The 54,980-nt window shown below is 68.4% G+C and carries 50 protein-coding genes, 1 tRNA gene and 3 pseudogenes (2 of these 54 only partly in view); 13 read left to right on the top strand and 41 right to left on the bottom strand.

The features are described 5' to 3' along the window. The 10 genes from gst to ABIC66_RS18605 all read right to left on the bottom strand — a co-directional run. Positions 1-30: the 5' end (the start) of a glutathione transferase, Atu5508 family gene (gene gst / locus ABIC66_RS18650; RefSeq protein ID WP_354071975.1), read on the bottom strand. Its footprint begins 672 nt before the window's first position; the window shows 30 of its 702 coding nt (coding positions 1-30); the start codon lies at positions 28-30; its stop codon lies beyond the left edge, outside the window. 141 nt (positions 31-171) lie between these two features. Next, positions 172-4,362, bottom strand: coding sequence for a DNA-directed RNA polymerase subunit beta' (gene rpoC / locus ABIC66_RS18645; RefSeq protein WP_354071974.1), 4,191 nt, complete (start codon positions 4,360-4,362; stop codon positions 172-174). A gap of 114 nt (positions 4,363-4,476) precedes the next feature. Next, positions 4,477-8,547: a DNA-directed RNA polymerase subunit beta gene (gene rpoB, locus ABIC66_RS18640; RefSeq protein ID WP_354071972.1), complete on the bottom strand. Its 4,071-nt coding sequence runs from the start codon at positions 8,545-8,547 to the stop codon at positions 4,477-4,479. Between the two features lie 382 nt (positions 8,548-8,929). After that, positions 8,930-9,088 (bottom strand): hypothetical protein, encoded by a 159-nt coding sequence (locus ABIC66_RS18635; RefSeq protein WP_354071970.1) that lies wholly within the window; start codon positions 9,086-9,088, stop codon positions 8,930-8,932. Between the two features lie 37 nt (positions 9,089-9,125). Continuing rightward, positions 9,126-10,148 carry a WD40/YVTN/BNR-like repeat-containing protein gene (locus ABIC66_RS18630; RefSeq protein WP_354072021.1) on the bottom strand — a complete coding sequence of 341 codons (1,023 nt, stop codon included), beginning with the start codon at positions 10,146-10,148 and terminating at the stop codon, positions 9,126-9,128. Positions 10,149-10,229: 81 nt separating this feature from the next. After that, entirely contained in the window at positions 10,230-10,757 is a 528-nt protein-coding gene (locus ABIC66_RS18625; RefSeq protein WP_354071968.1) for a hypothetical protein, read from the bottom strand. A 188-nt stretch (positions 10,758-10,945) separates the two neighbouring features. Then, complete coding sequence (gene rplL, locus ABIC66_RS18620) at positions 10,946-11,329, bottom strand: 50S ribosomal protein L7/L12 (protein ID WP_324114401.1); 384 nt, start codon at positions 11,327-11,329, stop codon at positions 10,946-10,948. A gap of 48 nt (positions 11,330-11,377) precedes the next feature. Then, on the bottom strand, positions 11,378-11,896 hold the full coding sequence (gene rplJ, locus ABIC66_RS18615; protein ID WP_354071966.1) for a 50S ribosomal protein L10: 519 nt from the start codon (positions 11,894-11,896) through the stop codon (positions 11,378-11,380). A gap of 332 nt (positions 11,897-12,228) precedes the next feature. After that, positions 12,229-12,837 (bottom strand): dihydrofolate reductase family protein, encoded by a 609-nt coding sequence (locus tag ABIC66_RS18610; protein WP_354071964.1) that lies wholly within the window; start codon positions 12,835-12,837, stop codon positions 12,229-12,231. A 96-nt stretch (positions 12,838-12,933) separates the two neighbouring features. Further along, on the bottom strand, positions 12,934-13,338 hold the full coding sequence (locus tag ABIC66_RS18605) for an SRPBCC family protein (RefSeq protein ID WP_354071963.1): 405 nt from the start codon (positions 13,336-13,338) through the stop codon (positions 12,934-12,936). Positions 13,339-13,429: 91 nt separating this feature from the next. On the opposite strand from ABIC66_RS18605, the gene ABIC66_RS18600 reads away from it, so the two are divergent. Further along, positions 13,430-14,785, top strand: a complete 1,356-nt coding sequence (locus ABIC66_RS18600) for an HIT family protein (RefSeq protein ID WP_354071961.1) — start codon at positions 13,430-13,432, stop codon at positions 14,783-14,785. A gap of 127 nt (positions 14,786-14,912) precedes the next feature. Here ABIC66_RS18600 and ABIC66_RS18595 read toward each other — a convergent pair whose 3' ends face one another. The 12 genes from ABIC66_RS18595 to ABIC66_RS18535 all read right to left on the bottom strand — a co-directional run bounded on the left by ABIC66_RS18595 (position 14,913) and on the right by ABIC66_RS18535 (position 21,991). Beyond that, entirely contained in the window at positions 14,913-16,109 is a 1,197-nt protein-coding gene (locus ABIC66_RS18595) for a BaiN/RdsA family NAD(P)/FAD-dependent oxidoreductase (RefSeq protein ID WP_354071959.1), read from the bottom strand. Between the two features lies 1 nt (position 16,110). Then, a complete protein-coding gene (locus ABIC66_RS18590) occupies positions 16,111-16,506 on the bottom strand; it encodes a type II toxin-antitoxin system VapC family toxin (RefSeq protein ID WP_354071958.1) in 396 nt (131 codons plus the stop codon). Then, the gene (locus ABIC66_RS18585; RefSeq protein WP_354071956.1) at positions 16,506-16,745 is read right to left on the bottom strand and encodes a type II toxin-antitoxin system VapB family antitoxin; all 240 of its coding nucleotides are present in this window, start codon (positions 16,743-16,745) and stop codon (positions 16,506-16,508) included. The genes ABIC66_RS18590 and ABIC66_RS18585 overlap by 1 nt, the downstream gene beginning before the upstream one ends. Positions 16,746-16,868: 123 nt before the next feature. Then, positions 16,869-17,555, bottom strand: coding sequence for a 50S ribosomal protein L1 (gene rplA / locus ABIC66_RS18580; protein ID WP_354071954.1), 687 nt, complete (start codon positions 17,553-17,555; stop codon positions 16,869-16,871). 4 nt (positions 17,556-17,559) lie between these two features. Then, on the bottom strand, positions 17,560-17,991 hold the full coding sequence (gene rplK / locus ABIC66_RS18575) for a 50S ribosomal protein L11 (RefSeq protein ID WP_354071952.1): 432 nt from the start codon (positions 17,989-17,991) through the stop codon (positions 17,560-17,562). A gap of 193 nt (positions 17,992-18,184) precedes the next feature. Continuing rightward, positions 18,185-18,667, bottom strand: coding sequence for a hypothetical protein (locus tag ABIC66_RS18570; protein ID WP_354071950.1), 483 nt, complete (start codon positions 18,665-18,667; stop codon positions 18,185-18,187). A gap of 56 nt (positions 18,668-18,723) precedes the next feature. Then, positions 18,724-19,179, bottom strand: coding sequence for a GNAT family N-acetyltransferase (locus ABIC66_RS18565; RefSeq protein ID WP_354071948.1), 456 nt, complete (start codon positions 19,177-19,179; stop codon positions 18,724-18,726). 78 nt (positions 19,180-19,257) lie between these two features. Further along, on the bottom strand, positions 19,258-19,611 hold the full coding sequence (locus tag ABIC66_RS18560) for a hypothetical protein (RefSeq protein WP_354071947.1): 354 nt from the start codon (positions 19,609-19,611) through the stop codon (positions 19,258-19,260). Between the two features lie 361 nt (positions 19,612-19,972). Next, positions 19,973-20,530 (bottom strand): transcription termination/antitermination protein NusG, encoded by a 558-nt coding sequence (gene nusG / locus ABIC66_RS18550; RefSeq protein ID WP_354071945.1) that lies wholly within the window; start codon positions 20,528-20,530, stop codon positions 19,973-19,975. Between the two features lie 9 nt (positions 20,531-20,539). After that, positions 20,540-20,860, bottom strand: coding sequence for a preprotein translocase subunit SecE (gene secE / locus ABIC66_RS18545; protein ID WP_354071943.1), 321 nt, complete (start codon positions 20,858-20,860; stop codon positions 20,540-20,542). 65 nt (positions 20,861-20,925) lie between these two features. Further along, positions 20,926-21,001, bottom strand: a tRNA-Trp gene (locus tag ABIC66_RS18540). A 570-nt stretch (positions 21,002-21,571) separates the two neighbouring features. Next, the gene (locus ABIC66_RS18535) at positions 21,572-21,991 is read right to left on the bottom strand and encodes a hypothetical protein (protein WP_354072019.1); all 420 of its coding nucleotides are present in this window, start codon (positions 21,989-21,991) and stop codon (positions 21,572-21,574) included. 465 nt (positions 21,992-22,456) lie between these two features. Between ABIC66_RS18535 and ABIC66_RS18530 the strand changes: the two genes are divergently transcribed. The 4 genes from ABIC66_RS18530 (at position 22,457) to ABIC66_RS18515 (ending at position 27,525) form a co-directional block, all read left to right on the top strand. After that, positions 22,457-23,284, top strand: a complete 828-nt coding sequence (locus tag ABIC66_RS18530) for a ferredoxin--NADP reductase (protein ID WP_354071942.1) — start codon at positions 22,457-22,459, stop codon at positions 23,282-23,284. Between the two features lie 152 nt (positions 23,285-23,436). Further along, positions 23,437-24,663 (top strand): molybdopterin molybdotransferase MoeA, encoded by a 1,227-nt coding sequence (locus ABIC66_RS18525; protein WP_502910370.1) that lies wholly within the window; start codon positions 23,437-23,439, stop codon positions 24,661-24,663. Positions 24,664-24,751: 88 nt separating this feature from the next. Further along, positions 24,752-26,635: a polysaccharide biosynthesis protein gene (locus ABIC66_RS18520; RefSeq protein WP_354071940.1), complete on the top strand. Its 1,884-nt coding sequence runs from the start codon at positions 24,752-24,754 to the stop codon at positions 26,633-26,635. A gap of 215 nt (positions 26,636-26,850) precedes the next feature. Continuing rightward, the gene (locus ABIC66_RS18515) at positions 26,851-27,525 is read left to right on the top strand and encodes a helix-turn-helix domain-containing protein (RefSeq protein ID WP_354071939.1); all 675 of its coding nucleotides are present in this window, start codon (positions 26,851-26,853) and stop codon (positions 27,523-27,525) included. Positions 27,526-27,690: 165 nt separating this feature from the next. On the opposite strand, the gene ABIC66_RS18510 is transcribed toward ABIC66_RS18515, so the two are convergent. After that, positions 27,691-28,902, bottom strand: coding sequence for an epoxide hydrolase family protein (locus ABIC66_RS18510; RefSeq protein ID WP_354071937.1), 1,212 nt, complete (start codon positions 28,900-28,902; stop codon positions 27,691-27,693). A 169-nt stretch (positions 28,903-29,071) separates the two neighbouring features. Here ABIC66_RS18510 and ABIC66_RS18505 point away from each other — a divergent pair, with 169 nt between their 5' ends. The 4 genes from ABIC66_RS18505 to ABIC66_RS18490 all read left to right on the top strand — a co-directional run bounded on the left by ABIC66_RS18505 (position 29,072) and on the right by ABIC66_RS18490 (position 32,309). After that, a complete protein-coding gene (locus tag ABIC66_RS18505) occupies positions 29,072-30,010 on the top strand; it encodes a LysR family transcriptional regulator (RefSeq protein ID WP_354071935.1) in 939 nt (312 codons plus the stop codon). 242 nt (positions 30,011-30,252) lie between these two features. Then, positions 30,253-30,963, top strand: coding sequence for an SDR family NAD(P)-dependent oxidoreductase (locus ABIC66_RS18500; protein ID WP_354071933.1), 711 nt, complete (start codon positions 30,253-30,255; stop codon positions 30,961-30,963). Between the two features lie 11 nt (positions 30,964-30,974). After that, positions 30,975-31,211 (top strand): tautomerase family protein, encoded by a 237-nt coding sequence (locus ABIC66_RS18495; protein WP_354071932.1) that lies wholly within the window; start codon positions 30,975-30,977, stop codon positions 31,209-31,211. A gap of 51 nt (positions 31,212-31,262) precedes the next feature. After that, positions 31,263-32,309: an NAD(P)H-dependent flavin oxidoreductase gene (locus ABIC66_RS18490; RefSeq protein WP_354071930.1), complete on the top strand. Its 1,047-nt coding sequence runs from the start codon at positions 31,263-31,265 to the stop codon at positions 32,307-32,309. 48 nt (positions 32,310-32,357) lie between these two features. On the opposite strand, the pseudogene ABIC66_RS18485 reads toward ABIC66_RS18490, so the two are convergent. The 6 genes and pseudogenes from ABIC66_RS18485 to ABIC66_RS18460 form a co-directional block, all read right to left on the bottom strand. After that, positions 32,358-32,497, bottom strand: a pseudogene (locus tag ABIC66_RS18485) (hypothetical protein); the annotation flags it as partial. 28 nt (positions 32,498-32,525) lie between these two features. Continuing rightward, positions 32,526-33,527, bottom strand: coding sequence for a LacI family DNA-binding transcriptional regulator (locus ABIC66_RS18480; RefSeq protein WP_354072015.1), 1,002 nt, complete (start codon positions 33,525-33,527; stop codon positions 32,526-32,528). Positions 33,528-33,596: 69 nt separating this feature from the next. Further along, positions 33,597-33,857, bottom strand: a complete 261-nt coding sequence (locus ABIC66_RS18475; RefSeq protein WP_354071928.1) for a response regulator transcription factor — start codon at positions 33,855-33,857, stop codon at positions 33,597-33,599. Between the two features lie 184 nt (positions 33,858-34,041). Beyond that, the gene (locus ABIC66_RS18470) at positions 34,042-37,284 is read right to left on the bottom strand and encodes an error-prone DNA polymerase (RefSeq protein WP_354071927.1); all 3,243 of its coding nucleotides are present in this window, start codon (positions 37,282-37,284) and stop codon (positions 34,042-34,044) included. Positions 37,285-37,404: 120 nt separating this feature from the next. Then, positions 37,405-39,015, bottom strand: coding sequence for a DUF6504 family protein (locus ABIC66_RS18465; protein ID WP_354071925.1), 1,611 nt, complete (start codon positions 39,013-39,015; stop codon positions 37,405-37,407). Continuing rightward, complete coding sequence (locus ABIC66_RS18460) at positions 38,933-39,730, bottom strand: ImuA family protein (protein ID WP_354071923.1); 798 nt, start codon at positions 39,728-39,730, stop codon at positions 38,933-38,935. Before ABIC66_RS18460 ends, ABIC66_RS18465 begins: the two co-directional genes overlap by 83 nt. 158 nt (positions 39,731-39,888) lie before the next feature. On the opposite strand from ABIC66_RS18460, the gene ABIC66_RS18455 reads away from it, so the two are divergent. Further along, the gene (locus tag ABIC66_RS18455; protein WP_354071921.1) at positions 39,889-40,629 is read left to right on the top strand and encodes a hypothetical protein; all 741 of its coding nucleotides are present in this window, start codon (positions 39,889-39,891) and stop codon (positions 40,627-40,629) included. Here ABIC66_RS18455 and ABIC66_RS18450 read toward each other — a convergent pair. Then, positions 40,620-41,000 carry a VanZ family protein gene (locus ABIC66_RS18450; protein WP_354071920.1) on the bottom strand — a complete coding sequence of 127 codons (381 nt, stop codon included), beginning with the start codon at positions 40,998-41,000 and terminating at the stop codon, positions 40,620-40,622. The two genes, ABIC66_RS18455 and ABIC66_RS18450, sit on opposite strands and share 10 nt — an antisense overlap. Before the next feature lie 60 nt (positions 41,001-41,060). After that, on the bottom strand, positions 41,061-42,638 hold the full coding sequence (gene serA, locus ABIC66_RS18445; protein ID WP_354071918.1) for a phosphoglycerate dehydrogenase: 1,578 nt from the start codon (positions 42,636-42,638) through the stop codon (positions 41,061-41,063). 21 nt (positions 42,639-42,659) lie between these two features. On the opposite strand from serA, the pseudogene ABIC66_RS18440 reads away from it, so the two are divergent. Further along, positions 42,660-42,725 (top strand): annotated as a pseudogene (locus ABIC66_RS18440) (hypothetical protein); the annotation flags it as partial. A gap of 67 nt (positions 42,726-42,792) precedes the next feature. Here the strand turns inward: ABIC66_RS18440 and ABIC66_RS18435 are convergent. From ABIC66_RS18435 to ABIC66_RS18425, 3 genes are all read right to left on the bottom strand, one after another. Continuing rightward, positions 42,793-43,968, bottom strand: a complete 1,176-nt coding sequence (locus tag ABIC66_RS18435) for a phosphoserine transaminase (protein WP_354071916.1) — start codon at positions 43,966-43,968, stop codon at positions 42,793-42,795. Between the two features lie 135 nt (positions 43,969-44,103). Then, on the bottom strand, positions 44,104-44,535 hold the full coding sequence (locus ABIC66_RS18430; RefSeq protein WP_354071914.1) for a hypothetical protein: 432 nt from the start codon (positions 44,533-44,535) through the stop codon (positions 44,104-44,106). Between the two features lie 70 nt (positions 44,536-44,605). Further along, positions 44,606-44,938, bottom strand: coding sequence for a hypothetical protein (locus tag ABIC66_RS18425; protein ID WP_354071913.1), 333 nt, complete (start codon positions 44,936-44,938; stop codon positions 44,606-44,608). 80 nt (positions 44,939-45,018) lie between these two features. Between ABIC66_RS18425 and ABIC66_RS18420 the strand changes: the two are divergent. Next, positions 45,019-46,996 (top strand): annotated as a pseudogene (locus ABIC66_RS18420) (ATP-binding protein). Between the two features lie 129 nt (positions 46,997-47,125). Beyond that, positions 47,126-47,491, top strand: a complete 366-nt coding sequence (locus tag ABIC66_RS18415) for a hypothetical protein (RefSeq protein WP_354071911.1) — start codon at positions 47,126-47,128, stop codon at positions 47,489-47,491. 9 nt (positions 47,492-47,500) lie between these two features. On the opposite strand, the gene ABIC66_RS18410 is transcribed toward ABIC66_RS18415, so the two are convergent. The 7 genes from ABIC66_RS18410 to ftsH form a co-directional block, all read right to left on the bottom strand. Further along, entirely contained in the window at positions 47,501-48,322 is an 822-nt protein-coding gene (locus ABIC66_RS18410; protein ID WP_354071909.1) for a PhzF family phenazine biosynthesis protein, read from the bottom strand. Positions 48,323-48,408: 86 nt separating this feature from the next. After that, positions 48,409-48,993 (bottom strand): nucleotidyltransferase family protein, encoded by a 585-nt coding sequence (locus ABIC66_RS18405; protein ID WP_354071908.1) that lies wholly within the window; start codon positions 48,991-48,993, stop codon positions 48,409-48,411. Beyond that, positions 48,990-49,808: a bifunctional hydroxymethylpyrimidine kinase/phosphomethylpyrimidine kinase gene (gene thiD / locus ABIC66_RS18400; protein ID WP_354071906.1), complete on the bottom strand. Its 819-nt coding sequence runs from the start codon at positions 49,806-49,808 to the stop codon at positions 48,990-48,992. Before thiD ends, ABIC66_RS18405 begins: the two co-directional genes overlap by 4 nt. 156 nt (positions 49,809-49,964) lie before the next feature. Continuing rightward, on the bottom strand, positions 49,965-50,321 hold the full coding sequence (locus ABIC66_RS18395; protein ID WP_354071905.1) for a response regulator: 357 nt from the start codon (positions 50,319-50,321) through the stop codon (positions 49,965-49,967). A 146-nt stretch (positions 50,322-50,467) separates the two neighbouring features. Next, positions 50,468-51,289 (bottom strand): dihydropteroate synthase, encoded by an 822-nt coding sequence (gene folP / locus ABIC66_RS18390; RefSeq protein WP_354071903.1) that lies wholly within the window; start codon positions 51,287-51,289, stop codon positions 50,468-50,470. Positions 51,290-51,299: 10 nt separating this feature from the next. Continuing rightward, positions 51,300-53,405, bottom strand: coding sequence for a hybrid sensor histidine kinase/response regulator (locus tag ABIC66_RS18385; protein WP_502910368.1), 2,106 nt, complete (start codon positions 53,403-53,405; stop codon positions 51,300-51,302). A 225-nt stretch (positions 53,406-53,630) separates the two neighbouring features. Next, on the bottom strand, positions 53,631-54,980 hold the 3' portion of the coding sequence (ftsH, locus tag ABIC66_RS18380; RefSeq protein WP_354071902.1) for an ATP-dependent zinc metalloprotease FtsH. The gene runs 531 nt beyond the window's last position; the window shows 1,350 of its 1,881 coding nt (coding positions 532-1,881); its start codon lies off the right edge, out of view — the gene reads right to left on this strand; it ends in the stop codon at positions 53,631-53,633.

Genomic DNA, 54,980 nt, shown 5'->3' with positions numbered 1-54,980 from the left:
GGACCAGTAGTAGAGCTCGTAGTCGGACATGAGTGGGTTCCGGTGTTGGCGTCCCTCGTCAACGCCTCCCGACCGTCGGCGTTCAGAGACCCTTCTCCCGCGAGGGGAGAGGGAAAACAAAAAGGCCCGGGATCGCTCCCGGGCCTTTCCGTTCGTTCTAAGCCGCGAGGCCTATTCGCTATCGGCGAGCGCGATCTCGGCCGGCAGCGGCTCCATCGCTTCTTCGCGCTGCTGGGCCAGCTGCTCGTCGCGCTTGGCGGCGACGCGCTGCAGGCTGCGCAGATAGGAACCCGTACCGGCGGGGATCAGGCGACCCACGATGACGTTTTCCTTCAGGCCTTCCAGGGTGTCGGTCTTGCCGTGCACCGAGGCTTCGGTCAGGACGCGGGTCGTTTCCTGGAACGACGCGGCCGAGATGAAGCTCTTGGTCTGCAGCGAGGCCTTGGTGATGCCCAGCAGCACCGGCTGGGTCACAGCCGGACGGCCGCCGCGGGCGATCGCCTTGTCCTGTTCCTTGTCGAACTCCGGCTTGTCCAGGTGGTCACCCTTGATCAGGCCGGTGTCGCCGGGCTCGAGGATCTCGACCTTCTGCAGCATCTGACGAACGATCGTCTCGATGTGCTTGTCGTTGATCGGCACGCCCTGCAGTCGATAGACCTCCTGGATCTCGTCGACGAGGAAGTTCGCCAGGGCCTCGACGCCCAGGATGCGCAGGATGTCGTGCGGATCCGGGTTGCCGTCGATGATGTACTCGCCCTTGGTGATGTAGTCCCCGTCGTGGACGGCGATGTGCTTGCCCTTCGGGATCAGGAACTCGACCGCTTCGGGCTGGTTGCCATCGGCGTCGACGTCCGGCGTGATCTTGATCCGGCGCTTGTTCTTGTAATCCTTGCCGAATTCGACACGGCCGTCCATTTCCGCGATGACCGCGCAGTCCTTCGGACGGCGGGCTTCGAAGAGTTCGGCGACGCGCGGCAGACCACCGGTGATGTCCCGGGTCTTGGCGCCTTCCGTCGGGATCCGCGCGATCACTTCACCCGGCTTCACCTCTTCGCCGTCGGCGACCGAGAGAATGGCGCCGGCCGACAGGAGGTAGCGAGCCTCGCCGCCGTTCGACAGGCGCTTGTACGAGCCGTCTTCCGACAGCACGCCCATGGCCGGACGCAGGTCCGAACCGCGGGCCGACGTACGCCAGTCGGCGATGACGCGCTGGGCGATGCCGGTCGCCTCGTCGACTTCCTCGCGGACGGAGATGCCGTCCACCAGGTCCTCGGCGCGGATCTTGCCGGCCACTTCGGTGATGATCGGGGTGGTGTACGGGTCCCAGTCGGCGAGGCGTTGGCCGCGCTTCACGGTGTCGCCGTCCTTGATCTTCAGACGGGCGCCGTACGGCGGCTTGTAGGTCTCGCGCTCCTTGCCGTCGACCAGCACGCTGACCGAGGTGTTGCGGCTCATGATCACCAGAGCGCCGTCGGCGCCGGTGACCGTGGGGCCCAACACGCGGACCGTACCGTCGTTGCTGGCTTCGAAGAACGACTGCTCGGCCACCTGGGCGGTGCCGCCGATGTGGAACGTGCGCATCGTCAGCTGCGTGCCGGGCTCACCGATCGATTGAGCGGCGATGACGCCGACCGCTTCGCCGATGTTCACCGGGGTGCCGCGGGCCAGGTCGCGACCATAGCAGGCGCCGCAGACGCCGACCTTGGCTTCGCAGGTCAGGACCGAGCGGACCTTCACCGACTGCACCACGGCCGCCTCGATGGCGTCGGCGATGTTCTCGTCGATATAGGTGTCGGCCGGAACGACCAGCTCGCCGGTGCCCGGATCCTTGACGTCCTCGGCCGTGAAGCGGCCCAGGACGCGCAGGCCCAGCGAGACCAGCACGTCGCCGCCTTCGACGACGGCGCGCAGGGTGATGCCCCGCGTGGTGCCGCAGTCTTCCTCGACGATGATGCAGTCCTGGGCGACGTCGACCAGACGACGGGTCAGATAGCCCGAGTTGGCGGTCTTCAGCGCGGTGTCCGCCAGGCCCTTACGAGCGCCGTGGGTCGAGTTGAAGTACTCCTGAACGGTCAGGCCTTCCTTGAAGTTCGAGACGATCGGGGTCTCGATGATCTCGCCGGAGGGCTTGGCCATCAGGCCGCGCATGCCGCCCAGCTGCTTCATCTGGGCTTGCGAACCACGGGCGCCGGAGTGGGCCATCATGTAGATGGCGTTGATTTCCTTCTCGCGGCCGTTCTCGTCCTTATGCTTCATCTGAAGCTCGGCCATCATTTCGTCGGCGACGCGGTCCGTCGCCTTGGCCCAGGCGTCGACGACCTTGTTGTACTTCTCGCCCTTGGTGATCAGGCCGTCGGCGTACTGTTGCTCGTACTCCTCGGCCAGCTTGCGGGTTTCATCGACGATCACGGTCTTGCGAGCCGGGATGATGATGTCGTCCTTGCCGAACGAGATGCCCGCCTTGGCGGCTTCCTTGAAGCCCAGGCCCATGACCTTGTCGGCGAAGATGACCGTCGCCTTCTGACCGCAGTGGCGGTAGACGATGTCGATCAGATTGCCGATTTCCTTCTTGGTCAGCGCCTTTTCGATCAGGCGGTGGCCGATCTGCGGGTGATGCGGCAGCAGGGCGGCGATCTTCATCCGGCCCGGCGTGGTGTCGATCACCTTGCGCAGCAGTTGACCGTCCGGGGTCATCTCGGTGTGGCGCGCCTTGATCTTGGCGTGCAGCGAGACGACGCCGGCGTCCATGGCGGCTTCGATTTCACCCAGGTCGGCGAAGATCTTGCCTTCACCCGGCTCACCCTCGCGGGCGACCGACAGGTAGTACAGGCCCAGGACGATGTCCTGCGACGGCACGATGATCGGGCGACCGTTGGCGGGCGACAGGATGTTGTTGGTCGACATCATCAGGACGCGCGCTTCCAGCTGAGCTTCCAGGCTCAGCGGGACGTGCACGGCCATCTGGTCGCCGTCGAAGTCGGCGTTGAACGCGGCGCAGACCAGCGGGTGCAGCTGGATGGCCTTGCCCTCGATCAGCTTCGGCTCGAACGCCTGGATGCCCAGACGGTGCAGGGTCGGGGCGCGGTTCAGCAGCACCGGGTGCTCGCGGATCACCTCTTCGAGGATGTCCCATACCTGCGGCTGCTCGCGCTCGACCATGCGCTTGGACTGCTTGACGGTGCCCGACAGGCCCTTGGCGTCCAGGCGCGCGTAGATGAACGGCTTGAACAGCTCCAGCGCCATCTTCTTGGGCAGGCCGCACTCGTGCAGCTTCAGCTCGGGACCGACCACGATGACCGAACGGCCCGAATAGTCGACGCGCTTGCCCAGCAGGTTCTGGCGGAAGCGGCCCTGCTTGCCCTTCAGCATGTCGGCCAGCGACTTCAGCGGGCGCTTGTTGGCGCCCGTGATCACGCGACCGCGACGGCCGTTGTCGAACAGGGCGTCGACCGACTCCTGCAGCATCCGCTTTTCGTTGCGGATGATGATGTCGGGGGCGCGCAGCTCGATCAGGCGCTTCAGGCGGTTGTTACGGTTGATGACCCGGCGATACAGGTCGTTCAGGTCCGAGGTCGCGAAGCGGCCGCCGTCCAGCGGCACCAGCGGACGCAGTTCCGGCGGGATGACCGGAACGACCGTCAGCACCATCCACTCGGGACGGTTGCCCGACTCCTGGAAGGCTTCCAGGATCTTCAGGCGCTTCGAATACTTCTTCTGCTTCATGTCCGACACGGTGCCGGCCAGTTCCTCGCGCAGACGCTCGGCCTCTTTCTCGAGGTCGATGGCCTTAAGCAGGTTTTGGACGGCCTCGGCGCCGATCTCGGCGGTGAAGCTGTCGTCGCCGTACTCTTCCTGGGCGCGCATGTAGTCGTCTTCCGACAGCAGCTGGTGCTGCTTCAGCGGGGTCAGGCCCGGCTCGGTGACGATGTAGTATTCGAAGTACAGGACGCGCTCGATGTCCTTCAGCGGCATGTCGAGCATCATGGCGATGCGCGACGGCAGCGACTTCAGGAACCAGATGTGGGCAACCGGCGAGGCCAGTTCGATGTGGCCCATGCGCTCGCGACGGACGCGGGCCAGGGTGACTTCGACACCGCACTTTTCGCAGATGATGCCCTTGTACTTCATGCGCTTGTACTTGCCGCACAGGCATTCGTAGTCCTTGGTCGGGCCAAAGATACGGGCGCAGAACAGGCCGTCACGCTCGGGCTTGAACGTGCGGTAGTTGATGGTCTCGGGCTTCTTGATCTCGCCGAACGACCACGAGCGGATCTTTTCCGGCGAGGCCAGCGAGATACGGATCTGGTCGAAGGTCGGAGCGGCCTGGACCGGATTGAAGATGTTCAGGACTTCCTGGTTCATCTTGGTTCCTTCTGCGGGGACTGCCCGCGAAAATTCATAGAGTCAGAGAGCGGCAATCGGGGCCGCCCTCGCCCAATCCCATCAGGGAAAGAGTGGCGAGGGCGGTGATCCGGATCAGCTGTTCTCCAGCTCGACGTTCAGGCCGAGCGAGCGCATTTCCTTGACCAGCACGTTGAAGCTTTCCGGGATGCCGGCTTCGAACGTGTCGTCGCCGCGGACGATCGACTCGTAGACCTTGGTCCGGCCGGCCACGTCGTCGGACTTCACCGTCAGCATTTCCTGCAGGGTGTAGGCCGCGCCGTAGGCTTCCAGAGCCCACACTTCCATTTCCCCGAAGCGCTGACCGCCGAACTGGGCCTTGCCACCCAGCGGCTGTTGCGTGACGAGCGAGTACGGACCGATCGAACGGGCGTGGATCTTGTCGTCGACCAGGTGGTGCAGCTTCAGCATGTAGATGTAGCCGACCGTGACCGGACGCTTGAACTGCTCGCCGGTCAGGCCGTCGAACAGGATCGACTGACCCGACTTGTTGACGCCGGCCATTTCGAGGTGACCCTCGATGTCGTCCATGCGCGCGCCGTCGAACACCGGGGTGGCGATCGGAACGCCCTTGCCCAGGTTCTTGGCCAGCTCGATCAGCTCTTCTTCCGTTTCCGGCAGCTCTTCGTCCGGGCCGTAGATGTCACGCAGGCGATCGATCAGGGCCTGCTTCTGACCGCCGTGCTGCCAGTCTTCCAGCAGGTTGGTGATCTGCTTGCCGAGGTTGGCGCAGGCCCAGCCCAGGTGGGTCTCGAAGATCTGACCGACGTTCATGCGCGAAGGCACGCCCAGCGGGTTCAGAACGACGTCGACGTGCGTCCCGTCGGCGAGGAACGGCATGTCCTCGATCGGCAGGATGCGCGAGATGACGCCCTTGTTGCCGTGACGGCCGGCCATCTTGTCGCCCGGCTGCAGCTTGCGCTTCACGGCCACGAAGACCTTGACCATCTTCATGACGCCCGGAGGCAGTTCGTCGCCGCGCTGCAGCTTGTCGACCTTGTCTTCGAAACGACGGTCGAGGCGCTTGCGGTTCTCGTCGAACAGGCGGCGCAGGCTTTCCAGTTCGCCCATCGCCTTTTCGTCTTCCAGGGCGATCTGCCACCACAGGCCCGAGGCGACCTGAGCCAGGCCGTCGGCGGTGATCTCGCCGCGCGACAGGCCCTTGGGACCCGACAGCGCGACCTTGCCGATCAGCAGTTCCTTCAGGCGGCCCGAGATGTTGCGGTTCAGGATCGCGAACTCGTCGTCGCGGTCCTTGCCCAGACGGTCGATCTCGGCGCGTTCGATGGCCAGGGCGCGTTCGTCCTTGTCGACGCCGTGACGGTTGAACACGCGCACGTCGACGATCGTGCCGGCGACGCCCGGGGGCAGGCGCAGGCTGGTGTCGCGGACGTCCGAGGCCTTTTCACCGAAGATGGCGCGCAGCAGCTTTTCTTCCGGCGTCATCGGGCTTTCGCCCTTCGGCGTGACCTTGCCGACCAGGATGTCGCCCGGCTGGACCTCGGCGCCGATCGCCACGATGCCGGCTTCGTCGAGGTTGCGCAGGGCTTCCTCGCCGACGTTCGGGATGTCGCGGGTGATTTCTTCCGGGCCGAGCTTGGTGTCGCGGGCCATGACTTCGAATTCCTCGATGTGGATCGAGGTGAAGACGTCGTCGCGAACGATGCGCTCGGAGATCAGGATCGAGTCTTCGAAGTTGTAGCCGTTCCAGGGCATGAACGCGACCAGCGCGTTGCGGCCCAGGGCCAGTTCGCCCAGCTCGGTCGACGGGCCGTCGGCGATGATGTCGCCGGCGTGGATCCGGTCGCCCACCTTCACCAGCGGGCGCTGGTTGATGCAGGTCGACTGGTTCGAGCGCTGGAACTTCGACATCCGGTAGATGTCGACGCCCGAGCGGGCCGCGTCGGTCTCTTCGGTGGCGCGGATGACGATACGCGTACCGTCGATCTGCTCGACCACGCCGGTGCGCTTGGCGATGACCACGGCGCCCGAGTCGCGGGCGACGACGGCTTCCATGCCGGTGCCGACCAGCGGGGCGTCGGACTGCACCAGCGGCACGGCCTGACGTTGCATGTTCGAGCCCATCAGGGCGCGGTTGGCGTCATCGTTTTCGAGGAACGGGATCAGGGCGGCGGCCACCGACACGACTTGGCGCGGCGACACGTCCATCAGGTCGACCGTCTCCTTTTGCAGGAGCGTCGGTTCGCCGTTGATGCGGCCCGGGACCAGGTCTTCCAGGATCTCGCCGTCGACCACCTTGATGTTCGACTGGGCGATGACGTGCTTGGATTCCTCCATCGCCGACATGTAGACGACTTCGTCCTGCGGCTTGCCGTCCTTCACGCGACGGTACGGGCTCTCGATGAAGCCGTACTTGTTCACGCGGGCGTGGGTCGCCAGGCTGTTGATCAGACCGATGTTCGGGCCTTCCGGCGTTTCGATCGGGCAGATCCGGCCGTAGTGGGTCGGGTGAACGTCGCGGACTTCGAAGCCGGCGCGCTCACGGGTCAGACCGCCCGGGCCGAGGGCCGAGAGACGACGCTTGTGGGTGATTTCCGACAGCGGGTTCGTCTGGTCCATGAATTGCGACAGCTGCGAGGAGCCGAAGAATTCACGCACGGCGGCGGCGGCCGGCTTGGCGTTGATCAGGTCGTGCGGCATGACCGTGTCGATATCGACCGAGCTCATGCGTTCCTTGATAGCGCGCTCCATGCGCAGCAGGCCGACGCGGTACTGGTTTTCCAGCAGCTCGCCCACCGAGCGGACGCGACGGTTGCCCAGGTTGTCGATGTCGTCGATTTCGCCGCGGCCGTCGCGCAGGCCCACCAGGACCTTCAGGACCGCCAGGACGTCGTCCTTGCGCAGGATGCGGACCTCGTCCGACACCTCTTGCTCGAGACGCATGTTCATCTTCACGCGGCCCACCGACGACAGGTCGTAGCGCTCGGCGTCGAAGAACAGCGACTTGAACATCGCCTCGGCGGCTTCGACGGTCGGCGGCTCGCCCGGACGCATGACGCGATAGATGTCGAACAGCGCGTCCTCGCGGACGGCGTTCTTGTCCACGCGCAGGGTGTTGCGCATGTAGGCGCCGACCGTGACGTGGTCGATGTCCAGCACGTCAATGGTGCTGAAGCCTTGGTCGGCCAGGGCCTGGATCGCCGGAACGTCCAGCTCGTCGCCGGCTTCCGAATAGATCTCGCCGGTCTGGAAGTTGACGGCGTCACGGGCCAGGTAGCGGCCGGTCAGGGCTTCCGGGGCCAGCAGCAGGGTCTTCAGACCCGCGTCGGCGAACTTCTTGGCCTGACGAGCGGTGATCTTGGTGCCGGCCGGGGCGATCTCCTCGCCGGTGTCGGCGTCGACCAGCGGGAACTCCGGCTTCACGCCGCGCCAGCGCTCGGGCTTGTACGGGGTGGCCCAGCCGCCTTCGCGCTTCTCGAACGGGACGACGTCGTAGAACGTGGTCAGGATCTCTTCGCCGTCCATGCCCAGGGCATAGAGGAAGGTCGTGGCCGGCAGCTTGCGGCGGCGGTCGATGCGGACGTAGACGATATCCTTGGCGTCGAACTCGAAGTCCAGCCACGAGCCGCGGTACGGGATGACGCGGGCGGCGAACAGCAGCTTGCCCGAGGCGTGGGTCTTGCCCTTGTCGTGGTCGAAGAACACGCCCGGCGAACGGTGCATCTGCGAGACGATGACGCGCTCGGTGCCGTTGACAATGAAGGTGCCCTTGTCCGTCATGAGCGGGATGTCGCCCATGTAGACGTCCTGCTCCTTGATGTCCTTGACCGAGCGGGCGCCGGTTTCTTCTTCCGTCTCGAACACGATCAGGCGAAGCTTGACCTTCAGCGGCGCCGCGAAGGTCATGTCGCGCTGGATGCATTCCTCGACGTCGTACTTGGGCTCCTCGAACTCGTACGAGACGTACTCAAGCACGGCGCGTTCGTTGAAGTCCTTGATCGGGAACACCGACTTGAAGACCGCCTCGACGCCCTCGTCGCGGCGTTGGCCCGGACGGACCTCGCGCTGCAGGAACTGTTCGTAGGAGGAGCGCTGAACCTCGATCAGGTTCGGCATCTGCACAGCTTCGGGGATGCGGCCGAACGACTTCCGGATCCGCTTCTTGCCGGTGAAGGATTGCGCCATGTTTTTTCCCTGGGCGCGGATAGAGTCCGCGCGTGAATTCGTTTGTCCTTAGCGTCCACCCTCGCTGCTCTCCCGATCGGAGAGCCGCGGACGCTGGAATTCCCCTGTCGGGCGACCGGGATCGGAAGCCTGACGGGCGCCCCTTCGCGCTGATCGGAGGGCGGCTGACCGCGCCTCGGGGCGTAATACGGACGCGCGAAAGCGCTCCGCCGAATATCTTCGTGAACGCGGGGATATAGGGGAACGGGACGCGGAAGAAAAGGGGGATTCGTAACGGGCGGTAAATACCGTCAAAACCTGTCATCCCGGCCAAGCGCGAAGCGCGCCGAGCCGGAAGCGCCGAGTTTATCGCGATCCTGGGTCTTCGCCCGGGATGACAGCTTTATGGTCGCTTCACGGCCTTCATCACCAGCGAGACGCCCAGGGCGATCAGGCAGACGAAGAACGCGGCCTTGGTGATGGCGCCCGCCACATTGACCACGAAGCCCAGGATCCCGAACAGGATCATCAGAACGAGTAGGACGGCGGCGATCTTCAGCATGGCGGGGGAACGTGGCGTTCGCGAGAACGGTTCCGCCCTACCCCCGCCACAACCCGATCGAACCCTTCGGCCCGCACAGCACCGCCGAGCGCCGCAACGTGAGCCGCACGCTGTTCATTGGCGCGGCCGAGACGCGCTGGAACGCCCCGCCCCGGCGACTGACGATCGTGCCGGACAGGCCCGTGGCCATCACCGTGTCGCCCTGGATCGAGATCGACGACAGATAGCCGGCCGGCGCGGCCACCGCGTCGAAGGTCACGCGGCTCGGGTCAAGCCGGGCCAGGTTCACGCCCTCGGCCTTGGGGGTCTTGTAGTCGCCGCCGCAGACCCACAGCGCGCCGCCCTTGTCGAAGGCGATGGCGAACGCGCCTTTCGACGGGGCGTCGGCCAGGATCGGCGTGTCCAGCGCCACGAACACCCCGCCCCCGCCGCGCGACAGATAGACCCGCGCCTTGCCCGCTCCGCCGGTGCAGAAGGCGACCTGGCCCCGGTGGTTGACCGCGATGCAACCGTTACTGGCCGCGAAGGCGCCCTCCCCGTCCGCCGCCGGCGGCAGGCCTTTGTCCGGCAGCCGTGTCCAGCTCTCGCCGCCGTCGGCGGTGTAGAGCACCGTGAACCGGCCCTGGGTCGGGTCGCCCAGGATGTAGCCCCGCTTGTTGTCGAGAAAGACGATCGAATCCCAGAAGCCCTTCGGATCCAAGTTGGCGCTGAGCCGCTTCCAGGTCTTGCCGCCGTCGCGGGTGCGCCACAGCTGCGAGGCCTCGCCGGGCCCGGCGCTCATGGCCAGCACATGGTCGTCGTCGAAGGCGTGCAGGCCCCGGAAGTCCAGCGTCTCGGCCCCGACGATGCGGATGGGATCCTGCCGCTCATCCTTGCCCCGGATGATCCAGCCCTTCGAGCCCGAGGCCCACCAGGTCTTGCCGCCAGTCGGCGACAGGCCGCGCAGCTCGCTGTCGGCGACCGAGGCCGGCATGCGGATCCCGCCGAGGCGATCGGCGGCGAGGGCGGGCGTAGCGGTAAGCGCGACGGCGCCCGCGATCAGGTCTCTACGGTTCAAGATGGTCCCCCGGGGCCGAGTCTAGCGCATCGAGCCCGCGAAATTCTCTCGGATGCAAGCCCTATCGACGAACGCCGGGCAGCCCTAGGCCGGATGGAGACTCGCCCAGGCGTCCTGCTGCTCGAACCAGACGAAGTCGTTGGTCCGCACCGCCCCCCCGACGGCCCCGCCGGTGAAGGTCCTGATCCGCCAGTCCTTGAGGATCCGCGCGAAATTCAGGAAGTCGCCGAGGCCGCCATAGCCGTAAGCCCGGTGATTGTAGACTTGGCGGAATCCCAGCTTGAAGTCGTTGAAGTCGTCCTCGTGGCGCTGCGCGAAATCAGCCATGGCCTGGGCGCAGTTCCGGCAGGGCGTCTTGTGCACGAAGATGTAGAAGGTGACGCGGTCGCGCCCGTCCATCTGCGCCCTGATCTGGTCGATATCGGCGTCGGCCTGCTCCATCAGCTTTCGCTCGATACACTCCGTCTTGCCGACCGAGCCGCTTCGCCGCCACAGCACCGCGTCATTCCCCACCGCGTCCTTGTCCACGACGTGGGCCACGGCGGTCATTTCCTTGAAGTGCCCGTGATGGGCCTGGAATTGCCACTTAGAGCCCTGTTTTAGCCAGCCCATGTTCACCTCCGCGCCAGTTTGTAAGCCCCCGCACGAAGGTTAGCACACCTCTCGATTGCATGAGTAGAAACTACACGCGAACGCGCCCGCGATCCGATCGCCCAAAAGAAAACGGGCCCGGAGGTTTCCCTCCAGGCCCGTTCCACCAGTTCCAAAGGAACCCAATCCCCACGAACGTGGGGAGCGGATTACTTGATTTGGACCTTGGCGCCGGCTTCGGTCAGCTTCTTGGCGACTTCGTCGGCTTGTTGCTTCGAGACGTTCTCGACGACGTTCTGCGGAGCGCCTTCGACCAGGTCCTTGGCTTCCTTCAGACCGAGGTCCGGACGGACGCCGCGGACTTCCTTGATCACGTTGATCTTCTTGTCGCCGCCGTCCGTCAGGACAACGGTGAACTCGGTTTGCTCTTCGGCGGCTTCGGCCGGAGCAGCGGCGGCGCCGCCGACGGCGGCGACGGCGACCGGAGCGGCGGCCGAGACGCCCCACTTTTCTTCCAGCAGCTTCGACAGTTCAGCGGCTTCCAGCACCGACAGGGTGGACAGTTCTTCGACCAGCTTTTCGAGCTTCGACATGTGTCAGGTTCCTAAAGAGAGATTGGGATAGATATGCGGGGATGACCGTTACGCGGCGTCTTTGGTCGCGTAGGCGTTGAAAACGCGAGCCAGCTGGCCAGCCGGGGCCTGCAGGACGCCAGCGATCTTGGTCGCCGGAGCCTGGATGAGGCCGATGAGCTTGCCACGCAGTTCGTCCAGCGACGGCAGGGTCGCCAGAGCGCGCACGCCCGTCTCGTCCAGCACGTTGGTCTGGTCCAGAACGCCGCCGACGAGCTTGAGCTTGTCGTTTTCCTTGGCGAACTGCACCGCGATCTTCGCGGCCGAGACGGCGTCCGGGCCGTAGGCGATGGCGACAGGACCGGTGAACAGGGCGTCGCCCTTTTCACCGAGCTTGCCGTCCAGAGCCTTGAGGGCCAGGGTGTTCTTCACAACCTTGATCGCGGCGCCTTCCTTGCGGAGGCGAAGACGAAGGTCGGTCATTTCCGCAACGGTCAGACCCATATAGTGGGTCACGACGACAGCGCCGGCGTCGGTGAACACGCTTTTCAGCGATTCAATCGACTCCTGCTTTTGAGCGCGGTCCATTGCGGTCTCCTACTCAATTACAGCGGCCGGACCATTCCGGCAGCCAGATGCGGTCCCATGCGGAATTGCTCCCGCGTGCGAGTCGCATGTGCCTGTTTCAAGGAAAGTCGGCCGCGTATCTGTCCCGGACAGAAGTCCTTGGGCAGGAGAGCGTCGGCGTCTCTATCCCTGTCTCCCGACGGCGAGGAAGGGCTCTTCCTCGATTACGGCGTTGGTGACCCCACGCCCCGCAGTTCTCAAACAGGATCCCCGTCGGACCGGAGTCCGTCGGAGAAGGCGCGGCGTATAGACGAAGTTCGAGGCGATATCAACACCCGCCTTCGGCGACGGCCTTACGCCGGACGATAGATCTGCGCCACGGCGCCGCCCGGAAAGGCCTTGGAGCTCACCAGCTTCAGCGGCGCGGGCGCGGCCAGTTCCGAGAACAGCGGCTGACCCTGGCCCAGCGCCATCGGCGCCACCAGCAGGATGAACTTGTCGACCAGACCTCGCGCGACCAGGGCGCGGGCGAAGCTGGCCCCGCCATGGGCGATGATCGGCGCGCCGTCCTTGGCCTTCAGCCTGGCGATCTCGTCCGCCAGGTCGCCGCTGGCGACATGGGCCTCGGCCCAGCTCGCCGCGCCGGGCTGCGGCGAGGCCTTGGCCGTCTCCAGCGCCGCCGCCGTCTTGGCGGTTCGCAGGAACGCCGGCCCCTGGCGCGAGAAGACGGCCTTGGGGATCTGGTTCATCGGCGGCGCGAACGCGTCGGTCGAGGTCGGCCACCAGCCGACCATGGCCTCGAAGGTGCGCGCGCCCATGATGTGCAGGCTGGCGTCGCCGACCACCCCGACGCTCCAGGCCTTGGCCTCCGGATCGGCGCCGAACATCCAGGTGTTGCGTCCCTCCAGGTCGCTGACGAAGCCGTCGACCGACATGGTCATCTTCAGGATCAGGTCTCTCATGGCGTCCTCCTCGCGCTGTCCTGACCCTAGGACGGACCGGCGCCGCCAGATCCGACAGGCCGCGATGGTTTTTTCGCGCCCCCGATCTCGCCTCGGCTACGCCTCCAGCCGCGCCTTCATCGCCTCCAGCCCCATCCCCATCATCGCCCCGACCGTCTCGGCCGCCGCGTGCGGCAAGACGTCGGCCGTCCACACCGCCCGGGTCCGGCCCTCGCCCGCGTCCTCGACCTGCATCACGCCGTTGTGGTGGGTCAGCCGCTCGCTCTGCGCCGTCCAGACCAGGCGGCGGCGCGCGTCGTCGCTGTCGACGATCAGCTCCTTGACCACCATGCCGTTGCCGAAGGTGACCATGCGAGCCAGCGGCTCGCCACCCTCAATCAATTTCGTGTCGACCACGAAGCCCGGACACAGCCGCTCGTGAATCTTGCCGATATCGCGCACCGCGTCCCAGACCGCGTCCGGCGCGGCGTTGATCAGAATGTCCTTGTGGATCGAAGCCATGGCGTCCTCCCTTGTCGTTTCCTCGCAGAAATAGCAGCGTCCCGGCCGAGATCTGGCAGGAGCCGGTCTTGTTAGAAGATGGGGGCGCCACATGACTCGCAAGCTGATCGCCGGGGCTTTGGCCCTGCTCATGGCCGCCACGGCCGCTCCGGCCCTGGCCGAGCTGAAGGCCCCGCCGACGCCGCGGGCCGTGGTCGCCGATCCGTCCCGCGACACGGCTCATCCGGCCGATATGGACGCCTTCCGCATCGACGTCGCCGGCTCGAAGGTCAACGCGCTCATCTACCTGGCCTCGGGGACGCAGCCGCATCCGACGATGCTGTTCCTGCACGGCTTCCCGGGCAACGAGACCAATATCGACCTGTTGCAAGCCGTCCGCCGGGCCGGCTGGAACGCCGTGCGGATCAACTATCGCGGCTCGTGGGGCAGCGAGGGCAAGTTCAGCTTCGCCAACGCCCGGGCCGACGGCGAGGCCGCGACGGCCTTGCTGTTCGACCCGGCCATCGCCGCCAAGTACCATATCGACACCACGCGCATCGTCGTGGCCGGCCACAGCATGGGCGGCTTCATGGCCGCCGACGCCGTCGCCGCCGAGCCCCGCGTGGCCGGGGCGGTTCTGATCGACTCCTGGAACATCGGCGCCGACGCGGCCCGGATCAGCGGCGACCAGGCCCGCCGGGCCGCCGCCGAGGCCATGCGCGCCGACACCGCGCCCCTGGTGACCACGCCCGAGGCCCTGGTCGCCGAGATGGAGCGTGACAAGGCCAGGCTGAATCTCGAAAAGCTCTCGGCCGGGATCGCCGACCGCCCGGTGCTGATGATCGGGGCCGAGTTCGCCGGCGCGCCGACCACCCGCAAGCTGGCCGCCGCCGCCAAGGTGGCCGGGGCTAAGGCGCTCACCGAAACCTACATGGCCACCGACCACAGCTTCTCGGACTCGCGCATCGCGCTCGAGAGCGAGGTCCTGCGCTGGCTGGCGCGGTTCGATCCGACCATCGCCCCCGCCGGCGCGCGCATCCCGCTCAAGGCGGCGTACGATCCGAACAACGTCTTCGCCCGGATCATCCGGGGCGAGCTGCCGGCCTACAAGGTCTATGAGGACGCCGACGTCCTGGCCTTCATGGACCGCGCCCCGCTGGAGGCCGGCCACGTGCTGGTGATCTCCAAGACCTCCCAGGCCCGCACCCTGCTGGACATCGACCCCAAGGATCTCGCCAAGGTGATGGCCGTCGCCCAGAAGGTCGGCCAGGCGGAGGTCGACGCCCTGGGGCTGGAGGGGTTCATGATCCTGCAGAACAACGGCGTCGGCCAGAGCGTGCCGCACCTGCACGTCCACGTGATCCCGCGCATCGCCGGCAAGCCGGTCTATCTGGCCGAGAACGCGGCGGCGGATCCGAAGGATCTGGAGGCGATGGCGGCCAGGATCCGGGCGGCGGTGAAGCCGTAAGGCCTGATCGAGCGCCCAAAATTCATGTCATCCCGGCCAAGCGCGAAGCGCGCCGAGCCGGGACCGCAACGGGCTCCGAGCTTACGGTGGTCCCGGCTCTCCGCTTCGCTACGGCCGGGATGACAAGCTATTTTAACACCGCCACCGCCGCCTTGCCCGCCGCCACGCCGGTCGCGAAACAGGCCTGCAGCAGGTAGCCGCCGGTCGGGGCCTCCCAGTCCAGCATCTCGCCGGCCAGGATCACCTCCGGACGCCCGCGCAAGGCCAGGCCGTCCAGCCCCTCGAACGCCGCGCCGCCGGCCGCCGAGATGGCGCGGTCCAGCGGCTGGACGCCGGTCAGCACGATCGGCGCGGCCTTGATCGCCGCCGCCAGGGCGGCCGGCGCGGGCGGCAGGTCCAGGCCGTGGGCCTCGCGCAGCAGATTGACCTCGACCGGCGACAGCTTGACCGCCTTGCGCAGAAAATTGGCCAGGCTCTGGCCATTGCGCGGCGCCTGCAGCCGGCGCTCCAGGGTCTCGACGGGAACATCGGGGCGCAGATCGATGGTCAGCACCGCGCGCCCCTCCGCCTCGATCGCGTCGCGCAAGGCCGCCGACAGGGCGTAGATCGCCCCGCCCTCCAGGCCATAGCCCGCGACCATGGCGTCGCCGCGCGCGACCTTGTCACCGTGACGCAAGGCGACGTTCTTCAGCGGCTCGCCGGCGAAGCGCTCGCGGAACACCGCGCTCCAGGCGACGTCGAAGCCGCAGTTGGCGGCGCGGAACGGCGCGACGTCCACGCTCCGCCGCAGCAATGGAACCCACGCCGCGTCCGAGCCCAGCCTGGCCCAGCTGGCCCCGCCCAGGGCCAGGACCACCGCCCGGGCGCGGACCACCTCGCCGTTGATCAGCAAGCCGCCGTCGGCGCTCCAGCCCGTCCACTCGGCCCGGGCCCGCAGCTGAACGCCCAGCCCCTCCAGCCGCGCCAGCCAGGCCCGCAGCAGCGGCGAGGCCTTCATCGCCTTGGGAAACACCCGGCCGCTGGCCCCGACGAAGGTCGCCTGGCCCAGCCCCTCGGCCCAGGCCACGAGGTCCTTCGGCGCGAACGCCGCCAGCATCGGCGCCAGGATTTCCGACCGCGCGCCGTAACGCTGGACGAACCGCGCGAAATCCTCCGAATGGGTGAGGTTCAAGCCCCCGCGCCCGGCCATCAGGAACTTGCGGCCAAAGGTCGGCATCTTCTCGAACACGGCCACGGACTTGCCGGCCGCGGCGATCGTCTCGGCCGCCATCAGCCCGGCCGGCCCGCCGCCGATCACGGCGACGTCGAGGATGTCGTCGGTCACGTCAGGCCGCTTCTATGTCTGTGAGGGCAAAATCCTGGCCCTTGTAGAGCAAGGGTGCGCCGTGGACCTTGGCGCAGGCGTAGGCGAAACAGTCGCCCATGTTCAACGCGGCGGGGTGGACGCCCTTGCCGAAGCAGGCGTGAGCTTCGAGCGCGGCTTCCTGCTCGGACGCGCCGATCTCCACGATGCGAGCGCCGACGCCACGCTGGTAATCCGCGACCACGGCCCGCACCTCCGCCTGGTCTCGCCGCCGGGACTTCATCACGGCCCGCACGGTCTCCCAATTCGCCAACGCCGACGTCAGCACGCGGCTGGACGCCAGCAGACGGGCCTCGAACGCATCCGCCTCCGGCTCGCTGAGAATGATGGCCGTCCAGGCCGAGGCGTCGACGAACATCAATCGCCCGAAAGCTCGTCGAAGAAGGCCTTGTCGGCGACTTCACCGGTTCGCGGCCACGCCGCGACCTTGTCCCGGATCGCCTTCAGCGCCGCTCGCTTCTCCGCCATGGCCTGGGCATCAGCCTCGCGCGCGCGGGTCACGGCCAGCTTGATGGCGTCCGTAATGCCGAGACGCTTTTCCTCGGCATAGGCGCGGATCATGGCGTCGGCCTCGGCGTCTCGGACATGAAAGGGCATCGGAAACCTCCGTCTAGACGAAAGATACCATCGGCTAGCCGAACCGCCAAACCACCACCCAAACGCAAAGCGGGCGCTGGATCGCTCCAGCGCCCGCCCGCTAACTTCAGTCTCGAAAGGCGATTAGCCGACCGAGGCGGTGTCCACCTTGAAGCCCGGACCCATCGTCGACGACAGGCCGATGCGCTTCACGTAGACGCCCTTGGCGCCCGACGGCTTGGCCTTGTTCAGGGCGTCGATCAGCGCCTTGACGTTGATGACCAGGGCTTCGTCGGTGAACGAGGCCTTGCCGATGCCGGCGTGAACGATACCGGCCTTTTCGACGCGGAACTCCACGGCGCCGCCCTTGGCGTCCTTGACGGCTTGGGCGACGTTCGGGGTCACGGTGCCGACCTTCGGGTTCGGCATCAGGCCGCGCGGGCCCAGCACCTTACCGAGGCGACCGACCAGGGCCATCATGTCCGGCGACGCGATGACGCGGTCGAAGTCCATGAAGCCGCCGGCGATCTTTTCGTACAGGTCTTCGGCGCCGACGTGCTCGGCGCCCGCCGCGGTGGCTTCGGCCGCCTTGGCGTCCTTGGCGAAGACGGCGACGCGGACGTCACGGCCGGTGCCCGACGGCAGGTTCACGACGCCACGGACTTGCTGGTCGGCGTGACGCGGGTCGACGCCCAGGTTGACCGAGATCTCGATCGACTCGTCGAACTTGGCCTTGGCGTTGGCCTTGACCAGGGCGATGGCGGCTTCGACCGAGTGGGTCGCTTCGCGATCGCCGGTCCAGGCCGCGATGCGCTTGGGTTGCTTAGCCATGTGATTAGGCCTCCACGATCTTCAGGCCCATGGCCTTGGCGGAGCCTTCGATGATCTTGGCCGCGGCCTCGATGTCGTTGGCGTTCAGGTCCTTCATCTTCTTTTCGGCGATCTCGCGCAGCTGGGTGCGCGTGACTTCACCGACGGTCTCGCGACCGGTCAGCTTGGCGCCCGACTTCAGGCCGGTGGCCAGCTTCAGGTAGTGGGTCGCCGGGGGCGTCTTGGTGATGAAGGTGAACGACTTGTCTTGGTAGACCGTGATCACGGTCGGCAGGGGCGTGCCCTTTTCGACGTTCTCGGTGCGCGCGTTGAACTCCTTGCAGAAGCCCATGATGTTGACGCCGCGCTGACCCAGAGCCGGGCCGATGGGGGGCGAAGGCGTGGCCGAACCAGCCTTCACCTGGAGCTTGATATAGCCCAGGATCTTCTTAGCCATGATATCCTCTCGTGAGGGCTAAAAGCCCCCGCTGGTGAGCCGTGGTCCGGGCTTGGCGGCCCTCCCACGGATTTGAATTCGTCGCACCCTAAAGAGGACAACGGCGAACACGCCCCAGGACAAGGTCCGGGAGCGAGGCGCGGCGTTTAGCAGGCGGAGAGGTGGGAGTCAAAGGGCGGGGGCGGCCCGTGGCTCAGCGGTCGCCGGTCGCGGGCGCGGCCTTCACGAGCTTTCGCAGGATGAGGTTCTCGTAAGCGGTCTGGTTATCGTAGTTGAATCGCATGAACGAGACAGTCGCGTGGATCGCGCCGAGATCGTTGGCGGATCTCGGAAGGTCGCGGGTCGAGGCTTGAAACCGCGCGATACAGGCTTCGATCGCCTTGCGACTCTCGACATAGGCCTCGACCGTCTCGCGGGCGCTCCGCCAAGCCGCTTGATCGCCCGATGCGCCCAAGGCGTCCACCCGCGCCTCGGCGCTGAACCGCAGCGTTCGGCTCGCCTCCCATGTCTGGTCGAAGCACGCCTTCGCCTTGTCGACCGCGGCCCGCAAGACCGGATCGTCCGCGACAGGCGGCGGGGGCGGCGGGGGCGGCGGGGGCGGGATCGCGTTGGTTGGATAGGTCGGCGAGGCCGCCTGTAACCAGCCGATGGCGATAAGGGCGGTCCACGAAGCCATGCCCGACTAGACCATTCGAACCTTCGCAAGGCAATCGGCCCACATGCAAGGCAGGATCACAAGAGCTTCCGATACACCAGAAACCCCGACTTCTCCGCCACCTGGTCGTAGAGCCGCATCGCCGTCGCGTTGGTCTCGTGCGTCTGCCAGTAGACCCTGGGCGATCCGGCTTGCCGCGCCGCCTCGTAGACCGCCTCGATCAGGGCCCGGCCGACGCCGCGCCCCCGCGCCTCGGCGGTCGTGAACAGGTCCTGCAGATAGCAGCTGGGCGCGATCGCGGTGGTGCTGCGGTGGAACAGATAGTGGGTCAGGCCTAGCAGCTGGCCGTCGTGCTCGGCGACCAGGGCGTGGACCGGCTCTTCAGGGTCGAAGAACCGCGCCCAGGTCGTGGCGCTGACCGCCGGGTCCAGGGCGGTGTCGCCTTCGCGGCCATAGAAGGCGTTGTAGCCGTCCCACAGCGGCAGCCACTGGGCGTGGTCGGAACGGGCGATCGGCCGGACGGTGACGGACATGGCCGCCCATGTGCCGCACGGGTCGCGCCGTGGCCAGTAAAGCTGGGCTGCGGAATGTTTCGGCGACCGCGCGCGGCGCTATCGTCGCTTCAGCTTCCGCAGGGCCGCGCGCATCGCCACGGCCTGGGCGGCCGGCGGCTTGTCGGCCTCGACCTCGCGCTCGGCGGCCGCGATCAGCGGCGCGGTCGCCGCGGCGGGCCGATTGAGCGGCTTGTCGGGCTTGGGCGGCGGTCGCAGGGCCACGACCTTGCGAGCCTCGGCCGCCATCTGGCCGCACAGTCGCGCCTTGTCGCGGGCCCGGGCGATCACGGCCGGGTCGTCGCTCTTCTCGGCCATGGCCCAGGCCGCGTCGAGGGCGGCCATCAGCTTGACCTGCAGGTCGGCGCACCACTGGCTGGGCGAGGAGGCGCTGGGAGTTTGGATCTGGCTCATGGGAGAAGCATGAGGCCGCCGCGGACACCGGGGACAAGAAACGTGCGTTTTTGCGTAAGGCGCTGTCGGGGAACGGAAATGGCGGTTTCTGATCGGGGATAGCGACGGGGATTTGGGCGGAAGCGCCCCCTCCGTCTCGTCGCGTATTCGCGCCGATCCACCTCCCCCGCGGGCGGGTGAGGAGAACGCGGCCTCCTCCTCACCCGTGAAACGGGGAGGTGGCGCGCTGCGGATACGCAGCGTGACGGAGGGGGCGTGCGACCTGTGGATAACTTCACGCCCCGCGCTCGACGCCCACAACGCAAAAGCCCCGCGCCGTCACCGGCGCGGGGCTTTCGAAAGCTTCGGCTGATCTAATGGATCAGGAGATCTTCTCGACCTGGGCGTATTCCAGCTCGACCGGGGTGGCGCGACCGAAGATCGAGACGGTGACCCGCAGGCGGGCCTTTTCCTCGTCGACATATTCGACCGAGCCGTTGAAGCTGGCGAACGGGCCGTCGATGACGCGGACATTCTCGCCGACTTCGTACAGCACCACGGCCTTCGGAGCGGCGACCCCTTCCTCGATGGCGCCGACGATGCGCTGGACTTCCTTTTCGGAGACCGGCATCGGCTTGGAGCCGCTGCCCAGGAAGCCCGTCACCTTCGGGGTGTTCTTGATCAGGTGATAGGCCTCGTCCGAGAGGTTCATCTTCACCAGGACGTAGCCCGGGAAGAACTTGCGCTCGGCGTTGACCTTACGGCCGCGACGGATCTCGACGACCTCTTCGGTCGGCACGAGGATCTCGGAGAAGTTCTCTTCCAGGCCCTGGTTCTTGGCCTGCTCGCGGATGCTCTCGGCCACCTTCTTCTCGAAGTTCGAGTAGGCGTGGACGATGTACCACTTGTGGTTCGGGTTCGAGGCGGTTTCGGTGCTCATCGCTCTATCTTATCCCGAGGTGGCCAGCTTCAGGAGCTGATTCACGCCGAAGCCCAGCCCGCCGTCGACGGCGAGGAAGAACAGCGACGCCATCACCACCATGATGAAGACCATCACCGAGGTGATCCAGGTCTCCTTGCGGGTGGTCCACGTGATCTTGCGGGTCTCGGCGCGGACTTCGCGGAAGAACTGCACCGGGCTGGTGCGCTTCTTCGGGGCGGCGGGGGCGGCAGCCGTGGTCGCGGCGGCGCCGGCGGGCGCCATCGCCGCGGCCGTCTTCGCGGCGCGGTTCTTGATCGCGGACGGGCTGGATCCCGGTTTCCTGGCCATGCTTTAGAGGCTCACGACTTTCACAACGTAACGAGGCCGGAAGGCGACCCGTCGCAAACATATAGTGGCAGGAGTGGGGGGACTCGAACCCACGACTTTCGGTTTTGGAGACCGACGCTCTACCAGCTGAGCTACACTCCTGCAGACCGACCACCCTTGCGGGCCGACGGACACCCGGAGACAGACAGCGCGCCGGGAGGCCTTGCAGCCTCGGCGCGCCACGTCCAGTCGCCAGAGCCGCGCCATTTAGCAGGGTCGCACTCGGCGGGCAAGCGGCGCGCAAAGGTTTGGCGGGTTTGAAGCGTTCGGGGCCGGCTCGCGGCCCGCCGGACCGGGTTTGACGGCAGGATCGAAGACCCCGCTGCCGCGTTGTTTCGCCATGCCGACGATCTCAAATCCCCCGAATGCGGACGCCGCCGAACGGCCCGCCGCGAGCCGCCCCTCGAATCGAGAGGTCGAGAACGAGAACCAGCGCGCCGCGCCTCGGGAGGGACAGCCTCCCCGGCCGGCCACCGAGCCGCGTGGCGCGGCCGACAGCGCCCGTTCGCCGAAGACCCGGACCGATCCGGGCTCCGGCGAGGGCTGAATTCCAACACTCCGCTCATCCCCGCGAAAGCGGGGACCCAAGCCGAGTCGGCGGATCAACCCAAAACGCGACCAAGCGGACGGACCGCCTGGATCCCCGCTTTCGCGGGGATGAGCGAGTTGGGCTTAGCCCGCCTTACCGGTCTTGGCCGCCTTGTCCTTGTCGGCGTCCGTGGACGCGCTGGCCGGCAAGGTCGCGCCGCACTGAATGCCCAGATAGCTGAACTTGATATTGGTCAGCTCACGTCCGCACTGAGTGTTCTTGCCGCTGTCCGTGCCGCGCAGCGACACCGCCACGCCCTTGGACAGGTCAGGAGCCGGACTGGCGGAACTGATGTCATAATAGCCGCCGCCGCGACCCTTCACGACCAGGCAATTGGTCTTTTCGACGGGCCGAACACAGCCCGACGCCGTGACCGGCGTCCCTTCCACGACAACTTGATTGGCTTGCGCGACTTTCGTCTTCGCGCCGCCGTCGCTGCAACCAGCCAAACCTAACGCTAACAGACCGGCCGCCGCGGCGGCCCCTACGAACCAAACCCGCATACGTTCCTCCGTATCGTTGGCTTCGCGAACGAAGCAAAAGGAAGTCTGCGCCTCGTTTGAAGACCCGGCAATCACATTTTTGACGTTTTCGAAAAAGCGGTGCGGCAGTTTCACAGTTTGGGAAAAAGATTGTCCTTAACCGGAGGGCGGACGCACGGAGTTCGAAACCTTTTCCGCGCCGCGCGCAATCTCATGCCGCCCGCAGATGATACCTCTTCTCATCTGAACAACTGTTCGCGGACCGAGACGACGCTTTCTGTAAGACGCGAATACTGGCGTGATCTTTCGACTCCCCGACACAGCGACCGCGCGACCCCGCCGGCGCGGAGTTTTTCCAATGGCGGCTTTAGACAACCGACGTTGACTTCAAGGCGGCCTTCCTCACATGAGACGCGGGCCGCCTCAGGGCCGTGGCGGCGTCTTTCCGCGCCCAGGCTGGCGCCTATCAGGATTTGAAGAGCTCAGATGACGGCCACCGCCACCGCAGCCGCCCCGGTGAAAGAAGCCCCGTTCCACGTCGAGAAGGTGTTGTGGGTCAAGCATTGGACCGACCGCCTGTTCAGCTTCGCCATCACCCGTCCGGCCTCCCTGCGCTTCCGTTCGGGCGAGTTCGTGATGATCGGCCTGCCGCCCCGCGAAGAGCTGGGCGAGAAGAAGCCGATCCTGCGCGCCTATTCGGTGGCCTCGCCGCACTTCGCCGAGGAACTGGAATTCTTTTCGATCAAGGTCCCGGACGGCCCGCTGACCTCGCGTCTGCAGCTGATCCAGCCGGGCGACGAGGTCCTGCTGGGCAAGAAGCCGACCGGCACCCTGGTGCTGGACGCCGTCCGCCCCGGCAAGCGCCTGTTCCTGTTCGGCACCGGCACGGGCCTGGCCCCCTGGCTGTCGGTGGCTCGCGACCCCGACGCCTACAGCCGCTTCGAGCGCGTGATCGTCGCCCACGGCGTGCGCGAGGTGAAGGAGCTGGCCTATCGCGACCTGTTCACCCACGACATCTTCGACGATCCGCTGGTCGGCGACGAGGCCCGGGCCCAGCTGACCTACTATCCGACCGTGACCCGCGAGCCGTTCGAGCGCCAGGGCCGCTTCACCGACCTGATCGAGAGCGGCAAGCTGTTCGCCGACCTCGGCCTGGAGCAGACCAAGTTCGATCCCGAGCAGGACCGCGCCATGCTGTGCGGCTCCATGGCCATGATCAAGGACACCGCCGCCCTGCTCGAGGCCCACGGCCTGAAGGAAGGCTCCAACGCCGACCCCGGCGACTTCGTGATCGAGCGGGCGTTCGTGGGGTAGGCCTTAGAAGTTGTCATCCCGGACAAGCGCGCAGCGCGCAGATCCGGGACCGCCGGAAGCGCTGAGTTCGTGGCGGTCCCAGGTCTTCGCTGCGCTTCGCCCGGGATGACAGGTAAGGTGGCCCAAACGCTATCGAGCACGGCTCCGCCCCCATGATCGCCCCCACCCCGCGCCCCCTCAAGAACCTCACCGTCGAGGACGCCCGCGCCCGGATGCTGGACGGGGCCATTCGGCTCGGCGTCGAGACCGTTCCGCTGGCGGCCAGCCTGGGCCGCGTGCTGGCCCAGCCCGTCATCGCCGCGCGTCCCCAACCGCCGTTCGACGCCTCGGCCATGGACGGGTGGGCGATCCGCCGGGCTGACTACGCACCCGGCCGGGCCTTCGCGGCCGCTGGCGAGAGCGCGGCGGGCAAGGCCTTCGGCCGCGAGATCCGCCCCGGCGAGACCGTCCGCATCTTCACCGGCGCCCCGGTCCCGGCCGGCGCCGACCTGGTCGTCATCCAGGAAGAGGCCGTCCGCGAGGGCGACGTCGTCCGCTTCGAGGCCGGCGAGGATCCCAAGTCCAACATCCGCCCGGCCGGCGGCGACTTCCAGGCTGGCGACGTCCTGCTGGACGCCGGCCTGGTCATCGATCCCTGGCGGCTGGGCCTGGCCGCCTCGGCCGGCCTGGCCGAGGTTCCGGTGGCGCGCCGGCCGCGCGTGGCGATCCTAGCCACCGGCGACGAGTTGGTCCCGCCCGGCGGCGCGCCCCGCCCCGACCAGATCTTCGAAAGCGGCTCGTTCAGCCTGGTCGCCCTGATCCAGGCCTGGGGCGGCGAGGCCATCCGCCTGATCGCCCAGGCCGACGACGCGGCCGCCATCGCGGCGACCGTGGCGCCGGCGCGGGCCGACCTGATCGTCACGATCGGCGGCGCCTCGGTCGGCGACCACGACCTGGTCAAGCCGGCCCTGCGCACGCTCGGCCTGGAGCTCGCCGTCGAGACCATCGCCCTGCGCCCCGGCAAGCCGACCTGGTTCGGACGTCTGACGAAGGGCCAGAGCGTGCTGGGCCTGCCCGGCAATCCGGCCTCGGCCATGGTCTGCGCCGAGCTGTTCCTGCGCCCCCTTCTGGCGGTCCTGGCCGGCGGCGCCCCGGAAATCGGCCTCGTCACCGCGCGCCTCGCCGCCCCCCTGCCCGCGACCGGCCCGCGCGAGCACTGGATGCGCGCGGCCCTGGCGAGCGATCTCGAGGGGCGAACGATCGCCACGCCCTTTCCCGACCAGGATTCGTCGCTGGTCGGCGTCTTCGCGCGGGCCGACGCCCTGTTGCGCAGGCGGGCCGGGGCGCCCGCCGCCTCGGCGAACGACGTCGTCGAGGTTCTGCCCCTCCGCCGCGGCTGAAACCGCGACGGCGACGAATTGACGTGCTAAGCCCGAACGACTCTCTCCGGGGCTAGCCCCCGGCCTTCAGGCTCAAAAGGTTGATTTCATGGGGCATGCAGGCAAGATCGCGACCCACGTCCTGCTGGCTTTCCTGGCCCTGCTCGTCGGCCGGTACCTCGTCATCGACATGCCGTTCACGCGGGATACGCTCCTGCAGGCCAGCCTGTACGCGCTGGGCGCGCTGATCGTCGAACTGGCCTTCCGCGTCGAGCGCGCGCCCTGGCGGTTCGTCTCGGCCAGCGATCACCTGCGCCTGTTCCGCTCGGCGGTGCTGACGGCGGCCACCTTCATGGTCATCACCCGCTTCGTTCACCCCGGCATCGACGGCGGCCTGCGCACCGTGGCCGGCGCGGCCCTGATCCAGGGCACCTTCCTGTCGGCCCTGCGGGTCATCCGCCGCAGCCTGCACGAGCGCCTGCTACTGGACTCGGTGCTGCGCCTGGGCCCGGCCTCGATGCATCCGGCCCTGCCCCGGCTGCTGATCGTCGGCTCGGCCGCCGAGGCCGAGGCCTTCCTGCGCGCCCCGGCGGGTCTTGGCGAGCGCTACGCTCCGATCGGCGTCGTCTCGCCGATGGACCGCGAGACCGGCGACGAGCTGCGCGGCGTCTGCGTGCTGGGCGCCATCGCCGACTTCGACCGGGTGCTGGCCCGCCTGCGCGACAGCGGCCTGTCGCCGTCGGCCATCCTGTTCCTGACCGACAGCGCCATGAGCACCTTCGGCGCCGAGCGCCTGGGCCGGCTGAAGACCGAGGGCGTGCGCCTGCTGCGCCGCCACGGCGTGGTCGAGATGGGCGCCGCCGCCAGCGGTCCGGTGCTGCGCGAGATCAGCCTGGAAGAGCTGCTGAGCCGCCCGCCGGTGCGCCTCGACCCCGAGCCCGTGCGGGCCTTGGTCTCGGGCCGCCGCGTGCTGGTCACCGGGGCCGGCGGCAGCATCGGCTCGGAGCTGTGCCGCCAGATCGCCGCCAGCGGCTGCGCCCAGCTGACCATGGTCGACGCCTCGGAATACAATCTGTTCCACATCGACCGCGAGATCGCCGAGAGCCACCCGGCCCTGCACCGCCGCGAGATCCTGTGCGATGTCCGCGACGCCGCCCGCGTCCGGCGCGTCTTCGCCGACCAGAAGCCCGACATCATCTTCCACGCCGCGGCGCTGAAGCACGTCACCCTGGTCGAGAACCACCCCTGCGAGGGCGTGCGCACCAACGTGCTGGGCACCCGCAACGTGGCGACGGCCGCCAAGGCCTGCGGCGCGGCGCATCTGGCCTTGATCTCGACCGACAAGGCCGTGGCCCCGACCAGCGTGATGGGCGCGGCCAAGCGCGTGGCCGAGGCGGTGGCCCGCCAGTATGGCGGCGGCGGCGACATGCGCGTCAGCATCGTCCGGTTCGGCAATGTGCTGGGCTCGGCCGGCTCGGTGGTGCCGATCTTCCGCCAGCAGATCGCCCGCGGCGGCCCGATCACCCTGACCGACGCCGAGGTCGAGCGCTACTTCATGACCATCCCCGAGGCCGTGCAGCTGGTGCTGCGGGCCGTGGCCCTCTCGATGATCGCCTCCGAACCCGAGGCCGGGGTCCTGACCCTGGAGATGGGCGAGCCGGTCAAGATCATCGACCTGGCCAAGCGGATGATCGAGCTGCAGGGCCTGGTCCCGGGCCGCGACATCGAGATCCAGATCACCGGCCTGCGCCCCGGCGAGAAGCTGACCGAGACCCTGGTCGACGTGAACGAGGTCGCCCGGCCCAAGGCCCCCGGCATCATGGAAGCCCTGCGCCTCTCGCCCGCCCCGATCATCGAGGACGCGCGCCTGGAGACCCTGGACGCCTTGGCCGAGCTCGGCGACGAGGCCGCCGTCCGCGCTCAGCTGTTCGACCTGGTCGAGGACCTGCGCCAGGTCGGCCCGTCCAAGGTGGTGAAGATCCGGGCGTCGTAGACAGGGATCGACAATTCGCTACCCGCCCCCGTCATTCGCTCATCCCCGCGAAAGCGGGGACCCAAGCGGGCTCTCGGCGTGTAGCTCGGTCCGTGACAATCCTCCGACTCGGCTTGGGTCCCCGCTTTCGCGGGGATGAGCGGTGTTTAGGGTGGTCAAACTCGTGCGGCGTCCGTGCGAGAACCATCCGCGCCAACGACAACGGACCACCGACCATGGTTCAGAAGCACACCCGCCGAGGCTCCTCCCACCCCTGGATCGACACCGTCTGGCAGACTGTCTGCCTCAGCGACGGCCTTTATTCGGCGACCCCGGACGGCTCGTGGGACCTGATCCGCAGCATCGCGCCGGACGGCAAGTCGTTCGTGTTCCTGAGCGGCCAGGCCACCGAGCCGGTCGAGGTGCCCTATCGCGACGGCGAAAGCTCGGTCGTCATCTCCTTCGCCGCCCATGTCTATCTGGCCGAGGACTCCGAGCCCCGGGTCGGGCCGGAGATCCGGGTCCTGCCGGTGGCGGACGAGACCTTCGAGCTGGACGGCGTCACGCTGCCGTTGCCCACCTTCGAGAACGTCGAGCCGCTGGTCGATGCGATGATCGCGGCCGGCCTGCTGCTGTCCGACGACCTGGTCGCCAGGGCCTTCAGCCAGACGCCGAAGGCGGCCTCGCCGAGATCGGTGCAGCAGCATTTCAAGAAGACCACCGGCATCACCCAGAAGAGCTTCCAGATGATCCGCCGCGCCCAGGAAGCGGTGCGGCGGCTGAAGGCGGGCGAAGCCCCAGCAGGCGTGGCGGTCGATCTGGGCTATACGGACCAGCCGCACATGATCAAATCGATCAAGAAGATCATGGGCGCCCTGCCCTCGAACCTCGACGCGGTCCACAAGATCTGACCGCCGGGGGCTGCCTTTTCCTCCGCTCTCCCCGGCGAAGGCCGGGGCCCAGATTCATCTGGAGCGGTTTGGGTGGGCGCGCCTGCGGGGCGGTCCGCTTCCGAAAGGTTCGCGGGTTCGATCTGGGCCCCGGCTTTCGCCGGGGAGAACGGGTGTGGTGTCCCCCTACCCGGCCACCCGCGCCGCGAAGGCCCTGAGGTCCTGGACGTAGAACCGGGGATCCTCCCAGGCCGCGAAGTGGCCGGCCTTGTCCATGTCGTGGAACTGCACGACGTTGCCGGCGGTCTGGCGGTCGGCCCATTCGCGGGGCAGGCGCACCCCGCCAGGGATCGGGGCCTCGGTCGCCACGGCCACCGGGACCTTGGTGTTCTTGCCCTTGAGGGTCGGCGGGTTCATGGCGTTCTGGTTGTAGGTGCGGAACGAGGACGCGGCGGTCTCGGTCAGCCAGTAGATCATGATGTTGGTCAAGAGATCGTCGCGGCCGAACCGCGTGTCGGCCTCGTCGCCGACTCCCATGCCGGCCATGAAGCTCATGATCCAGGCGGCCAGGCCGACCGGCGAGTCGTTCATGGCGAAGGCCAGGCTCTGCGGCTTGGTCGCCTGCACCAGGTTGAAGGCGCCGTGGGCGAAGAACCACTGCTGGATGGCGCCGGCATAGGCCTGCTCCGGCCCGCTCAGCGCCGAGAAGTCGGTGGTGTGGTCCGGATAGCCGACGTCGGTGACGTGGATGCCGATGACCCTGTCCGCATGGCGCTGAGTCAGCGACAGGGCGATCACCGAGCCCAGGTCGCCGCCGGCGACGATGAACCGTTCGTAGCCCAGCACCTTGCCCATCAGGTCGACCAGGAGGTCGGCGGTCTTGTCGACCGGCAGCGCCGTCCGGCCCGAGAAGCCGAAGCCAGGGAGCGACGGGACGACGACGTGGAAGTCCTCGGCCAGGGCGTCGATGACCTTGTGATAGCGATAGAAGCTGTCCGGCCAGCCGTGCAGCAGCAGTAGCGCGGGGGCGTCCTGCTTCTTCGACGGCTTGTGGACGAAGTGCAGGTCGATCCCGTCGATCGCGACCTTGAAATTGGGCAGGGCGTTCAGCCGCGCCTCGGCCGCGCGCCAGTCGTACTGGTTCAGCCAGTAGTCGGTCAGCGACTTCATGTAGCCGAGGCTGGTCCCGAACATCCACGCCGAGTCGGCGGGCGCGTCCGGCCAGCGGGTGTGTTGCAGGCGCGACTTCAGGTCGGCCAGTTGCGCGTCCGGGATGGCGATCCTGAAGGGGGTCGGCTGGGTCATGGCGGTGCTTTCCTTCGCGGTGGCGGGTTGGGTGACAAGGCCGCCCAGGAGGCCCGCCGCGAGGATGGTCTTGGTGAAATCGCGGCGGTTCATGTCCTGGCTCCCGGTCTCGGTGGGCGGTCTCGATTGAGTGGGATCAGGCTACCGACGGGGCCCACGCGCGAATTGTAAGAAAGCGAAAAGGCGCCGCCCTTGGCTCCTTCCCGCCAGCGGCGCTATCGTGCCCGCCTGACCTCCACCGTTGCGGAATGCGGAAGACCGGATGGATCGTATCGAGGCCATGCGGGTGTTCGTCGCCGCGATGGACGAGGGCAGTCTGGCCGGGGCCGGACGGCGGCTGAACCGCTCCCCGGCCGCGGTCAGCCGGGCGATCGCCTTCCTGGAAGACCATGTCGGCGCCGAACTCCTGCACCGCACCACCCGCAGCCTGCGGCTCAGCGAGGCGGGCGAGCGCTACGCCGCCGCCTGCCGCCGCATCCTGACCGACCTGGAGGAGGCCGATCTCGCGGCCCTCGGCGAGCGCTCGGCGCCGCGCGGGACCCTGACCCTCTCGGCCCCGCCGATCAGCGGCGAGGACGTGCTGCGACCGGTCATCGACGCCTATCTTGAGGCCTATCCCGCCGTCTCGGTGAACCTGGTGCTGCTGGACCGCCACACCAACCTGGTCGAGGAGGGCATCGACGTCGCCCTGCGGGTCGGCCAGTTGCCGGACTCCTCGCTGATCGCGGTGCGGGTCGGCGGCGACGTCCGGCGGGTGATCGCCGCCGCGCCCCGCTACCTGGACGCCCATCCGCGGATCGCGGAGCCGGCGGACCTGACCCAGCACCAGATCGTCACCACCACCCACTTCGGTCACGACACCTGGGTGTTCCCGCCCGCACCCGGCGAGACGATCGCCCGATCGGTGCGCTTCAAGCCGCGCCTGGTGGTCAACAGCGTCCGCGCGGCCTTGGCCTCGGCGGTCGAGGGCCTTGGGGTGACGCGGCTCTACACCTACCACGTGGCCCCGCGCGTGCTGGACGGGTCCTTGCGGATCGTGCTGCGCGACGCCGAGCCACCGCCGCTGCCGGTGCATCTGATCACGCCCCAGGGTCGCACCTCGACGCCCAAGGTCCGCGCCTTCCTCGACTTCGCCGCCCCCCGCCTGAAGGCCGCCTTCGCGGGCCTGTCGGCGGATGCGGAGGCGCTGACCGGGCGGTAGCGGAGAACAGTGTCATCCCGGGCGTAGCGCGGCGAAGACGGGGACCGCGACGAGCTCGGCGCTTGCGGCGGTCCCGGATCGGCGCGCTGCGCGCCGATCCGGGATGACAGCTTGAAGCGCCCACTCCACCGCCTCGCGGAAGAATGTCTGCCGCGCGACGCTCATTCACCCAGGCATCGACTGAACCGACATTGACGTCACCGGCAGCGACCCCCGCGCCGGCAACGTCATCGAGGCAAGTCATGAGCAACGAACAGAAGGTCGCCATCGTCACCGGCGCGTCGCAAGGCATCGGCGCGGAGCTGGTCAAGGCGTATCGCGATCGCAACTACCGCGTGGTGGCCACCTCCCGCTCCATCAAGCAGGGCGCGGATCCCGACATCCTGGCCGTCGCCGGCGACATCGGCGACCCAGCCACGGCCGAGCGCGTCGTCGCAGAGGCCCTGGCCCGGTTCGGCCGCGTCGACACCCTGGTCAACAATGCCGGGATCTTCCTGGCCAAGCCGTTCACCGCCTACACGGCCGACGACTTCGCCGCCAAGGTCTCGACCAACCTGGCCGGTTTCTTCCACGTCACCCAGCGCGCGGCGGCGGAGATGCTGAAGCAGGGCTCGGGCCATATCGTCAGCATCACCACCACCCTGACCGACCACGCCCTGGCCGAGGTGCCGGCGGCCCTGGCCAACCTGACCAAGGGCGGGATCAATTCGGCGACCAAGTCGCTGGCCATCGAGTTCGCCGACAAGGGCGTGCGGGTCAACGCCGTCTCGCCGGGCGTCATCAAGACCCCGATGCACGCGCCGGAAACCCACGCCTTCCTGGCCGGCCTGCATCCGGTCAACCGCCTGGGCGAGATCCGCGACGTCGTCGACGCCGTGCTCTATCTGGAAGGCGCCGGCTTCGTGACGGGTGAGATCCTGCACGTCGACGGCGGCCAGAGCGCCGGTCATTAGGAGCAAGCCCGATGCCCATGGTCACCATCCAGGTCACGCGGGAAGGCTCCGGCCCGGGCCGCTCGGCCGTCACCGCCGACGAGAAGGCCCAGCTGATCGCCGGCGTCAGCCAGCTGCTGCTGGACGTCCTGAACAAGCCCCTGGACTCCACCTTCGTCGTCATCGAGGAGGTGGAGCTGGAAAACTGGGGCTGGGGCGGCCTGCCCGTGCCCGAATACCGCCGGCGCCTGGCCGCCGGCGAGACGTAGCGTTTCCTGGCCGTCCTTGGCGGGACGGCCCTACCCAAAGGAGGTCACGTCATGGTCGCTTCCAACCGTCTCCTCGATCTGCTCGGCGTCGAGCTGCCGATCATCCAGGCCCCGATGGCCGGCGCGACGACGCCGGACATGGTCATCGCGGTCAGCAACGCCGGCGGCCTCGGCTCCCTGCCCAGCGCGCTCTATTCGGAAGCCGAGCTGCGCGCGGCGCTGGACGCGGTGCGGGCCGGCACGTCCAGGCCGATCAACCTGAACTTCTTCAGCCATCAGAACCCGGCCGACGATCCGGCGCGTCAGGCCGCCTGGCGACGGGCGCTGGCCCCCTACTATGTCGAGGCGGGGCTCGATCCAGAGGCGCCCGTGGCGGCCGGCGGCCGCGCGCCGTTCAACGACGCCTTGGCCCAGGTGGTGGAGGACTATCGGCCCGAGGTGGTCAGCTTCCATTTCGGCCTGCCGTCGCCGGAGCTGACCGAACGGGTCAGGCGCACGGGCGCCAGGATCATCGCCTCGGCGACCACCGTGGCCGAGGCCCGGTGGCTAGAGGCGCGCGGCGTCGATGCGGTCATCGCCATGGGCTTCGACGCCGGCGGCCATCGCGGCAACTTTCTCGATCACGACATGAGCACGCAGATCGGGACGTTCTCGCTGGTTCCGCGCCTCGTCGACATCGTCTCGGTCCCGGTGATCGCGACCGGCGGCGTCGCCGACCGGCGCGCCGTCCTGGCCGCCTTCGCCCTGGGAGCCGAGGCCGCCCAGGTCGGCACCGCCTATCTGCTGACGCCCGAGGCCGGCATCTCCGAAGCCTATCGCCAGGCCCTGGCCTCGGCCGACGAGGCGACGGCGATCACCAACCTGTTCACCGGCCGCCCGGCGCGCGGGATCGTCAACCGCCTGATGGCCGAGCTCGGTCCGCTCTCCGACCTGGCGCCGCCCTTCCCGACCGCCGGCGGCGCGGTGGCCCCGCTGCGCAAGGCGGCCGAGGCGGCCGGGCGCGGCGACTTCAGCCCGCTGTGGGCCGGCCAGGCGTTCCGGGTGGCGGAGCCGATGTCGTCGGCCGAGCTGACGCGGCGGCTGGCGGGGGTGGGATAGGGCCGGTCGAGCTGGCATATCGACATTCAACCCGCGCCATCATTTTCACCGTCATTCCCGCCCTTGTGGCGGGAACCCCTGGTTCAGCTGACACGTGAGACGCCAGCGACCTGCTTAGCAGGTCGCCCCTCCCGCACCTGCGGCCGACAGAGGGGTTCCCGCCACGAGGGCGGGAATGACGGAGCTATAAATCGTGGTCAGAGGTTTGAATGGCGATCAACCCTGCCTCGAAGCCGTCGACTGGCGCCGGACGATCTCGTACTCCAGCACGTGGTCGGCGCGCCGGTCGGTCGGTTCCTGGCCCGCCGTGATCTCGGCCGCCAGCAGGCCCAGCGCCTCGGCGGCCAGCTTGCGCACCGGCTGATGGATGGTGGTCAGCGGCGGCCACAGCGTCACCGCCGCCGAGGTGTCGTCGAAGCCCACCACGGTCAGCTCGCCCGGCACGTCCAGCTGGCGGCGATGGGCGACCGAGACGGCCGCGGCGGCCATGTCGTCGTTGCTGGCGAAGATCGCCGTCGGCGGCGGCGAGGCGTCCAGCAGCTGCTCGGCCGCCGCCAGGCCCGAGGCGAAGCTGAAGTCGCCCTGGGCGGTGACGATGCTCACGCCCTCGGCCTCGCGTACGGCGGCCAGGAACCCGGCCAGGCGTTCGGCGCTGGCCGCTTGGTCAGGATTGCCGAGGATGAAGCCCAGCCGGCGGTGGCCCAGCTCTATCAGCTCCCGAGCCATTTCGAAGGCGGCGTGGCGGTCGTCGATGCGCACGCAGATCGCGTCCCGCACGCCGTAGGCGCCCACGGCCGCCATCGGCAGCCCCGCCTTGCGCAGCACCCGCAGCACCGAGGCGGCCTCGCCCAGCGGCGGGGCCAGGATGACGCCGCCGACGCCGGCGGCCAGCAGGGTGTCGATCGCGGCCTTGTCCGGCGCGCCCCCGCCCTCGCCGCCCTTCAGCAGCACCAGGCGCGCGCCCCGGGCCGAGGCCTCCTCGAACACGCCGGTCAGGAAGTCGCTCATGAAGGCCGCGCTGGGATTGGCGTAGATGACCCCGATCCTCAGCTCCGCCGAGGTGACCAGGCTGCGCGCGGCGACGTTGGGGGTGTAGCCCAGGGCGCGGATCGCCTCATGCACCGCCGCGCGCGTCTCCGCGCCGACGTTGCTGCGGCCGTTGATCACCCGCGACACGGTCATGGCCGACACGCCGGCCCGCGCCGCGACATCGTCCATGGTCGCGCCAAGCTTGCGGACGGCCCCTCTCGGCAATCGGATCTCCCCCTCTGCGTTCGGCCCCGAACGCTACCCTCGGTCGGCGCTCGCCCGAAGCTTGACGATCATGCCTTGCGCCGCAAGGGCCGCCTGGGTGCGATTGTGGACGTTCAGCTTGCGCATCAGAGCGGTCATGTGCGCCTTGACGGTGGCCTCGGCGATGCCGAGGTCGAACGCGATCTGCTTGTTCAGCAGACCCGAGTTCACCCGCTCGAGGACCTTCAGTTGGGTCGGCGTCAGGTCGCCGGAGCCGTCGTACGCGCGCTCGGCGGCTTGTGTTCGTCTGGTCATTCGTCCCCTCGAGCCTCCACGCTTCGCTCCGTCGTCCGACGATCGTCAGACGCTGACCGCTCACCGGCCTTCTCTGGGCCGGACGACGTTCATGCCGGCCACGATATGGGCCGGCCAAACCAAAGTAAAACGAATAATGTTAGCGCAAACATGGAGCATTTGGATCGCCGTGAGGGGCGCCGCCTCAGTGGAAGTCCCGGCTTCGCAACAGGCGGCCCGACACCTTTTGGCGCACGCGCGGGGCCGGGGCGCCGGGCTCATCGCGCAGGGTCGACAGGTGGGCCGAGAGGTCGGTGAAGGTCTCGGCGACGATGTGGATCACGTTCTCGGCCCGCTGCACCCGGCCGTGGACGACCAGGAACGAGGCGGTCATCACCACGTTGCGATCGGCCTCGAAGCGGTCCTTCCAGACCACGGCGTTGGCCACGCCCGTCTCGTCCTCCAGGGTCACGAACACCACGCCCTTGGCCGTGCCCGGCCGCTGGCGGATCAGCACCAGCCCCGCCACCGACACCCGCTGACCGTCCTTGACCGACAGCAGCCGCTCGGCCGTGATCACCCCGCGCCGCGTCAGCATCGGGCGGTAGAAACCGACCGGATGAGCCTTCAGCGACAGGCTGGTGGTGCGGTAGTCCTCGGCCACCTCCTGGGTCGCGGCCATTTCCGGCAGGGCGACCTTGGCCTCGAACAGCGGCAGGCCGGCCAGCAGAGGGGCCTGGACCGGGGCCTTGTGCTCGCCCTTCAGCCCCTTAACCGCCCACAGCGCCTCACGGCGCGTGAGCCCGACCGAGGCGAAGGCGTCGGCCTCGGCCAGCAGCTCCAGCGCCTTCTGCGGCACGCCGGCCTGGGCGAACTCGCCGGGCAGGCGCGCGCCTTCGGCCCGGGCCTTCAAGAGCGGCGGGATGTCGATCTTTTCCTTCAGCCCCTTGATCTGACGAAAGCCTAGGCGGACCGCCTTCCAGCGGGGGCGCGTCTGCTGGCAGGCGATCTTGTCGGCGCGGATCCGGGGCGGCTGGAAGCCGGCCGCGCCCTTTTCCAGCGTGCAGTCCCAGTCGCTGGCCAGGATGTCCGGGGCCAGCACCTCGACCCCGTGCTCGCGGGCGTCGCGGACCAGCTGGGCGGGCTGGTAGAAGCCCATCGGCTGGGAGTTGATCAGGGCCGCGCAGAACACGTCCGGCCAGGCCCATTTGATCCAGGCCGAGACATAGACCAGCTTGGCGAAGCTGGCCGCGTGGCTTTCCGGAAAGCCGTAATGGCCAAAGCCCTCGATCTGCTTGAAGCAGCGCTCGGCGAAGTCGCGCTGATAGCCACGCCGGACCATGCCCTCGACGAACTTGTCCCGGTATTCGGCGGGGGTGCCGAGGTTGCGGAAGGTGGCCATGGCCTTGCGCAGGCCGTCGGCCTCGTCCGGCGTGAACTTGGCCGCCTCGATAGCCAGGCTCATGGCCTGCTCCTGGAACAGCGGCACGCCATAGGTGTTGCCGAGGATCTCGTAGAGCTCGTCCGGCGGCCCGTGCTCGGGCGATGGCGCGGGCCATTCCACCGGCTCGATCCCGCTGCGCCGCTTCAGATAGGGGTGGACCATGTCGCCCTGGATCGGGCCCGGACGGACGATCGCCACCTCGATGACCAGATCGTAGAACTTGCGCGGCCGCAGGCGCGGCAGCATCGACATCTGGGCCCGGCTCTCGACCTGGAACACCCCGACGCTGTCGGCCGCGCACAGCATGTCGTAGACGCCCTCGACCTCCTTGGGCACGTCGGCCAGGTCGACGATCGGCTCGCCATGGTCGTTCCGCAGCATGCCGAAGGCCCGCTGGATGGCGGTCAGCATCCCCAGGGCCAGCACGTCGACCTTCATCAGGGAGAGGCTGTCGATGTCGTCCTTGTCCCACTCGATGAAGGTGCGGTCCTTCATCGCCGCGTTGCCGATCGGCACGGTCTCGTCCAGCCGCCGCTTGGTCAGGACGAAGCCGCCGACGTGCTGCGACAGGTGGCGCGGAAAACCCATCAGCTCGGTGGCCAGGGCGACGGCGCGGGCGATCTCCGGCGCCTCCGGATCCAGGCCCGCATTGCGCAGGTGCTCCTCGGGCAGGCCCGAACCCCAGCTGCCCCAGACCGTGCCGGCCAGCAGCGAGGTGACGTCCTCGGTCAGGCCCAGGGCCTTGCCGACGTCGCGGATGGCGCTGCGCGGGCGGTAGTGGATCACCGTCCCGCAAATGGCCGCGTATTCCCGGCCGTAGCGCTCATAGACGTACTGCATCACCTCCTCGCGCCGCTCGTGCTCGAAGTCGACGTCGATGTCGGGCGGCTCGCCGCGGTTCTCGGAGATGAAGCGGGTGAACAGCAGCCGGTGCTCGGTCGGATCGATCGCCGTCACGCCCAGGCAGTAGCAGACCGAGGAATTGGCCGCCGAGCCGCGCCCCTGGCACAGAATGCCCATTTCCCGCGCCTTGTGGACGATGTCGTGCACCGTGATGAAATAGTTGGGGTAGTCCATCTTGCGGATCAGCCGCAGCTCTTCGGTCAGCTGGGCGGTGACCTTGTCGGGCACGCCGGCCGGATAGCGCCAGGCCGCGCCGGCCCAGGTCAAGTCGGTCAGGTGCTGCATGGCCGTCTTGCCGGGCGGCACCGGTTCGTCGGGATATTCCTCCTTCAGCTGGCCGAGGTCGAAACCGATGCGCTCGACGATCTCGAGGGTGCGCTCGACGGCGCGCGGCCAGCGCTCGAACAGGCGGGCCATTTCGGGCGGCGACTTGATGTGGCGCTCGGCGTTGGCCTCGAGGCGGAAGCCGGCCTCCTGGATCGAGCAGTGCTCACGCACGCAGGTGATGACGTCCTGCAGCGGCCGCCGCTCGGGGCCGTGATAGAGCACGTCGTTGGTCGCCACGATCGGCGCGCCGGCTGCCTGGCCCAGCGCGTCGAGCCGTGAGAGGCGCTTGAGGTCCTGGGCGGCGTAGGCGCGGCTGGCCGCCAGCCACGCGCGCCCGCGCAGGTCGCCGGCCATGCGGGTCAGGTCCGTCTCGAAGGTCGCGTCCAGCTTGGCCGGCGGCACGATCAGGCCCAGCTGGCCGTCCGAATGGTCCAGGAAGTCCCCCCAGGTCAGATGGCACTCGCCCTTCTCCGCCCGGCGCTGGCCGACGGTCAAAAGGCGCGTCAGCCGCGCGAACGCCTCGCGGTCGGTCGGGTAGCACAGCAGGCTGGGCGTGCCGTCTATGAAGTCCAGCCGGCAGCCGGTCAGGGCCCGGACGTTGCGCGTCTTGGCCGCCGCCCAGGCGCGGACGATCCCCGACAGGGTGTTGCGGTCGGTGACCGCGAACGCGGTCAGCCCCAGGGCCTCGGCCGCGATCGCCAGCTCCTCGGCGTGGGAGGCCCCGCGCAGGAACGAGAAGTTGGTGGTGGCCTGGAGCTCGGCATAGGCGGTCATCGACTTGCCCCCTCCGCGCTTCGCGCTCCTCCCCCGGAAGGGGAAGACGGACGCGAACCTTCCGCCCGCCTTTGGGGGCGGACGACCTCGCGAAGCGAGGTCAGGTGGGGGGAGCCGTTTTCAACCGAACAGGCCATGGATCCACCACTTCGGCGCTTCGTCGCCGCCGAACAGGCCCTGGCGATAGATCCAGAACCGGCCGCCGGCCTCGTCCTCGACGCGGTAGTAGTCACGGACCTTGCCCGGCCCGGTGTCCTGCTCGCCCGTTCCGGCGCGCCACCATTCCTGGCCGATGCGCTCGGGGCCCTCGGCGTGGCGAACGCGGTGGGACCGGCCGCGCCAGGTGAACTGGACCGGCGGGTCGTCCGGCACCTTGGCCATGGCGGTGATCGCCTCCGGCCGCTTGAACAGCCGCACCGGGCGCGGGCGGTCGGGATCCCACTGGGCCGCCGCCGGCGGGTCCAGCGGCGCGACGCGGACCACCGAACGCTCGGGCACGTGGCTCTCGAACGGGTCGGCGCGCCAGACCCGGTTCTCGCCCAGGCGGTTGACCAACCGGTCGATCAGCGGGGCCAGGGTCTCGTCGAGATTGTTCCCGGCTTCGTCGTCGAGGCGCTCCTGAGCCGCGGCCAGGGCTTCGACGCCACCGGCGTGGACAGTGACCACCTCGATGCCGAAGCCGGGGTCGACCTTGTCCAGCTTGGGGACCAGCAGCCGGGTCAGGCGCTTGGCGTCGCGGCCGATCCGCGCCAGGCCGGCCCGCACCGGATAGGCCTTGCCGTCCAGGCGGTGGAATACGACCTCGAACCGCTTGGCCCCGCGCCCCTCGGCCTCCAGCCGGGCGCAGATCAGGTCCAGCGCGTCGCCGGTCACCCGGGCCAGGTCCTCGGGCGCGCTGATCGGCTCGAAGAAGGCCAGGCGGTCGAACCACGGCGTGGCCGGGCGGCGGAAGGTCAGGGCCTCGGCGGCCATGCCCAGAGCCTGGTCCAGGCGCAGAGTCAGGGCCAGGCCGAAGCGCTTGGCCAGTTGGGCGCGCGGCAAGGCGAACAGCTGGCCGACCCGGTGCAGGCCCAGGCGCGGCAACTGGGCTTCGGCGGCGTCCTCGAGGCGCAGGGCCGCGACGGGCAGGTCCTGGATCGCCGCGCGCTGCTGTCCCGGCGGGGCGATGGCCAGGTCGTCGCCGTAGCGGGCTCCAAATCGAGCCAGGGCCCAGGCCGCCCCGGCCGTGTCGGCGATCGCCGCCCGGGCCGGCACGCCCCAGCGGGCCAGGCGGCCGACGAGGTCGACCAGCATGGCCGCCTCGCCGCCCCACAGGTGGTCGGTCCCGGTGATGTCCAGCAGCAGGCCGTCGTCGCCGTCGATGGCCACGGCCGGCGAGAACCGCACGCACCAGTCGCAGAGGGCCTCCAGCGCCGCGCGGTCGGCGGCCGGATCGTGGTCTGCCGTGACCAGGTTCGGGACCAGGGCCAGGGCGTCGGCGGCCTTCTGGCCGGCGGACAGGCCAAGGGCCCGGGCGGTCTCGTCGACGGCGGCGAGGCGACGGGTTCCGTGCTCGGAGATCAGCAGGGCGAAGGGAGCGTCCGGCGAGGCCTTGCCCCCTCCGGATCCTGCGCATCCTCCTCCCCCGGAGGGGGAAGAGGGGCCAGTATCACCCGACTTTCCGCAAGGGTTCCGCCGCCGCCACGTCGTGATCGGCCAGTTGGGACACCAGACGGAAAGGATGCGCGGCATCCGACTGCTCCAAGATCCAGCCGCCCGGGCGTCCGCCCCGGCAGCGTTCCAGTTCGACCCGCCAGCGGGAGGGTCCGAGGCCCAGCTCGCCGGCGTCCGGCTGGCTGGGGGCGGCGGCGATGCGCCAGCGGCTGAACGAGGCCGAGCCGGACACCATCCGGGGCTTTCCCGCCCCTCCTCGCCCCACTTGGCCGCCATAGGGTCTTCGGTGCAGCAGCACCCCCAAGCCGCCGCGCTTCTCGCAGGCCAGCTGCAGGCGGCGGCCGGCGGTCAGATCCGGGGCCTCGGCCTCGCCGACGGCGGCCGCCACGCCTTGCGTGGAAAGGGCGTCCTCCAGCACCGACAGCACCTCGGCCTCGTCGCGAGCTCGCACCTGGATCAGCCGTCCGGCCGGGAAGCCGAGGCCGGCCAGGCCGGGCGCGAACAGGTCGCCGCGCCGCGCCACCCAGACCACCGCCCCGGTCTTGACCCCAGTGGAGAGCAGAGACCGCAAAAGCAGACCGACAAAGGCGGCCGGGGCCGCGCCGGTCTCGTCCTCCAGACCCGCGCCCGTCACCTCGTGCCAGCCGCCCAGCGGCAGGCCGCCGCCCGGAAAGCAGCCGTCGATGGCCGGATCGCCGAACGGCAGGACCGGAGTCGGAGTCCGAGTCCCCGCTTCGATCGCGGCGATCCGGCCTCTGAGGGCCGCAAGACGCGCCTCGCGCGATCCGGCCATTCCGCACTCCTTGTTCCACTTTTGTTCTGATCTTCTCCTCTCGGAGAGTCAAGTCGACAGGCGCGGTTCCGGGGACGGCGGGGCTGCGGCACGACGTCCGCCTAGGTCCGCCGCCAAGTTGTGCCAGACTGGCGTGTCTCTAGATTCGGCGGAGCGGCATGAAGCCGGTACTCATCTTCCAGCCCGGCATGGTCGGCGACCTGTTCTTCATCCAGAAGATCGTCAAGACCTACGCCGCCACCGGCCGCCGCGTGATCATGCCCGTGCTGCGAAAGCACAGCTGGGTCTACGACACCCTGGTCATGCCGCCGAACGTCGAGACGCCGATCCTCGACGACGAGGCCTTCGACTTCCGCGACGAGATGCTGTTCCTGTCCGACAAGATCGCGATGAGCCCGATCGAGGGGCCGAACTACACCTATCTGTCGCTGTTCTTCTGCTGGCGGTACGCGCCCGAGCAGACGATGGACCTGAAGTATCAGATCGCCGGCGTGCCGATGGACGACTGGGCCGACCATGTCGAGTTGAAGCGCGATCGGGATAAAGAAGAGCGCCTGTTCCGCGAGTTGGGTCTCGACGACGGCGTCCCCTACTGCCTGATCAACGAGACCTGCAGCAGCCGCACCCTGCCCTTCCCGCACAAGGCGCCCGAGAAGGAAGTCCGCCTGCGCTTCGTCGAGGGCTACAGCCTGGTCGACTGGAGCACGGTGATCGAGCGGGCCGCGCGGATCGCTTCGGTCGACACCTCGCTGGTGCTGCTGGTCGAGGTCCTGAAGATCAGGGGCGCGCCGCTGCACGTGGTCTCGCGCTACGAGCCGCCCAGCTTTCGCGAGCTACAGAACGTGCTGAAGCTGGACTGGCTGTTCTATTTCCGGCCCGAGCATCTGGGCTACGACTGATCGGCCTCGACGCCGTCCAGCCAGGCGCGCACGACCGTCGGCCCGAAGAAGAAGCCGATGCCCAAGGTGTCGGCGACCACGTCGAAGACATCGGCGTCGCGACCGACGATCGGCAGGCCTTGCAGGATCTCGATGCCGACGCCGAAGGCCAGCAGCACCGTCCCGATCTTCCACCACCGGCTGCGCGGCAGGGCTACCGTGGCCAGGAAGGTCAGGCCGTAGAAGACGATGAAGTGCTTGGCCTTGTCCCACGGGATCAGGCCGGCGGTGTCGTCGCCGGGGGCCAAGGCCGCGTACAGGGTGAAGACCGTGGCGGCGACGAACACCAGGAAGCCGGGCCAGCTGATCTTGCGGGGACGAAACAGGGACATGAACCGCCTTTGTCCTGGATCCTCCCCCGCGTCGCGGGGGAGGATCTTCAGGTCCTAGCCTCAGAACGTCAGCGCGCGCGCTTCCTTCACGTGCGGCAGGGCCTGGATCTTGGCCAGCAGGGCCGCGTCCGGAGCCTGGTCGACGCCGACCAGGGCGATCGCGTCCTCGTCGGCCGACAGGCGGCCCAGGTTGAAGGTGGCGATATTGACGCCCGCTTCGCCCAGCAGCATGCCCAGCGCGCCGATGAAGCCCGGCTTGTCCAGGTTGTTGATGTAGAGCATGGCCGGCGAGAAGCCCGCGTCCAACTCCATGCCCTTGACCTCGACGACGCGCGGGGCGCCGGCGATCACCGTGCCGGCGAAGGCGCGCTTGCCCTTCTCGGTGGTGATGGTGATCCGCATCAGGCTGTCATAGGTGGGGCTGACCTCCTGGCGGCTCTCCGAGACGGTGATGCCGCGCTCCTTGGCCACGGCCGGAGCGGAGACCATGTTGATCTCGGCCAGCATCGGCTTGAGGATCCCGGCCAGCGCCGCCGAGGTCATCGGCTTGACGTTCAGCTTGGAGACCTCGCCCTCGAAGGCGATGTCGATGGCGGAGATGCCGAAGTCGACCATCTGGCCGGCCAGGGCGCCGATCTTCTCGGCCAGGGCCACGAACGGCTTCAGCTTGGGGGCTTCTTCCGCGGTGATCGAGGGGCTGTTCAGGGCGTTGGTGACCGCGCCGGTCAGCAGGTAGTCGCTGACCTGCTCGGCGACCTGCAGGGCCACGTTCTCCTGGGCTTCGGTGGTGCTGGCGCCCAGGTGCGGGGTGGCCACGACCTTGTCCGAGCCGAACAGCGGATTTTCCTTGGCCGGCTCGGTGACGAACACGTCGAAGGCCGCGCCGCCGACGTGACCGTCGTCGAGCAGCTTGCGCAGCGCCGCCTCGTCGACCAGGCCGCCGCGGGCGCAGTTGACGATCAGCACGCCCTTCTTGGTCTTGGCCAGGTTCTCGGCCGACAGGATGTTGCGGGTCTTGTCGGTCAGCGGGGTGTGCAGGGTGATGACGTCGGCGCGGGCCAGAAGCTCTTCCAGCTCGACCTTCTCGACGCCCATTTCCACGGCGCGCTCGGGCGACAGGAACGGGTCATAGGCCACGACCTTCATCTTCAGGCCCAGGGCGCGGTCGGCGACGATGCCGCCGATATTGCCGGCCCCGATCAGGCCCAGGGTCTTGGCGTACAGCTCCACGCCCATGAAGCGGTTCTTCTCCCACTTGCCGGCCTGGGTCGAGGCGTCGGCCTGGGGCAGCTGGCGGGCCAGGGCGAACATCATGGCGATGGCGTGCTCGGCCGTGGTGATCGAGTTGCCGAACGGGGTGTTCATCACCACCACGCCCTTGGCGGTGGCGGCCGGGATGTCGACATTGTCGACGCCGATGCCGGCCCGGGCGATGACCTGCAGCTTGTGGGCGGCGGCGATCACGTCCTTGTCGAGCTTGGCGCCCGAGCGGATGGCGATGCCGTCATAGTCGCCGATCACGGCGATCAGCTCGTCCTTGGTGAGGCCGGTCTTGATGTCGAAGTCGACGCCGCGGTTCTTGAAGATGTCGACGGCGGCGGGGCTGAGCTTGTCAGCGATGAGGACGCGGGGAGCCATGTGAGGTGTTCCTTGCGGAGAATGTCTGGGAAGAGCCCCCTCCACCGCCGTTCGGCGGTCCCCCTCCCCCGAAGGGGGAGGAAGGGTTTCAACGTGCCCTTCTTCCCCCTTCGGGGGAGGAGCGCGCAGCGCGGAGGGGGCCAGTACTAAAGGCTTAAGCGGCGGCCAGCTCGGCCGAGACGGTGGCGAAGGCCCAGTCGAGCCACGGCGTCAGGGCCTCGAGATCCGAGGCTTCCACCGTGGCGCCGCACCAGATGCGCAGGCCGGCCGGGGCGTCGCGATAGCCGCCGATGTCGAGGGCCGCGCCCTCCTTCTCGAGCAGGCTGGCCAGCTTCTTGGCGAAGTCGGCCTGGGCGTCTTCCGGCAGGGCGGCGATGGTGGGATCGACCACCTTTAAGCACACCGAGGTGTTGGAGCGGATCTCCGGCGTGGCCGCCAGGAAGTCCACCCACGGGGTCTTGGCGACCCAGTCGGCCAGCACGGCCAGGTTCTGGTCGGCGCGGGCCTGCATGGCTTCGAGACCGCCGATCGAAGCCGCCCATTTCAGGGCGTCCAGCGCATCCTCGACACAGAGCATCGACGGCGTGTTGATCGTCGCGCCCTCGAAGATGTCGGCGGCGATCTTGCCCGCTTTCGTCATGCGGAACAGCTTCGGCATCGGCCAGGGCGGCGTGTAGCTTTCCAGGCGGGCCACGGCGCGCGGCGACAGGATCAGGATCCCGTGCGCGCCCTCGCCGCCCAGCGCCTTCTGCCAGGAGAAGGTCACGACATCGAGCTTGTCCCAGTCCAGGTCCTGGGCGAAGGCGGCGCTGGTGGCGTCGCAGATGGTGATGCCTTCACGGTCGGCCGAGATGAAGTCGGCGTTCGGGACGCGCACGCCCGAGGTCGTGCCATTCCAGGTGAAGACCAGGTCCTTGGCCGGATCGACCTTGGACGTGTCGGGCAGCTGGCCGTACGGGGCGCTGAGCACCTCGACGTCGGGCAGCTTCAATTGCTTGGTGACGTCGGTGACCCAGTCCTTGCCGAAGGACTCGAAGGCCAGCAGCTGGACAGGGCGCGCGCCGAGCATCGACCACATGGCCATCTCGACGGCGCCGGTGTCCGAACCGGCGACGATGCCGATCAGGAAGTCGGCGGGGACTTCCAGCACTTGCCGCGTCTGGTCGATGGCGGCCTTCAGGCGGCCCTTGCCCAGCTTCGACCGGTGCGAGCGGCCGAGGACGGCGTTCTGGAGATTTTCGGGGGTCCAGCCGGGGCGCTTGGCGCACGGGCCGGAAGAGAACTCGGGACGCGCCGGGCGGATCGCCGGCTTGGCGAGGGTCGTAGTCACTGCGATGTCTCCCATCCTTGCAGATGGACTGCATCCCGTTGGGGGGATGTGGCCCGCCGGCGAGAAACAGCGTTCGCGGGCAAAAGGCAAGGAGAGATTTGTCGCGAGGAGCCGATTTGGCCGCGCTCAGGGAAATTATTTTGCGACCGCTCGACGCGAACGCCAAGCCAGCGCCACGCCCGCCAGCAAGCAGATCAGCACGCCCAGGCTGACCAGGTTATTCACCATGACAAAGAGGTTGTCGTACCGTCTGGCCGCCACGAGGTAATAGGCGTGAAGGCTGAACTGCACGCCCTGCAGGAGGACGGCGACGCCCAGCCAGCGGGTGGTGTGGCGCAACGCCAGGAGCAGCAAGCCCAGGGCCAACACACCGTCCAGGGCCAAGAAGACGCCCCGCGCAAGTTCCTTGTCGCGAATAAGGCCTGCCAGGACGACGGCGAGCCAAGTCCCCAGCAACAACGCCGCGCCGCTGCGCTCGGGCCGTGCGCCCCATCGCCACGCGCCGATGCACGTGACCGCAAGCAGCAGCCAATTGACCAAATACAACAGCTGTAAAGGAGCAAGCATGCTTTGGGCCTCTAAACCAGATTAGAGGCCCAAAGGTATTAAACTATTGCAATGTCGCTTTGTCGAAACCTCAGACGGCCTCGCGCAAGCCGGTCGGGCCTTCTAGGCCTTTCTCAGGCGGAAGGTTACCGACCATGCTGGTGCGGATGCCGAGCCGCAGACGGCTTTCATCCAGCTGGGTGTGCGCCTCGACGATCGCCGTCCGCGCGACGATGAGCGCCTGCATGGCGTCCGCGACCTTGACGCTGACGCCGTGGCCAAACGTGGCCGCCAAGTTCAGATCCTTACGGGCTTGCACCAGCTCGGCCATCATTTCAGCGACTTGCGCCGTCGCGGCGTCCACCGCCGCTTCAGTCGCGTACAACTTGTTGGTCACACGCTTTGCAACAAAAACCTTTTCCACGCCCGCCTCCGTTAACGAAACACTAAGAGGAAAGGTAAATAGAATGTTAAAGCAAAGCAATCCAGAAATGAGCGTTAGCGTTGTTTTGTCGCGTGACTCTCGCTCGCCTTGGAAGCGAACCGTTAGGAACCTTGCGTCACACTGTCGCGACAACTGAGTTCCTGGACGCTGATGAGCGACAGCCACAACAACAACGCGAGTAGTGCGTCGACACACGCACCGCTACAGGCGCGCATTGCTGGCGTAGCCTTGGCCACGACCGTGCTGGCGCTCGTGGCCGCGTGCCTATGCTTCATGTTGCAGCAATGGAGCGTGGCCCGTCAGGAAGCCCGCGCCAATCACGAGATTCTGGCCCAGATGGCCGCCGCCGGCGCCGCGGCGCCGCTGGCCGATCACAACATGGTCGGCGTCTATCGGGCGCTGGAGGCCGTGGCCAAGGCGCCTAACGTGGCGGCCGTGCGCATCATCGACACCCGGGGCCGGACCGTCGCCCAGCTGGGCGCGGCCAATCCGACCGACGCCGACACCATGGTCCGTCCAATCAAGCTCTCCTCGCAGAAGGTCGGCACCTTGGTTCTCGTCGCCCAGCATCCGGGCCTGGGCCAGACCCTGGCCCGCGACCTAGCCTTGACCGGCGCCCTGTTCTTCGGCGCCGCGGGCCTGGCGATCCTGCTGGCCAACAGCCTGGCCCGCCGCCTGGCCCGGCCGATGGAGCGCCTTTCGAAAGCCATGCACGACACCGCGGTCGGCGGCCGGTTCAAGGCCGTCGAGCAGACCGCCGACGACGACGTGTTCCGCAGCCTGACCGACAGCTTCAACCACCTGGTGATGCGGCTGCAGACCAATGACCACGACCTGCGCGGCGCCATGGCCGAGCTGGTCAAGGCCCGGGACGACGCCAACGCCGCCAACGTGCTGAAGTCGCACTTCCTGGCCAATATGAGCCACGAGATCCGCACCCCGCTGAACGGCGTGCTGGCCATGGCCGAGGTCATGGCCATGGACGACCTGGCCCCCGCCCAGCGCGAGCGCCTGTCGGTGATCCGCGACTCCGGCGGCCTGCTGCTGGGCGTGCTCAATGACGTGCTGGACCTGTCCAAGATCGAGGCCGGCCGCCTGGAGACCCAGGACCGCCCGTTCGACATCGCCCAGCTGGCCCAGGCGATCCGCGAGACCTACGGACCCCAGGCCCGCGACAAGGGCCTGGCGTTCGAGGTCGCCGTGGCCCCCGAGGCGCAAGGCCTGTGGCGCGGCGACGCCGACCGGCTGCGCCAGATCCTGGGCAACCTGATCGCCAACGCCCTGAAGTTCACCCTCGAAGGCGCGGTCGCCATCCGCTTCGCCTCGGCCGAGGACGGCGACGGCCTGCGGATCGACGTGGCCGACACCGGCATCGGCATCTCGCCCGAGATCCTGCCGCGCCTGTTCGACAAGTTCGTCCAGGCCGACAGCTCGACCACTCGCCGCTTCGGCGGCTCGGGCCTGGGCCTGGCCATCTGCCGCGAGCTGGCCAATCTGATGGGCGGCTCGATCAAGGTGCAGAGCCGCGAAGGCCGCGGCTCGACCTTCACCGTCCGGGTCGCCCTGCCTCGTGAGGAGACGCCGGTCGACGTCCACTATATCGACGACGACCACCCGGCAGAATCGCCCGCCGACACCACCTGCCTGCGGGTGCTGGCCGCCGACGACAATCCGACCAACCAGAAGGTGGTCGAGGCCGTCCTCGCGCCGCTAAACGCCGAGGTCGTGCTGGTCGACGACGGCGCGGCCTGCGTCGAGGCCTGGAAGGCCGCCCAATTCGACATCGTGCTGATGGACATCCACATGCCCGGCATGGACGGCGTCGAGGCCGCCCAGGCGATCCGCGCGCTGGAAGCCGCCGAGGGCCGCCCGCGCACGCCGATCGTGGCGGTCACCGCCAACGCCCTGGCCCACCAGGTCGAGGGCTATCTGGCCGCCGGCATGGACGGCCACGTGGCCAAGCCGATCGAGGTGACCAAACTCTACGCCGCCATCGAACAGGCCATGGCCGCCGCCCGCATGGCCCAAGCCGCGTAACGCCACTCGCTCCGTCGGAGATGAACACAACACAACGAGCGGCTCAGAACCGCTTCAGGCGTCGTGTGTTTTTCTTGGCTCAACGTCGCTCCCCCCGGATCGACGCGAAGTCAAAGAGGAACCGAACCGATGAAAAAGATCCTGATTTCGATCGCCGCGGTCTCGGCCCTGGCGGCCGCCACCGTCCCCGCCGTGGCCTCGGCCCAACCGATCGACCAGCGCGAAGCCCAGCTTGACCGCCGCATCGACATTGGCCTGCGCAACGGCTCGCTGACCCGTGGCGAGGCCTACCGCCTGCGCGCCGAGCTGCGCGACATCGACCGTCTCGAATACCGCTATCGCCGCGACGGCCTGAACGGCTGGGAGCGCGCCGACCTCGACCGCCGCCTGGACCGCATAAGCGCCCAGGTCCGCTTCGAGCGCCATGATCGTGACTATGGCTACGGCTATGGCCGCGATCGTGACCACCGCGACGACTATCGTCCGCGCTGGTAACCACCTGAGCTAGGCCGGCTCCACCCGGAGCCGGCTCTCCAGTACCGTGAAGCCGCGGCCGCGCAACAGAACGCGCGCGCCGCGGCTTTCGCATTCCAGGTCCCCGCCCCTACCGGGATAGGCCTGGTGGAACTTCAGGACGCCTTGTCCCAGCTTGTCGCCATACAGCGGCATCAGGATGCAGTGGGCCGAGCCGGTGGTCGGATCCTCCGGGATGCCGAAGCCCGGCGCGAAGAAGCGGCTGACCACGGCATAGGGCCGGTCGGCGTCCGCGAGGGCCACGACCACCGTCTGGCCCGGACCACCGTGGGCCTCGCCGCCGATCTTGCTCAGGGCCGCCAGATCCGGCTTCAATCCGCGCACCGCCGACTCATCCGCCATCACCGCGACCAGATACGCGCCCGCCCACACCTCGACGGGCTGGGCGCTCAGGGCTTCGGCGAGGCCTTCGGGAACGTCCGTGCGGCGCGGCGGATCGGCCGGAAAGTCCATCTCCAGCCCCGTCGCCGTCCGCTTGACCGTCAGCGGACCCGAGAGGGTATCGAAGGTCAGCAGCGGGACGTCGACGCCCAGTTCCTCGAACAGCATGTGCGCCGCCGCCAGGGTGGCGTGGCCGCAGAGCGGGGCTTCGAGGGCGGGCGTGAACCAGCGCAGGCCAAACCGCGCCGGGTCCTCGGTCTTCAGCAGGTAGGCCGTCTCGGCCTGGTTGTTCTCGGCCGCCAGGGTCTGCATCCAGGCATCGGACGCCCAAGCCTGGAGAGGCTCGACCACACAGGCGGGATTGCCCTTGAACGGGCCGCTGGCGAAGGCGTCGATGGTCCACTGGCGCATGAGAAGCTCCTCAGATGGACATCGCTGTTATGCGCGGCGGCGGCGGCCCGCAAAGCCTTTATTGTCCCGGTGACAATGAAATCCGATCACCCCTCGACCGTGATCTCCGGCCACCGCGCCTTGGCCGAGCCCGTGGTGCGCTCCCAACCGCCCGCGCCCTTGACCCGCAGGGGGTTGGGCCGCAGTCGCATGGCGAATAGGTCCTCGAGGCCGAACGGCGCCCAGACCCGCAAGCTGTCGTCCTTGTCCAGCCGCACGCCGACGCAGAAGGCGGTGGCCACGAAGCGCTTCAGGGCCGCGGCGCTGTCCTCCAGCGGCGGATAGGGCTCGTCGCCGCCGAACTTCTTCTCGAACCACAGGTGCACGCGGGCCTGGTTGCGGACTTCCACCAGTTCGCGCAGAGGCGGCTCGAACGCGGCGGCGACGCGTCGGATGACCACGTCCTCGGCCTCGTAGCTGGTGTCGCCGTCGTCGTGATAGGCGACGTCGTAGTCCTTGATCCCATAGGCCGGGTCGCGGCCGGTCAGGTGGTTCCAGACCGGCTGGTACACAGCGCCCGAGAAGATCATCCAGTCGGGCAGGTCCAGATCGCGGACGGTGCGCAGCACTTCCCAGGTCGTCGGCGTGGCGCGGATGATCTCGACGAGGCGCTGTTCGAGGTCCTGGCTCATTTCCGAAACATCCAGCCGTGGTCGAGGGGACCATGGCCGCGGCCGAGGCCGGGCGCGCGCAACATGGCTTCGTGAACATAGTTCCAGGCGCGGGCCACGGCCTGCTCCAGCGGCAGGCCCTGGGCCAGGCCCGTGGCGCAGGCGCTGGCCAGGGTGCAGCCGGTGCCGTGGGTATGGCGGGTGTCGATCCGCTCGCCCTCGAAGGTGGTCTCGCCTTCTGGCGTGATCAGCACGTCGACGACGCGCGCGCCGTCAATGTGGCCGCCCTTCATCAGCACCGCCCGCGCGCCCATCGCCAGCAGCGCCTCGCCGGCGCGGCGCAGGTCGTCGGTGGTCTCGACCGTCAGACCGGTCAGGGCGGCGGCCTCGGGCGCATTGGGCGTCAGCAGGGCCGCGCGCGGGATCATCAGACTCTTCACCGCGCCGACCGCGGCCTGGGCCAATAGCGCCGCGCCGCCCTTGGCGACCATGACCGGATCGACGACGGCGGGGACGCCCCCCGTCCGCGTCTTCTGGGCGTGGTCGATGGCGGCGGCCACGGTCTCGACCACGGCGGCGTCGCCCAGCATGCCGGTCTTGATCGCGTCGGCGCCGATATCGTCCAGCACGGCCCGCGCCTGGGCCGCGATCACGTCCAGCGGGATCGGATGGACGCCGGTGACACCCAGGGTGTTCTGCACCGTCACGGCGGTGATGGCGGTGGCCGCATAGCCGCCCAGGGCGGTGATCGTCTTGATATCGGCCTGGATCCCCGCGCCGCCGCCGGAATCCGAGCCGGCGATGACGAGGACGCGACCTTGGGGGGTGAGAGGCATCCGGGCTGTTTAGGCGGGAATCGGACGGAGCGTAAGATGCTCCCCCGCGATGCGGGGGAGCTGTCGCGGAGCGACTGAGGGGGCGCTTGCTGCGAATGCCGAGCTAGCCCCCTCCGGCCCTCTAGGCCACCTCCCCGCATCGGCGGGAGGAGGATCTCAGGCCGCCTGCATCGCGTGCCGCCAGGCGCCCGCAAGCACGCCGGGACGGATCGGCTTCTGGACCACGACGCCGTCGTCCTGGTCATTCAGGGCCTTGGCGTGGCCGGTCACATAGACCACCGGGATCGGTCCCAGGTGGGCCATGATCATCTTGACCGCCTCGACGCCGGTGCCGTCGATGATGCGGTAATCGGCGGTGATCAGGTCGGGTTTTCGCTTCAGGGCGCTATCGAGCGCCTCCAGCGGGCTGTCGGCGATGGCGATGCTGGTGAAGCCCTGCTCCTTGAGCAGTTCCTCGATTTCCAGAGCGATCAGGATCTCGTCTTCGATGATCAGGGCGTGTCGCGGGCGCATCTTGCGAGTGCTTTCGAATGGCCGTCCCCGGATATTTAAGCGCGGTGATTCTCCAACCCGCAAGCGAGGCGGACGATCCGCCGCAACCCAGACTCGCGCGCGAGTGCGCCGAGCGCTTATGGGACAAGGGGTTCCCCGCCGACGCTTCAACTCGCTTTGATCGCGGCCTGCACGTCCAGGGCCTGAACCGTCTCGCGCACGTCGTGGACCCGCACGGCCGCCACCCCCGCCGCCGCCCCGGCCAGGTGCGCCGCCAGCGAGCCGCCCAGCCGATCGCTGGCCTCGCCGGCCGAAGGATCCAGGCCGGCGATGAAGCGCTTGCGGCTGGCCCCCAGCAGGACCGGATAGCCCAGGGCCACGAAGCGCGGCAGGGCCGCCAGCAGGGCCAGGTTGTGGGCGAGGGTCTTGCCGAAGCCGATGCCCGGATCCAGCCAGATCTTCTCCTTGGCCACCCCGGCGGCCATGGCCGTGAAGGCCCGGGCCAGCAGGAAGGCCTCGACCTCGGCCACCACGTCGTCGTAGCGCGGGTCGTCCTGCATCGTCCCCGGCTGGCCTAGCATGTGCATCAGGACGACGTCGCAGCCCAGCTCGGCCGCGACCTCGGGGGCGTCGGGCGAGACGCGCAAGGCGGCGACGTCGTTCCAGATCGTGGCCCCGGCCTTGACCGCCGCGCGGGCGACGCCGGGCTTCATGGTGTCGATCGAGATCGGGATGTCGCTTGCCTTGCGGATCGCCTCGATCAGTGGAACCACCCGCAGGATCTCGTCGAACTCGGACACTGGCGTCGAACCGGGCCGGGTGCTCTCGCCGCCGATATCCAGGATGTCGGCGCCCTGGGCGATCAGCCGGCGCGCGTGCTCGATCCCGTCGGCGGCCGACAGGAACTGGCCGCCGTCCGAGAAGCTGTCGGGCGTGACATTGACGATCCCCATGACCTTGGGGCGCGCGAAGGGAGAGCCGCTGTCCATCGGGCGGGTTCTACGCCTCGCGCAGCATCCGGTCGACCCGGCCGGCCAGGTCGGCGACCGCGAAGGGCTTGGTCAGCACCTCCATGCCGGGCTCGATATGGCCATGGTTCAGGACGGCGTTCTCGGCATAGCCGGTGATGAACAGCACCTTCAGCGCGGGCCGCAGGGTGCGGGCTGCGTCGGCGACTTGCCGGCCGTTCAGGCCTCCGGGCAAGCCGACGTCGGTGAGCAGCAGGTCGATGTCGGTGTTCGATTGCAGGATCCGCAGGCCGCTCGCGCCGTCCTGCGCCTCCAAGCAGGCGTAGCCCAGGTCGGCCAAGGCGTCGACGACCAGCATCCGCACGGTCGGCTCGTCGTCGACCACCAGCACGGTCTTGCCCGCCTTGGCCGGGATCGGGCTGGCGACCTTGTCGAGCGTCTCGACCTCTTCCTCGCCCAGATGGCGCGGCAAGTAGAGGCAGACCGTGGCGCCCTCGCCCACCTCCGAACAGATCCGCACGTGGCCGTCCGACTGGCGGGCGAAGCCATAGACCATCGACAGGCCCAGCCCCGTGCCCTGGCCGATCGGCTTGGTGGTGAAGAACGGATCGAACACCCGCTCCAGCGTCGCCTTGTCGATGCCTATGCCGGTGTCGCTGACGCAGATCGAGACGTATTGGCCGGGCTCCAGGCCGTGGTCGCGAGCCGTGTGAACGTCCAGCCAGCGGTTGCCGGTCTCGATCGTGATCTTGCCCCCGTCGGGCATGGCGTCGCGGGCGTTGATGCAGAGGTTGAGGAGCGCGTTCTCCAGCTGGTTGGCGTCGACCAGGGTCGGCCACAGGTCGGCGGCGGCGACGGTCTCGATCTGGACGCCGGGCCCCACCGCGCGCCGCGCCAGCTCGACGAAGTCGGTCATCAGCCGGTTGATGATCACCGGCTTCGGAGCAAGGGTCTGGCGGCGCGAAAAAGCCAGCAAGCGGTGGGTCAGGGCGGTCGCCCGCCGCGCCGCGCCCTGGCCGGCGGTCAGGTAGCGCTCGACATCGCCGGGCCGCCCCTGGGCCAGGCGCGCGCCGATCATTTCGAACGCGCCGGAAATGCCGGCCAGCAGGTTGTTGAAGTCGTGAGCCAGGCCGCCGGTCAGCTGACCCACGGCCTCCATCTTCTGGGCCTGACGCAGGGCCTCCTCGGTCCGTTCGCGCTCGGCCAGGGCCTCGGCGACGCGCGCCTCCAGCGTCTCGTTCAGGTGGCGCAGCTCGGCCTCGGCCCGTTTTCGGGCCGTGACGTCCTGGAACAGCACCGCCACCTGGCGCAGCTCCGGCGGCTCGATGCGGAACGCCGCCAGCTCCAGATGCCGGCCCGTGGCCACCAGCTCCTGCTCGAAGCGGATCGGCTGGCCGGTGCGCAGCACCGCGCCGTAGCGTTCGACCCAGCTGCCGGCCTCCGCCGGGACCATGTCGCGCACCTTCTGGCCGATCACGTTGGGCAGGCCGGTATGACGCTCGAAGGCCTGGTTGGCCATGACGTGGACGTAGTCGCTGAGCGGCCCGAACGGGCCGTCCAGGAACTCGATCACGCAGAAGCCCTCGTCCATCGACTCGAACAGGGTGCGGTAACGGCGCTCGTTCTCGTGATGGTCCTGCTCGCGGCGAACGCGCTCGGTGATGTCGTTGCAGAGGATGTGGACGCCGGCGACCGCGCCGGCCTCGTCGCGCACCGGCGCGAACATCAGGTTGCACCAGGCCGCCTCGCCGTCAGCGCGGGAGAAGTCGACGTATTCGCGCACGACGCTCTCGCCCGCCTGGGCCTGCGCCAGCATCGGCGCGCCCGCGGCGATGGGAAATACCGACGCGAACGGCGCGCCCAGGACGGCGGCGTTGGCGGCCAGCAGCGAACGGGCCGCGTCGTTGTGCAGGATCACGCCCTCGGGACCCCAGGCCAGGAACGACGGGATCGGCGAGGCCAGCATCAGGCCGGCGGCGATCTTCAGCGCCGCGGGCCAGGTCTCGGGCGCGCCCAGCGAGGAGTCCGACCAGTCACGCTCCGCCATCGCCACGCCGATCTCGCCGCCGCCGGCCAGGAAGGCCGGAACGGGGAGCGAGACGCGGTGCGAGCCCGGAAGCTCGTCATTGGCGGTCATGGCTTCCAAATAGAGGGGCCCCCAATACGCATGGGCGGCCACGCTTGAATGGCCCGCCCGGAACAGAGGTCACCCCCTGTCGCCTGGGAAAAGCCTCGATTGGACGTCGGGTTCCCGACCTGGCGGCAATGGATGGGCCAAAACCCGCAAACGCGGGAAAGAAACAACCCAGACAAGAAAAAAGCCGGCTCTTTCGAGCCGGCTTCGGTCTTTGATCTGACGTGCTTAGGCGGTGACGCTGGCGCCCGCGCCCGGGGACAGCGGCACCAGAGACGGGGCGACGACCGTTTCCTTGGTCTCTTCCTCGTCGCGCTTGGGGACCTCGCCCTTCATGACGCCGATGATCTCGTCGCCGCTCAGGGTCTCGAACTCCAGCAGGGCCTTGGCCACCAGGTGCAGGTGGTCCAGCTCCTCGGTGAGAATCCGGCGGGCCTCGTCCTCGCCGCCCTTGACCAGGCGACGCACCTCGCTGTCGATCTTGATCATCGTCTCGGGCGAGACGTTCTGGGTGCGGGCCACCGAGTGGCCCAGGAACACCTCGTCCTGGTTGTCGCCATAGGCCACGGTGCCCAGCTCGTCCGAGAAGCCCCAGCGGGTGACCATGTTGCGGGCCAGGCTGGTGGCGGCGCTGATGTCGCTGGACGCGCCCGAGGTGATCTTTTCCTTGCCGAAGATCAGCTCCTCGGCGACCCGGCCGGCCATCATGATCGCCAGGCGCGAGGTCATCATGTCGTAGCTCATCGAGTAGCGATCGCCCTCGGGCAGCTGCATGACCATGCCCAGGGCCCGGCCGCGCGGCACGATCGTGGCCTTGTGGACCGGATCGGCGACAGGCACCCGCAGCGCCACCAGGGCGTGGCCGCCCTCGTGATAGGCGGTCAGCTTCTTCTCGGCGTCGCTCATGGCCATCGAGCGGCGCTCGGCGCCCATCATGACCTTGTCCTTGGCCTGCTCGAAGTCCTGCATGGTGACCATGCGGCGGTTCTTGCGGGCGGCCAGCAGGGCGCCTTCGTTGACCAGGTTGGCCAGGTCCGCGCCCGAGAAGCCCGGGGTGCCCCGCGCCAGCGTCTTGACGTCGACGTCGGCGGCCAGCGGCACGTTCTTCATGTGGACGCGGATGATCTTCTCGCGGCCGGCCACGTCGGGGTTCGGCACAACGACCTGGCGGTCGAAGCGGCCCGGACGCAGCAGGGCCGGATCCAGCACGTCGGGACGGTTGGTGGCGGCGATCAGGATGATGCCTTCGTTGGCCTCGAAGCCGTCCATCTCGACCAGCAGCTGGTTGAGGGTCTGCTCGCGCTCGTCGTTGCCGCCGCCCAGGCCGGCGCCGCGATGGCGACCGACGGCGTCGATTTCGTCGATGAAGATGATGCAGGGCGCGTTCTTCTTGGCCTGCTCGAACATGTCGCGCACGCGGCTGGCGCCGACGCCGACGAACATCTCGACGAAGTCCGAACCCGAGATGGTGAAGAACGGCACGCCGGCCTCACCCGCCACGGCGCGGGCGATCAGCGTCTTACCGGTGCCTGGAGGGCCGACCAGCAGGGCGCCCTTGGGGATCTTGCCGCCCAGGCG

This window comes from Caulobacter sp. 1776 (assembly GCF_040545685.1).
In the GTDB taxonomy this organism is placed as follows: Bacteria; Pseudomonadota; Alphaproteobacteria; order Caulobacterales; family Caulobacteraceae; genus Caulobacter.
Note: the sequence above shows the minus strand (reverse complement) of the source record. Positions and strands in the feature narration are given on the sequence as shown.

What these genes read in the sequence shown, in the direction of transcription:
- ABIC66_RS18510 (WP_354071937.1), bottom strand. Translation starts at nt 28,902, where the DNA reads ATGAACCGCCGCGATTTCACCAAGACCATCCTCGCGGCGGGCCTCCTG.
- ABIC66_RS18565 (WP_354071948.1), bottom strand. Translation starts at nt 19,179, where the DNA reads ATGTCCGTCACCGTCCGGCCGATCGCCCGTTCCGACCACGCCCAGTGG.
- ABIC66_RS18500 (WP_354071933.1), top strand. Translation starts at nt 30,253, where the DNA reads ATGAGCAACGAACAGAAGGTCGCCATCGTCACCGGCGCGTCGCAAGGC.
- ABIC66_RS18570 (WP_354071950.1), bottom strand. Translation starts at nt 18,667, where the DNA reads ATGGCTTCGTGGACCGCCCTTATCGCCATCGGCTGGTTACAGGCGGCC.
- ABIC66_RS18465 (WP_354071925.1), bottom strand. Translation starts at nt 39,015, where the DNA reads ATGCCGCGCATCCTTTCCGTCTGGTGTCCCAACTGGCCGATCACGACG.
- ABIC66_RS18530 (WP_354071942.1), top strand. Translation starts at nt 22,457, where the DNA reads ATGACGGCCACCGCCACCGCAGCCGCCCCGGTGAAAGAAGCCCCGTTC.
- thiD (WP_354071906.1), bottom strand. Translation starts at nt 49,808, where the DNA reads ATGCCTCTCACCCCCCAAGGTCGCGTCCTCGTCATCGCCGGCTCGGAT.
- rplK (WP_354071952.1), bottom strand. Translation starts at nt 17,991, where the DNA reads ATGGCTAAGAAGATCCTGGGCTATATCAAGCTCCAGGTGAAGGCTGGT.
- rpoB (WP_354071972.1), bottom strand. Translation starts at nt 8,547, where the DNA reads ATGGCGCAATCCTTCACCGGCAAGAAGCGGATCCGGAAGTCGTTCGGC.
- ABIC66_RS18455 (WP_354071921.1), top strand. Translation starts at nt 39,889, where the DNA reads ATGAAGCCGGTACTCATCTTCCAGCCCGGCATGGTCGGCGACCTGTTC.
- ABIC66_RS18460 (WP_354071923.1), bottom strand. Translation starts at nt 39,730, where the DNA reads ATGGCCGGATCGCGCGAGGCGCGTCTTGCGGCCCTCAGAGGCCGGATC.
- ABIC66_RS18430 (WP_354071914.1), bottom strand. Translation starts at nt 44,535, where the DNA reads ATGCTTGCTCCTTTACAGCTGTTGTATTTGGTCAATTGGCTGCTGCTT.
- serA (WP_354071918.1), bottom strand. Translation starts at nt 42,638, where the DNA reads ATGGCTCCCCGCGTCCTCATCGCTGACAAGCTCAGCCCCGCCGCCGTC.
- ABIC66_RS18560 (WP_354071947.1), bottom strand. Translation starts at nt 19,611, where the DNA reads ATGAGCCAGATCCAAACTCCCAGCGCCTCCTCGCCCAGCCAGTGGTGC.
- ABIC66_RS18600 (WP_354071961.1), top strand. Translation starts at nt 13,430, where the DNA reads ATGACTCGCAAGCTGATCGCCGGGGCTTTGGCCCTGCTCATGGCCGCC.
- ABIC66_RS18495 (WP_354071932.1), top strand. Translation starts at nt 30,975, where the DNA reads ATGCCCATGGTCACCATCCAGGTCACGCGGGAAGGCTCCGGCCCGGGC.
- ABIC66_RS18470 (WP_354071927.1), bottom strand. Translation starts at nt 37,284, where the DNA reads ATGACCGCCTATGCCGAGCTCCAGGCCACCACCAACTTCTCGTTCCTG.
- rplA (WP_354071954.1), bottom strand. Translation starts at nt 17,555, where the DNA reads ATGGCTAAGCAACCCAAGCGCATCGCGGCCTGGACCGGCGATCGCGAA.
- ABIC66_RS18635 (WP_354071970.1), bottom strand. Translation starts at nt 9,088, where the DNA reads ATGCTGAAGATCGCCGCCGTCCTACTCGTTCTGATGATCCTGTTCGGG.
- ABIC66_RS18395 (WP_354071905.1), bottom strand. Translation starts at nt 50,321, where the DNA reads ATGCGCCCGCGACACGCCCTGATCATCGAAGACGAGATCCTGATCGCT.
- ABIC66_RS18475 (WP_354071928.1), bottom strand. Translation starts at nt 33,857, where the DNA reads ATGACCAGACGAACACAAGCCGCCGAGCGCGCGTACGACGGCTCCGGC.
- ABIC66_RS18405 (WP_354071908.1), bottom strand. Translation starts at nt 48,993, where the DNA reads ATGAGCCAGGACCTCGAACAGCGCCTCGTCGAGATCATCCGCGCCACG.
- ABIC66_RS18480 (WP_354072015.1), bottom strand. Translation starts at nt 33,527, where the DNA reads ATGGACGATGTCGCGGCGCGGGCCGGCGTGTCGGCCATGACCGTGTCG.
- ABIC66_RS18525 (WP_502910370.1), top strand. Translation starts at nt 23,437, where the DNA reads ATGATCGCCCCCACCCCGCGCCCCCTCAAGAACCTCACCGTCGAGGAC.
- rplL (WP_324114401.1), bottom strand. Translation starts at nt 11,329, where the DNA reads ATGTCGAAGCTCGAAAAGCTGGTCGAAGAACTGTCCACCCTGTCGGTG.
- ABIC66_RS18450 (WP_354071920.1), bottom strand. Translation starts at nt 41,000, where the DNA reads ATGTCCCTGTTTCGTCCCCGCAAGATCAGCTGGCCCGGCTTCCTGGTG.
- ABIC66_RS18385 (WP_502910368.1), bottom strand. Translation starts at nt 53,405, where the DNA reads ATGACCGCCAATGACGAGCTTCCGGGCTCGCACCGCGTCTCGCTCCCC.
- rplJ (WP_354071966.1), bottom strand. Translation starts at nt 11,896, where the DNA reads ATGGACCGCGCTCAAAAGCAGGAGTCGATTGAATCGCTGAAAAGCGTG.
- nusG (WP_354071945.1), bottom strand. Translation starts at nt 20,530, where the DNA reads ATGAGCACCGAAACCGCCTCGAACCCGAACCACAAGTGGTACATCGTC.
- ABIC66_RS18610 (WP_354071964.1), bottom strand. Translation starts at nt 12,837, where the DNA reads ATGAGAGACCTGATCCTGAAGATGACCATGTCGGTCGACGGCTTCGTC.
- ABIC66_RS18535 (WP_354072019.1), bottom strand. Translation starts at nt 21,991, where the DNA reads ATGCGGGTTTGGTTCGTAGGGGCCGCCGCGGCGGCCGGTCTGTTAGCG.
- ABIC66_RS18520 (WP_354071940.1), top strand. Translation starts at nt 24,752, where the DNA reads ATGGGGCATGCAGGCAAGATCGCGACCCACGTCCTGCTGGCTTTCCTG.
- rpoC (WP_354071974.1), bottom strand. Translation starts at nt 4,362, where the DNA reads ATGAACCAGGAAGTCCTGAACATCTTCAATCCGGTCCAGGCCGCTCCG.
- ABIC66_RS18410 (WP_354071909.1), bottom strand. Translation starts at nt 48,322, where the DNA reads ATGCGCCAGTGGACCATCGACGCCTTCGCCAGCGGCCCGTTCAAGGGC.
- ABIC66_RS18625 (WP_354071968.1), bottom strand. Translation starts at nt 10,757, where the DNA reads ATGGGCTGGCTAAAACAGGGCTCTAAGTGGCAATTCCAGGCCCATCAC.
- ABIC66_RS18515 (WP_354071939.1), top strand. Translation starts at nt 26,851, where the DNA reads ATGGTTCAGAAGCACACCCGCCGAGGCTCCTCCCACCCCTGGATCGAC.
- ABIC66_RS18585 (WP_354071956.1), bottom strand. Translation starts at nt 16,745, where the DNA reads ATGCCCTTTCATGTCCGAGACGCCGAGGCCGACGCCATGATCCGCGCC.
- ABIC66_RS18505 (WP_354071935.1), top strand. Translation starts at nt 29,072, where the DNA reads ATGGATCGTATCGAGGCCATGCGGGTGTTCGTCGCCGCGATGGACGAG.
- ABIC66_RS18590 (WP_354071958.1), bottom strand. Translation starts at nt 16,506, where the DNA reads ATGTTCGTCGACGCCTCGGCCTGGACGGCCATCATTCTCAGCGAGCCG.
- ABIC66_RS18415 (WP_354071911.1), top strand. Translation starts at nt 47,126, where the DNA reads ATGAAAAAGATCCTGATTTCGATCGCCGCGGTCTCGGCCCTGGCGGCC.
- secE (WP_354071943.1), bottom strand. Translation starts at nt 20,860, where the DNA reads ATGGCCAGGAAACCGGGATCCAGCCCGTCCGCGATCAAGAACCGCGCC.
- folP (WP_354071903.1), bottom strand. Translation starts at nt 51,289, where the DNA reads ATGGACAGCGGCTCTCCCTTCGCGCGCCCCAAGGTCATGGGGATCGTC.
- ABIC66_RS18605 (WP_354071963.1), bottom strand. Translation starts at nt 13,338, where the DNA reads ATGGCTTCGATCCACAAGGACATTCTGATCAACGCCGCGCCGGACGCG.
- ABIC66_RS18490 (WP_354071930.1), top strand. Translation starts at nt 31,263, where the DNA reads ATGGTCGCTTCCAACCGTCTCCTCGATCTGCTCGGCGTCGAGCTGCCG.